The sequence below is a fragment of the Pseudoalteromonas sp. NH0006-46 genome (assembly GCF_057547735.1).
In genome coordinates, this window is record NZ_BAAJML010000013.1 from 1 (window position 1) to 57,671 (window position 57,671).

At 39.9% G+C, this 57,671-nt stretch carries 54 protein-coding genes (1 of these 54 running past the window's edge); 24 read left to right on the forward strand and 30 right to left on the reverse strand.

Annotated elements, in window-relative coordinates; translation table 11 throughout:
- Window positions 1-177 precede the first annotated feature (177 nt).
- Window positions 178-1,971: a choice-of-anchor I family protein gene (locus AC27I2_RS18205; RefSeq protein ID WP_487205094.1), complete on the reverse strand. Its 1,794-nt coding sequence runs from the start codon at window positions 1,969-1,971 to the stop codon at window positions 178-180.
- Between the two features lie 85 nt (window positions 1,972-2,056).
- Window positions 2,057-3,286, reverse strand: a complete 1,230-nt coding sequence (locus AC27I2_RS18210) for an acyltransferase family protein (RefSeq protein ID WP_487205095.1) — start codon at window positions 3,284-3,286, stop codon at window positions 2,057-2,059.
- 143 nt (window positions 3,287-3,429) lie between these two features.
- Here AC27I2_RS18210 and AC27I2_RS18215 point away from each other — a divergent pair, with 143 nt between their 5' ends.
- A complete protein-coding gene (locus tag AC27I2_RS18215) occupies window positions 3,430-4,272 on the forward strand; it encodes a LytR/AlgR family response regulator transcription factor (RefSeq protein WP_487205096.1) in 843 nt (280 codons plus the stop codon).
- 28 nt (window positions 4,273-4,300) lie between these two features.
- Here the strand turns inward: AC27I2_RS18215 and glmU are convergent, their stop codons facing one another.
- The 21 genes from glmU to rpmH form a co-directional block, all read right to left on the reverse strand.
- A complete protein-coding gene (gene glmU, locus AC27I2_RS18220; protein WP_487205097.1) occupies window positions 4,301-5,659 on the reverse strand; it encodes a bifunctional UDP-N-acetylglucosamine diphosphorylase/glucosamine-1-phosphate N-acetyltransferase GlmU in 1,359 nt (452 codons plus the stop codon).
- A 317-nt stretch (window positions 5,660-5,976) separates the two neighbouring features.
- Window positions 5,977-8,112 carry a winged helix-turn-helix domain-containing protein gene (locus AC27I2_RS18225; RefSeq protein ID WP_487205098.1) on the reverse strand — a complete coding sequence of 712 codons (2,136 nt, stop codon included), beginning with the start codon at window positions 8,110-8,112 and terminating at the stop codon, window positions 5,977-5,979.
- A gap of 158 nt (window positions 8,113-8,270) precedes the next feature.
- Window positions 8,271-8,693 carry a F0F1 ATP synthase subunit epsilon gene (locus AC27I2_RS18230; RefSeq protein WP_006793948.1) on the reverse strand — a complete coding sequence of 141 codons (423 nt, stop codon included), beginning with the start codon at window positions 8,691-8,693 and terminating at the stop codon, window positions 8,271-8,273.
- Window positions 8,694-8,706: 13 nt separating this feature from the next.
- Window positions 8,707-10,092 (reverse strand): F0F1 ATP synthase subunit beta, encoded by a 1,386-nt coding sequence (atpD, locus tag AC27I2_RS18235; protein WP_006793949.1) that lies wholly within the window; start codon window positions 10,090-10,092, stop codon window positions 8,707-8,709.
- A gap of 33 nt (window positions 10,093-10,125) precedes the next feature.
- Complete coding sequence (gene atpG / locus AC27I2_RS18240) at window positions 10,126-10,986, reverse strand: F0F1 ATP synthase subunit gamma (protein WP_010558110.1); 861 nt, start codon at window positions 10,984-10,986, stop codon at window positions 10,126-10,128.
- A gap of 60 nt (window positions 10,987-11,046) precedes the next feature.
- Window positions 11,047-12,588, reverse strand: a complete 1,542-nt coding sequence (atpA, locus tag AC27I2_RS18245) for a F0F1 ATP synthase subunit alpha (RefSeq protein WP_006793951.1) — start codon at window positions 12,586-12,588, stop codon at window positions 11,047-11,049.
- A 14-nt stretch (window positions 12,589-12,602) separates the two neighbouring features.
- A complete protein-coding gene (gene atpH / locus AC27I2_RS18250) occupies window positions 12,603-13,136 on the reverse strand; it encodes a F0F1 ATP synthase subunit delta (protein WP_006793952.1) in 534 nt (177 codons plus the stop codon).
- A gap of 16 nt (window positions 13,137-13,152) precedes the next feature.
- Entirely contained in the window at window positions 13,153-13,623 is a 471-nt protein-coding gene (atpF, locus tag AC27I2_RS18255; RefSeq protein WP_006793953.1) for a F0F1 ATP synthase subunit B, read from the reverse strand.
- A gap of 41 nt (window positions 13,624-13,664) precedes the next feature.
- Window positions 13,665-13,907: a F0F1 ATP synthase subunit C gene (gene atpE / locus AC27I2_RS18260; RefSeq protein WP_006793954.1), complete on the reverse strand. Its 243-nt coding sequence runs from the start codon at window positions 13,905-13,907 to the stop codon at window positions 13,665-13,667.
- 50 nt (window positions 13,908-13,957) lie between these two features.
- Window positions 13,958-14,815, reverse strand: a complete 858-nt coding sequence (gene atpB, locus AC27I2_RS18265; RefSeq protein WP_006793955.1) for a F0F1 ATP synthase subunit A — start codon at window positions 14,813-14,815, stop codon at window positions 13,958-13,960.
- A 15-nt stretch (window positions 14,816-14,830) separates the two neighbouring features.
- Window positions 14,831-15,211, reverse strand: a complete 381-nt coding sequence (locus AC27I2_RS18270) for an ATP synthase subunit I (RefSeq protein ID WP_006793956.1) — start codon at window positions 15,209-15,211, stop codon at window positions 14,831-14,833.
- 142 nt (window positions 15,212-15,353) lie between these two features.
- Entirely contained in the window at window positions 15,354-16,280 is a 927-nt protein-coding gene (locus AC27I2_RS18275) for a ParB/RepB/Spo0J family partition protein (protein WP_219423386.1), read from the reverse strand.
- A 19-nt stretch (window positions 16,281-16,299) separates the two neighbouring features.
- Entirely contained in the window at window positions 16,300-17,085 is a 786-nt protein-coding gene (locus AC27I2_RS18280) for a ParA family protein (protein ID WP_006793958.1), read from the reverse strand.
- Between the two features lie 14 nt (window positions 17,086-17,099).
- Window positions 17,100-17,720, reverse strand: coding sequence for a 16S rRNA (guanine(527)-N(7))-methyltransferase RsmG (rsmG, locus tag AC27I2_RS18285; RefSeq protein ID WP_487205099.1), 621 nt, complete (start codon window positions 17,718-17,720; stop codon window positions 17,100-17,102).
- A gap of 15 nt (window positions 17,721-17,735) precedes the next feature.
- Window positions 17,736-19,625, reverse strand: a complete 1,890-nt coding sequence (gene mnmG, locus AC27I2_RS18290; RefSeq protein WP_058405167.1) for a tRNA uridine-5-carboxymethylaminomethyl(34) synthesis enzyme MnmG — start codon at window positions 19,623-19,625, stop codon at window positions 17,736-17,738.
- A 426-nt stretch (window positions 19,626-20,051) separates the two neighbouring features.
- The gene (mioC, locus tag AC27I2_RS18295; RefSeq protein WP_487205117.1) at window positions 20,052-20,501 is read right to left on the reverse strand and encodes an FMN-binding protein MioC; all 450 of its coding nucleotides are present in this window, start codon (window positions 20,499-20,501) and stop codon (window positions 20,052-20,054) included.
- Between the two features lie 940 nt (window positions 20,502-21,441).
- On the reverse strand, window positions 21,442-22,806 hold the full coding sequence (mnmE, locus tag AC27I2_RS18300; protein ID WP_487205100.1) for a tRNA uridine-5-carboxymethylaminomethyl(34) synthesis GTPase MnmE: 1,365 nt from the start codon (window positions 22,804-22,806) through the stop codon (window positions 21,442-21,444).
- A gap of 134 nt (window positions 22,807-22,940) precedes the next feature.
- Window positions 22,941-24,575: a membrane protein insertase YidC gene (gene yidC, locus AC27I2_RS18305; RefSeq protein WP_058405170.1), complete on the reverse strand. Its 1,635-nt coding sequence runs from the start codon at window positions 24,573-24,575 to the stop codon at window positions 22,941-22,943.
- Window positions 24,576-24,583: 8 nt separating this feature from the next.
- Window positions 24,584-24,859 (reverse strand): membrane protein insertion efficiency factor YidD, encoded by a 276-nt coding sequence (yidD, locus tag AC27I2_RS18310; RefSeq protein ID WP_006793977.1) that lies wholly within the window; start codon window positions 24,857-24,859, stop codon window positions 24,584-24,586.
- Between the two features lie 126 nt (window positions 24,860-24,985).
- Window positions 24,986-25,411 carry a ribonuclease P protein component gene (rnpA, locus tag AC27I2_RS18315; protein ID WP_058405171.1) on the reverse strand — a complete coding sequence of 142 codons (426 nt, stop codon included), beginning with the start codon at window positions 25,409-25,411 and terminating at the stop codon, window positions 24,986-24,988.
- A 7-nt stretch (window positions 25,412-25,418) separates the two neighbouring features.
- Window positions 25,419-25,553: a 50S ribosomal protein L34 gene (gene rpmH, locus AC27I2_RS18320; protein ID WP_004335215.1), complete on the reverse strand. Its 135-nt coding sequence runs from the start codon at window positions 25,551-25,553 to the stop codon at window positions 25,419-25,421.
- 518 nt (window positions 25,554-26,071) lie between these two features.
- Here rpmH and dnaA point away from each other — a divergent pair.
- The 9 genes from dnaA (at window position 26,072) to AC27I2_RS18365 (ending at window position 37,491) form a co-directional block, all read left to right on the forward strand.
- Window positions 26,072-27,460, forward strand: coding sequence for a chromosomal replication initiator protein DnaA (gene dnaA / locus AC27I2_RS18325; protein ID WP_487205101.1), 1,389 nt, complete (start codon window positions 26,072-26,074; stop codon window positions 27,458-27,460).
- Between the two features lie 13 nt (window positions 27,461-27,473).
- Entirely contained in the window at window positions 27,474-28,577 is a 1,104-nt protein-coding gene (dnaN, locus tag AC27I2_RS18330) for a DNA polymerase III subunit beta (protein ID WP_006793980.1), read from the forward strand.
- 15 nt (window positions 28,578-28,592) lie between these two features.
- Complete coding sequence (gene recF / locus AC27I2_RS18335; RefSeq protein ID WP_058405173.1) at window positions 28,593-29,687, forward strand: DNA replication/repair protein RecF; 1,095 nt, start codon at window positions 28,593-28,595, stop codon at window positions 29,685-29,687.
- 12 nt (window positions 29,688-29,699) lie between these two features.
- Window positions 29,700-32,126, forward strand: coding sequence for a DNA topoisomerase (ATP-hydrolyzing) subunit B (gyrB, locus tag AC27I2_RS18340; RefSeq protein ID WP_219423378.1), 2,427 nt, complete (start codon window positions 29,700-29,702; stop codon window positions 32,124-32,126).
- A 141-nt stretch (window positions 32,127-32,267) separates the two neighbouring features.
- Window positions 32,268-33,170, forward strand: a complete 903-nt coding sequence (gene glyQ / locus AC27I2_RS18345; RefSeq protein ID WP_004588055.1) for a glycine--tRNA ligase subunit alpha — start codon at window positions 32,268-32,270, stop codon at window positions 33,168-33,170.
- Window positions 33,171-33,172: 2 nt separating this feature from the next.
- Window positions 33,173-35,242 carry a glycine--tRNA ligase subunit beta gene (glyS, locus tag AC27I2_RS18350; protein ID WP_487205102.1) on the forward strand — a complete coding sequence of 690 codons (2,070 nt, stop codon included), beginning with the start codon at window positions 33,173-33,175 and terminating at the stop codon, window positions 35,240-35,242.
- Between the two features lie 107 nt (window positions 35,243-35,349).
- Complete coding sequence (locus tag AC27I2_RS18355; RefSeq protein ID WP_487205103.1) at window positions 35,350-35,799, forward strand: early set domain-containing protein; 450 nt, start codon at window positions 35,350-35,352, stop codon at window positions 35,797-35,799.
- 72 nt (window positions 35,800-35,871) lie between these two features.
- The gene (locus AC27I2_RS18360; RefSeq protein ID WP_487205104.1) at window positions 35,872-36,180 is read left to right on the forward strand and encodes a P-loop NTPase fold protein; all 309 of its coding nucleotides are present in this window, start codon (window positions 35,872-35,874) and stop codon (window positions 36,178-36,180) included.
- A 216-nt stretch (window positions 36,181-36,396) separates the two neighbouring features.
- A complete protein-coding gene (locus tag AC27I2_RS18365) occupies window positions 36,397-37,491 on the forward strand; it encodes a P-loop NTPase fold protein (RefSeq protein WP_487205105.1) in 1,095 nt (364 codons plus the stop codon).
- 48 nt (window positions 37,492-37,539) lie between these two features.
- On the opposite strand, the gene tusA is transcribed toward AC27I2_RS18365, so the two are convergent.
- From tusA to fadB, 3 genes are all read right to left on the reverse strand, one after another.
- Window positions 37,540-37,779 carry a sulfurtransferase TusA gene (gene tusA, locus AC27I2_RS18370; RefSeq protein WP_058405177.1) on the reverse strand — a complete coding sequence of 80 codons (240 nt, stop codon included), beginning with the start codon at window positions 37,777-37,779 and terminating at the stop codon, window positions 37,540-37,542.
- Between the two features lie 295 nt (window positions 37,780-38,074).
- The gene (fadA, locus tag AC27I2_RS18375) at window positions 38,075-39,244 is read right to left on the reverse strand and encodes an acetyl-CoA C-acyltransferase FadA (protein ID WP_008130791.1); all 1,170 of its coding nucleotides are present in this window, start codon (window positions 39,242-39,244) and stop codon (window positions 38,075-38,077) included.
- A gap of 4 nt (window positions 39,245-39,248) precedes the next feature.
- Window positions 39,249-41,408 carry a fatty acid oxidation complex subunit alpha FadB gene (gene fadB, locus AC27I2_RS18380; RefSeq protein ID WP_487205106.1) on the reverse strand — a complete coding sequence of 720 codons (2,160 nt, stop codon included), beginning with the start codon at window positions 41,406-41,408 and terminating at the stop codon, window positions 39,249-39,251.
- Window positions 41,409-41,600: 192 nt separating this feature from the next.
- Here fadB and AC27I2_RS18385 point away from each other — a divergent pair, with 192 nt between their 5' ends.
- From AC27I2_RS18385 to AC27I2_RS18420, 8 genes are all read left to right on the forward strand, one after another.
- A complete protein-coding gene (locus AC27I2_RS18385) occupies window positions 41,601-43,487 on the forward strand; it encodes a transglycosylase SLT domain-containing protein (RefSeq protein ID WP_487205107.1) in 1,887 nt (628 codons plus the stop codon).
- Window positions 43,488-43,603: 116 nt separating this feature from the next.
- Window positions 43,604-44,926, forward strand: a complete 1,323-nt coding sequence (gene pepQ, locus AC27I2_RS18390) for a Xaa-Pro dipeptidase (RefSeq protein ID WP_138530262.1) — start codon at window positions 43,604-43,606, stop codon at window positions 44,924-44,926.
- A gap of 57 nt (window positions 44,927-44,983) precedes the next feature.
- Window positions 44,984-45,598, forward strand: a complete 615-nt coding sequence (locus AC27I2_RS18395) for a YigZ family protein (RefSeq protein ID WP_138530264.1) — start codon at window positions 44,984-44,986, stop codon at window positions 45,596-45,598.
- 96 nt (window positions 45,599-45,694) lie between these two features.
- Entirely contained in the window at window positions 45,695-47,146 is a 1,452-nt protein-coding gene (locus tag AC27I2_RS18400) for a TrkH family potassium uptake protein (protein ID WP_487205108.1), read from the forward strand.
- 36 nt (window positions 47,147-47,182) lie between these two features.
- Complete coding sequence (locus tag AC27I2_RS18405) at window positions 47,183-47,845, forward strand: flagellar brake domain-containing protein (RefSeq protein ID WP_487205109.1); 663 nt, start codon at window positions 47,183-47,185, stop codon at window positions 47,843-47,845.
- A gap of 463 nt (window positions 47,846-48,308) precedes the next feature.
- Entirely contained in the window at window positions 48,309-48,521 is a 213-nt protein-coding gene (locus tag AC27I2_RS18410) for an EF-hand domain-containing protein (protein ID WP_006793996.1), read from the forward strand.
- Window positions 48,522-48,658: 137 nt separating this feature from the next.
- Entirely contained in the window at window positions 48,659-48,871 is a 213-nt protein-coding gene (locus AC27I2_RS18415; protein ID WP_487205110.1) for a calmodulin, read from the forward strand.
- An 80-nt stretch (window positions 48,872-48,951) separates the two neighbouring features.
- Window positions 48,952-49,167 carry an EF-hand domain-containing protein gene (locus tag AC27I2_RS18420; protein WP_058405185.1) on the forward strand — a complete coding sequence of 72 codons (216 nt, stop codon included), beginning with the start codon at window positions 48,952-48,954 and terminating at the stop codon, window positions 49,165-49,167.
- 67 nt (window positions 49,168-49,234) lie between these two features.
- Here the strand turns inward: AC27I2_RS18420 and trkA are convergent, their stop codons facing one another.
- The 4 genes from trkA to def all read right to left on the reverse strand — a co-directional run bounded on the left by trkA (window position 49,235) and on the right by def (window position 53,465).
- The gene (gene trkA / locus AC27I2_RS18425) at window positions 49,235-50,611 is read right to left on the reverse strand and encodes a Trk system potassium transporter TrkA (RefSeq protein WP_006793999.1); all 1,377 of its coding nucleotides are present in this window, start codon (window positions 50,609-50,611) and stop codon (window positions 49,235-49,237) included.
- 81 nt (window positions 50,612-50,692) lie between these two features.
- Entirely contained in the window at window positions 50,693-51,991 is a 1,299-nt protein-coding gene (gene rsmB / locus AC27I2_RS18430; RefSeq protein ID WP_487205111.1) for a 16S rRNA (cytosine(967)-C(5))-methyltransferase RsmB, read from the reverse strand.
- Entirely contained in the window at window positions 51,984-52,937 is a 954-nt protein-coding gene (gene fmt / locus AC27I2_RS18435) for a methionyl-tRNA formyltransferase (RefSeq protein ID WP_487205112.1), read from the reverse strand. The genes rsmB and fmt overlap by 8 nt, the downstream gene beginning before the upstream one ends.
- 21 nt (window positions 52,938-52,958) lie before the next feature.
- Entirely contained in the window at window positions 52,959-53,465 is a 507-nt protein-coding gene (def, locus tag AC27I2_RS18440; protein WP_006794002.1) for a peptide deformylase, read from the reverse strand.
- A gap of 119 nt (window positions 53,466-53,584) precedes the next feature.
- Between def and AC27I2_RS18445 the strand changes: the two genes are divergently transcribed.
- From AC27I2_RS18445 to hemF, 6 genes are all read left to right on the forward strand, one after another.
- Window positions 53,585-54,706, forward strand: a complete 1,122-nt coding sequence (locus tag AC27I2_RS18445; RefSeq protein WP_219423360.1) for a LysM peptidoglycan-binding domain-containing protein — start codon at window positions 53,585-53,587, stop codon at window positions 54,704-54,706.
- A 31-nt stretch (window positions 54,707-54,737) separates the two neighbouring features.
- Window positions 54,738-55,829 carry a DNA-processing protein DprA gene (gene dprA, locus AC27I2_RS18450; RefSeq protein ID WP_487205113.1) on the forward strand — a complete coding sequence of 364 codons (1,092 nt, stop codon included), beginning with the start codon at window positions 54,738-54,740 and terminating at the stop codon, window positions 55,827-55,829.
- Between the two features lies 1 nt (window position 55,830).
- On the forward strand, window positions 55,831-56,304 hold the full coding sequence (locus tag AC27I2_RS18455; protein ID WP_058405191.1) for a DUF494 family protein: 474 nt from the start codon (window positions 55,831-55,833) through the stop codon (window positions 56,302-56,304).
- 119 nt (window positions 56,305-56,423) lie between these two features.
- Entirely contained in the window at window positions 56,424-56,999 is a 576-nt protein-coding gene (locus tag AC27I2_RS18460) for a DNA topoisomerase family protein (protein ID WP_138530276.1), read from the forward strand.
- 25 nt (window positions 57,000-57,024) lie between these two features.
- Window positions 57,025-57,588 (forward strand): L-threonylcarbamoyladenylate synthase type 1 TsaC, encoded by a 564-nt coding sequence (tsaC, locus tag AC27I2_RS18465; protein ID WP_487205114.1) that lies wholly within the window; start codon window positions 57,025-57,027, stop codon window positions 57,586-57,588.
- A gap of 1 nt (window position 57,589) precedes the next feature.
- Window positions 57,590-57,671, forward strand: the 5' portion of a protein-coding gene (gene hemF, locus AC27I2_RS18470; protein ID WP_058405194.1) for an oxygen-dependent coproporphyrinogen oxidase. The gene runs 869 nt beyond the window's last position; only the first 82 of its 951 coding nucleotides appear in the window; it begins with the start codon at window positions 57,590-57,592; its stop codon lies beyond the right edge, outside the window.

Genomic DNA, 57,671 nt, shown 5'->3' on the forward strand with positions numbered 1-57,671 from the left:
TTTAATTCACGCTTTTTTGAATAAAAACACTTTTAGTACGAAAGGTATACAAATAAAGGGGTGGAGAGCGCTTTTAGTTTAAAAAACATGCATTTTAAATCACTTTAAAAATGCTAATGATCTATGAATATAAAAGCGGAAAACAAAACATTTATTTTCCGCTTTTAAATAGCATGGTTAATTAGCTGCAATTTCCCATACTGCAATAGAACCAGATATTTCATTACCTATTATGAGGAGTGGTTTATTAGTGGCGCTTTGTTCACCCGGTACAAACATCATCCCTTCTGGTGCAAGGTCGCCGGTAATTTCTGCACCAGCTATTAAACCTCGGTTATAAAAGTAGTCTTCAAACTGCACATCATATGGGTTAGTAATATCGTAAATCATGATACCGCCCATACGCTCTAGTCCTATAAATGCAAAGGTACGTTCACCAATTGTACCTATGGTGAGCGCTTCGGGTTCTGCGCCTTTGTCGTCTGAGCGTGTATCGCCTTTATTTTCATCTTCATTATTATTAAACGCTTCGCCATGAACTGATGCGGTAATACGCCCTATATCGTCTCCAGAATCAAATACCACCAGCCCATTACTGTCCCAAATGGTAAACGAACGTGCGCCATAGGCATAAAGCGATTCGTATTGACCATCGTTATTAGTATCACCTTTAACCGTTGTCACTTTTAAACGGCCGATGTCGTTATCGTCGTTATTTAAGTAATCAAAATTAGCAGCAAGCGTTAAGTCTTCGACGCGGCTTTCATCGATGTAAGCAAGGCAACCATCGTCTTCATCGAAATCTACGCCGCCTTTGGCTGCGCAATCGGCTTCATCGGTTGTATCAAAAAAGTATTCGCGTGCATCGCCTTCATTAGCCGACACTATAAAGTTTGCGCCTTTCCAGCTAAAGCTTGATATTGTGTCTGGCTGGTACATGCCGTATAAGCCGGGGTATGATTTAAAGTTAACACCGCCGTCTTTGTCTGATGCGTCTATTTGTAAGTTAGACCAGTCTTTAAATCCTAACCCTTTTAACTCAAGAGAGTTATCTTCTAGATTAACGATGGCAAGCGCGTTATTTTCTTGAATTGATACATAAGCGTATTTGTTATCTTTAGAAATGCTCACGTACTCTGGCTCTAAGTCCATAGCGACGGTTGTATTGATTAAATTACCATTTATAGTGCGCCCTGTTGGATTAGCAAATACCAGTCCTAGAGCTTCAAGCTCAGCTTGCTTATCGTTGTATGCTGTAAAGTCAATATTTGTAGCGGTGTCGGCAACTTCGCCATCAATAATATTAATAATGCTGATAGACCCCTGTGGGTCAATACTATAGTCGCCATTAGGTTCTCCCTCGTTGGCAACAACCACTTTTACTCCATCATGGCTAAAAGTAACCATATCAGGCAAAAAACCAGCGGTTACATTTTTTAGAAAGATTGGTGTATCGCCGCTTATATCGTAAAAGGCAACTTGGCCCATTTCACCAACGTTTTTTGCGGCCATTGCTACAGCAAGTAATTGGTTATTTTCGTCTATTGCTATGCTGTTTGCGTCACCGGGGGTGTTGTCGTTTAAGGTAAGTGTAATTGCCGTACTTAAGTTAGTTGTATTTACAATGCCTTCGTTATCCTGCGCTAAAGCAGCTGTATCGAATGTGTCGGCAGGAATAATATTTACAACCGCTGTATCGCCCGAGCTATTAATAGCGTAAATCCATTTTTTTGATGCTTGATAAGCGACTATTTCGGCAGCACCTTCAGGACTTTGCGCATTGAGTACTGCTCTACCTACTAAACTAATGGTTAAAGCTGAGTTAGCGTTGGTGCCGTTAATTCCATTCTCCCCTGCAGTTCCTTGTACACCTTGTAAACCCTGTGCGCCATTTTGACCATCATCGCCATCTAATGAGCAACCGGTCAGTATAGATAAAAGTGAAAGCGTTATTATAGATTTTTTTAACATTGTAATTTCTCTTAGTGTGGTATTACATAAATATCAACACAGAGGTATTACAAAGTTGTGGCACTTTTAATAAAGCTTTTTTACCTTAAAAAACCAGCTGATAGGCTAACGGTAAAATAAGCAAAATACCCAAAATATAACCGGCCTTTTTTAGCGCTTTCGAATAGCTGTTTTTAATTTTAATACCCAAAAAGGGCCTCAGAGCATCAAAGCGCATTACCACTAATGTAATAGCTGCGCACGCCCCCCAAGTACCCACTGTAATTAAAAATAACTCAACCACGGGGCCAAAAATAAAAGGCCGCAGCATAAAACACAAAATAATTAATGCACTTTGATGTAATACGTAAAAGGGAAACACCACGCTATTTAGTGTATTTAGGTAAGGTGCTTTAAAGTTTAAAAAGCGCTGCGCTAAGGTGAGCATGGCGAACACCCCAACAACTCTTTGAGTATTATATATAGTGACCCAAACATAATTTGGTAAATCTAATACACTCTGATACGCCAAAACAATGCACACATACAATAGGATAAAGCTTGTACACAATACCCAACGATATTGATTTAAACTTGCCCAAAAATAAGTATTCTTGGCTAACAGGTATCCTGTAAATAAAAATATAAAGCCGCTTACTTCGCGTATTGCATCACCTTTTAAATAATTATTAGCGAGCAACATGGCTATTACTAATAGGCCTGTGAGCATAGGAAATGATAAATTTAATTTAACCGTGGTTAATAAAGAAGAAAAAATAGAAAGCTTTGCTACTAATGAGTATATAAAAACAATAAGCATGAACTGCCATAAAGAACGTAAATACCATAAATGATTTACATCAACATGCGGCCATACGCCAGATTGGTAATTAGCAAACATGCTATTACTAGTATCTAAAAACGCTAAATAAAACTGCCAGTACGTTATATCTATAACGCCTTGTTGATGCATTTCGGCATAAAGCTGTAAAGGTACAACTAACCATAACCCCACCAGCAGGGGCAGTAATATAAAAATAGAACGCTTTAAAACAAATAGGGCACGTAGTTTGTAGCCACCTACCTTATCAAGCATAAAACGAAGTGCCACCCCTGATATAAACCAAATTAGCAACATTCTCCAAGGGGAAAACACCAACATAAAAGACTCTACGAGTTCAAACGTATAATTACTTTTAAAATGAAACCCCCAATTTGGGCTATACAACATACCTATGTGATAAAAAATGAGAGTCGCAAATGCAATTACTCTTAACCAATCAAGAAAGTAATGGCGAGAGTGTATAGATTGTATTGCGTTTAATTGAGTACTCATACGTTAACCAATGTGTTTGTGATACCGGTAGTTAACTTAAAATAACTCGCAAAAACTATACATAAGTGCTTATATTACAAGCAATAGTGATAAAAGGTGGTATACAGGGATAGCTGTCGCCTACAAATATAAAAGCATACATAATGAACCTTCAACACTTTCAACGTTTTCAAACTTTTTATGCCGCGTTACTTTTGTTTAGCTACGTTGTAATAAACAATACGGTTAATGCGACAACTCAAATAATGGAGGCGCAAAGAGACGGCGCACTGCCTTTTTTAATATGGGAGCCGTTTGTATGGGAATATTCCAGTGCGTTTAGCACGTTACTTATATTTCCGGCTGTGGTGTGGCTATTAAAAAAAATACCTTTTAATTGGCATAATATTGCGCTTTCGCTGTGTACTTACTTTGTAGCGTCTATTATTTTCAGCGTATTCCATATTAGTGTAATGGTTGGAGGACGTAAGCTCATTTATTGGTTGAACGATCTTCACTACAACTTTGGGCTCAGCTGGTTTGAATTTTTATATGAATACCAAAAAGATGCGATAAGTTTTTTATTCTTTATCACCCTTATTAAAGTTTATCAGTATATTGTTAAACAGCTACTAGGTGAGGCTTCATCTATTGATGAAAGTGAGCAACACAATACTGATACTATTAATCGCTTATTAGTTAAAAAGCGGGGTAAAGAATTTATTATAAAAATTGACGATGTGGATTGGCTTGAATCTTCAGGCAATTATGTAAACTTACACATTGGCACGTCCATTTACCCTTTAAGAGTGACGCTCACTGAATTAAGCAAGCAACTAGAAGTGCAGGGCTTTTGTAGGATTCACCGAAGTCATGGCGTAAAACTCGATAAAGTGGAATGCATTACACCACTCCCCAGCGGCGACAGCGAAATAAAACTAACTACAGGTAAGGTGCTTAACCTTTCTAGGCGTTATAAAGAGCAATTTAAACTTAAGCTGCAATAAAAAAGGCTACCTAGGTAGCCTTTCAGTATTATTTTTTAACCGGGCGTTTCCAGCCGGTTAAATTACGCTGCTTTGAACGTGCTATTGCAAGCTGCTCGTTTTCAACGGTGCTAGTGATCACAGAGCCCGCTCCCACAGTTGCTGTTGCACCAATATTTACAGGGGCAACAAGTGATGAATTTGAGCCAATAAAAGCATTATCGCCAATAATGGTTTTTGCTTTATTCACCCCATCGTAGTTACAGGTAATTGTACCTGCGCCAATATTTACTTTTTCACCAATTTCAGCATCGCCTAAGTAACTTAAGTGATTAGCTTTAGAGCCTTTGCCTAAACGGGTTTTTTTCATCTCAACAAAGTTACCAATGTGAGAGTCTTCTTCCATAACCGCACCAGGGCGTAGGCGGGCGTATGGGCCAAGGGTACATTTAGCTGCAACTGATGCGTCTTCAATTAATGTATTAGCTTTTATTACCACGTTATCGCCAATGGTACAGTTTTTAAGGACGCAATTAGGGCCAATGTGTACGTTATTGCCAAGAGTTACATTACCTTCAAAAATAACGTTTATATCAATTAATACGTCTTCGCCTGTTTTAACGTCGCCACGAACATCAATACGAGCTGGGTCGGCGAGGGTGGCACCATTTAACATTAACTCTTCTGCTTGCCACGCTTGAAAAGCTCGCTCTAACCCTGCTAGTTGTACGCGGTTGTTTGCACCTTCAACTTCCATTGCATGATCTGGCTGAGCTGAAGTAATTTCTACACCTTCACTGTGCGCCATAGCCACTATATCTGTTAGGTAGTATTCACCTTGGGCATTATTGTTAGATAAGTTGCCTAACCAAGTTTTTAACAGTTTGCCGTTAACCGCCATAATACCGGTGTTTACTTCATTAATAAGTAACTGCTCTGCGCTTGCATCTTTTTGCTCAACAATACCAACAAGCTTGTCATTTTCACGCAGCATACGACCGTAGCCATTTGGATTAACCAAGTTAACGGTTAATACCGCTAGCCCATTTTTAGGTGTTACAGCTAATAAGCGCTCAAGTGTTGATTGTTTTGTTAAAGGAACGTCACCGTATAAAACCAATACGGTATCGTCATCGTTAATGTGAGGATTTGCTTGTGCAACAGCATGGCCTGTACCTAGTTGATCTGCTTGCAGTACCCAGTTTACGTTATTATCGGCAAGTTGTTGTTGTAATAGTTCGCCGCCGTGCCCATAAACTAAGTTAGTTGTGGTTACGCCCAATGCCTTTGCGTTATCTATAACGTGCTGCACCATAGGTTTACCTGCCACTTTATGCAGTACTTTAGGCAAAGCAGAACGCATACGAGTACCTTTACCCGCAGCAAGAATTACTGTTGTTAGAGCCATTAAAACAATTTCCTTTTTCCGTTGTTTTAGTTAACAAGTCTGTTTATACAGAAGATTGCGTAAATCACGCCCTGTGCAAATACTCAGTAAACTAATTTGCTAGTACTGAATCTTGACTGAAAAATAGACTTAATTGAATAGCGTTATTGTAGCGAGGATTGGTGAAGGATATAAGTGAAAATTATAATTACAGTAAAGTAACTTGTGGAGTACTTCTTTTCACTTAACCAATTCATCGGGGTTAAATATATTGTTTGCCACAAACACACCGACTGGAAAAAGTTACTGGCAGGTATATCACTTTACATATACTTAAATTAATCGCTTTTCTCTAGTGATAGTCTCACAAGTTCATTGTTAACTAACTCTACAATTTCTAATGATAGAATCTTCTCAGAACTCGAAAACTCTATATCACGAATAACATCTTCTGCTGTGCTAATCTCAAATACTTTTTTTGGCGTCACACTAAAGCTTTCCGAAAAATCATATTCGTACACAGCTTTACCTGTTGAATGATACAATTTATTTTGGCTTGCCGATAAAGAGTGTTTATAAGCCGATGGCTTAACTTTAAAGCCTTGAGTTTGTATCCCTGTAGATAAATCGAAAAAAATCAACATATCTAAACTATTTAAAAAAACGAGTTTGTTATTTCGTAATTGACCAAACCACAAGGCATTTCTTACTGGTAACAATATACTATTAGAACTATTTCTATTAAAAATATAAGAGCTGTTATTTAAGCTAGATTCATTCTGCACAATGTAACCAATATTTTTGTCTAATAAATAATTAACCGAGATCAAATTATCTTTGGGGGTAATAACATCCTTAACGGATAAATCTTCAAATTTAAATATTTCTATCTTGTTCTCATTAACCCCGAAAGCTTCTTGAGTATCAGATGATACTTGAAAGTTTCGATATCTAACACTGACCTTTTTAGATATCACTTTCCCATCTTTAAATGCCGTATTTAGTTTAATTGTTCCCTTATCCCTACTAAAAAACACAACATTTTCTCCAACAGTGTTTACAAGTCTACTTATTGTCTTTGATATCCGTTCGAGATTTTTAGAAACTAAATCAAACCTGTAAATATTATGAGAAAAAGGATACGTAAGCCCTAAAATAGCTTTATTATCAAATGGGTAAGTTAGTGAGTAGCGACTGTCGCTATCAACTTTTGTTTTACTTTCTAAATGGTTATTTTTTAATGAGTATTGGTATAAAAGCCCTTTTAAATTGTCATACCATAGCAATGAATCTGTCTCATTGTTGTAGTTAATTGTCCATATTCTACTTTTAGTCTCATATAGCTTAACCTGTGCCCCACCTTCTAAATCAGTCATGTATAATTCACTAGAATTAAATTGGTGCCTCTCAAATATAATTTTATTTTTGCTTTCTATTAAATATAAAAACTTATCACCATACGAATTTAAGTTTGGTGAACTTATTTGAAACTCCTCGCCTGTAATTAGGTTTCTATTAACAAGGACCGATAATTCAGAGCGATTTCTGTAACCATATTTTGAATATACATAAGAGTTATTACCTAAACTTACAACATTAAGTAAATTTGATGGTTTACACTCAAATAAAAATTTACTACCTGCACTACTTGTTAAATCTACTTCCCACAGCCCACATTTACCTTCACTTTCTATGCTATAAATTGCACGTTCACTGCCAATTGACCAACCTGCTGGAAAAATATTAGCGTTAGCTTCTGCAACTAGTTTTTCTTGGCCGGTATGTAAGTTTTTAATTAAAAGCGACGAGTATTGTTGTTCTTTTTCAAGGAATGACAGCGCGACGGTCGAATTATCAGGGGAAAGTATCATTCGACTATATATACCTTGTCGCCAAGAGAGTGTTTCTTCGTTAAAGTTTTTATTTACGATGTTTGGGCTTTTTGTCTCAACCTTTAGTAACGTATCATTTCCAATCTTGTTATTTAGGCTAGATTGACTTTGAAACATGTAAATACTAATGAAAGCACCTAAAATTAATATAGTTATTAATGCTATTAACTTTTTTTGTTTTTTATTAGGTGTTTCTTTTAATGCGTTAACTTGGCTAAATGACGAAGCACTTTTTTCATGATGTATGATCTCTGGCTCTAAAAAAAAGCTGTACCCTTTTCTGTAATGTGTTTTTACCACTAAGCCGCGTTGTTTATCTGATTTAAGGGCTTTTCTCAGTTCTGAAATAGCTCTGTTAATGGCGTTATCGTCAACATAATGTTGACACCATACGTCGTCAATTAGGTCTTGACGAGTAATTATCGACTCTTTATTAAGAATGAGGTAACTAAGAATTTTAAAAAGTAGCGGCTCCAATTCCCTTTCAATTACACCATCATTAATAGTTTGCTGTTTGGGGTTTAAACGCCATGCTCCAAACTTAATTTCTACTATTGATTCTGAAAAAGTTGACGGTTTCATTGGTAGGTCACTACGTCCTTATAGCTAATAATTTGATAGGATTTAATTATTAAAACTAACTACTTAATGTTGTTTAGATTATCAGCAAAGCTAGATAGAGTCATCAATCAAGCACAAAAAAGCCCACATAAAGTGGGCTTTTTATAAACCAGATAGGCTTACTTTTTACGTAATTGCTGAATAACACGTAGTTGTGCTACCGCTTCAGCTAGTTGCATTGCCGCTTGATTGTAATCAAGCTCTGACGATGCACCTTTTGCCATTTGCGCTTCAGCGTCACGTTTAGCTTGCTCTGCAGCTTGTTCGTCTAGGTCTTCACCACGAACGGCTGTGTCTGCTAGTACGGTCACTATGTTCGGTTGAACTTCTAGTGTACCGCCAGCAATGTAGATGAGTTCTTCTTCACCAAATTGCTTAACTAAACGCACCATACCAGGTTTAAGGGCAGTTAGTAGTGGCGCGTGACCGGCATTAACACCAAGCTCACCTTCACTACCAGATACTTGAATCGATTCAACCAAACCAGAAAACAAGTTCTGCTCTGCGCTTACTACGTCAAGATGTACAGTCATAGCTGCCATACTACCCTCCTAATTACATGCTTTTGGCTTTTTCTTGAGCTTCTTCGATAGAGCCAACCATGTAGAACGCTTGCTCTGGAAGGTCATCAAACTCACCGTTTAGAATGCCTTTGAAGCCAGCAATTGTGTCTTTAAGTGAAACGTATTTACCTGACGCACCTGTAAATACCTCTGCCACGAAGAACGGCTGAGATAGGAAGCGTTGGATTTTACGTGCACGAGATACAAGTTGCTTATCTTCGTCAGAAAGCTCGTCCATACCTAGGATTGCGATGATGTCTTTAAGTTCTTTGTAACGCTGAAGAACTGTTTGAACGCCACGCGCTGTATCGTAGTGCTCTTGACCAATTACTAATGGGTCAAGCTGACGTGAAGATGAATCAAGTGGATCTACCGCTGGGTAAATACCAAGTGATGCGATATCACGTGAAAGTACTACTGTTGCATCTAAGTGAGCAAACGTTGTTGCTGGAGATGGATCCGTTAAATCATCCGCAGGTACGTATACCGCTTGGATTGATGTAATTGAGCCCGTCTTAGTAGATGCGATACGCTCTTGAAGTACACCCATTTCTTCAGCTAGTGTAGGCTGGTAACCTACTGCTGATGGCATACGACCAAGTAGTGCTGATACTTCTGTACCCGCAAGTGTGTAACGGTAGATGTTATCTACGAAGAAAAGTACATCGCGACCTTCGTCACGGAACTTTTCAGCCATAGTAAGACCTGTTAACGCTACGCGTAAACGGTTACCTGGAGGCTCGTTCATCTGACCGTATACAAGCGATACTTTATCAAGTACGTTTGAATCGTTCATTTCATGGTAGAAATCGTTACCCTCACGAGTACGCTCACCAACACCTGCGAATACTGAGTAGCCGCTGTGCTCGATTGCGATGTTACGGATAAGTTCCATCATGTTTACGGTTTTACCAACACCGGCACCACCGAATAAACCAACTTTACCACCTTTAGCAAACGGACATACAAGGTCGATTACCTTGATACCTGTTTCTAAAAGTTCTACTGAACTTGATTGCTCTTCGTATGAAGGCGCTGCACGGTGAATAGACATACGGTCTTCTTCGCCGATTGGGCCAGCTTCATCGATTGGCTCACCAAGTACGTTCATGATACGACCAAGTGTTGCTTTACCAACTGGAACCTGAATCGCTTCACCTGTGTTTGATACTGCTGCACCACGACGTAAACCGTCTGTAGTACCTAGTGCGATAGTACGTACCACACCGCCACCTAGCTGCTGTTGAACTTCTAGAGTCAAACCAGCTAAATCGCCATCTGTTACTTTTAGCGCGTCATATACGGCTGGCACGTTGTCTTGTGAAAATTCAATATCCACAACGGCACCGATAATTTGGACGACCTTACCTAAACTCATGTCTATTCCTCTCGTTAATCTTTGCCTGAAGCATTAAACTGCGGCTGAACCAGAAACAATCTCACTAATTTCTTGTGTGATTGCCGCTTGGCGGGCCTTGTTGTAAACAAGCTGTAACTCATCCATAAGGTCGCCAGCGTTATCAGTTGCAGCTTTCATTGCAACCATACGGGCAGCCTGTTCAGAGGCAGCGTTCTCAACCACACCTTGGTATACCTGAGACTCTACAAAGCGAACTAACAAAGACTCTAAAATAGCGTCTGGGTTTGGTTCGTATAAGTAGTCCCATGTGTGGGCAGATACTTCTTCTTCAGCTTTTGGCAAAGGGAGTAACTGATCTATTGTTGGCTCTTGCTTCATGGTATTAACGAAGTTGTTATATACCAGGAATAAACGGTCAATTTTACCTTCAGAGAATGCATCAAGCATTACTTTTACAGGACCAATAACGTCTTGTACTGAAGGTTTATCTCCTAGGCCTGCTTTTTTAGCAAGCACTTGACCACCAAAGCGTTGAAAGAAACCAGCAGCTTTGCTGCCTAAAGTTGCAAACTCTGCGTCTACACCTTTTTCTTTCCATGCTTTTATGTCTAATGCAACTTTCTTAAACTCGTTTGAGTTTAAGCCGCCACACAGACCACGGTCAGTAGAGATAACAATATAACCAACTCGTTTTACTTCACGTTCTTCTAAGAACGGGTGAGTAAAATCAAGATTTGCTTGAGCAACACGACCAATCACTTTGCGTAATTTGTCAGCGTATGGACGGCTTGAAGCCACTCGTTCTTGCGCCTTTTTCATTTTAGACGCAGCAACCATTTCCATTGCGCTAGTGATCTTTTGAGTATTTTTAATACTCCCGATCTTGCTTTTAATCTCTTTTCCGCTGGCCATGACTCTCTCTCCGAATCAAGGTGTGCTTTAGTAAACTAAAGCGCACCATTAATAACTAAATTACCAAGTTTGCGTAGACTTGAACTTCTCTAGAAGTTCTTTAAGTTGCGCTTCGATCTCGGCGTTGTAGTTACCAGTTTCATTGATTTGAGCCACAAGCTCTGCGTATGTGCTACTTGCGTAAGAAAGTAAAGCTGCTTCGAAATCCATGATTTTAGCGATTTCGATATCTTTAAGATAACCTTTCTCAGCTGCAAATAACGACAAAGACATTTCAGCAACAGACATTGGCGCGTACTGTTTCTGCTTCATTAGCTCTGTTACACGCTCACCATGCTCAAGTTGAGCACGTGTAGCATCGTCAAGGTCAGACGCGAACTGCGAGAACGCAGCTAATTCACGGTACTGAGCTAGGGCTAGACGGATACCGCCACCTAGTTTTTTAACGATTTTAGTTTGTGCAGCACCACCAACACGCGATACCGAGATACCAGCATTTACTGCCGGACGGATACCTGAGTTGAATAAGTCAGTTTCTAAGAAGATCTGACCATCGGTGATAGAGATAACGTTAGTCGGTACGAACGCAGAAACGTCGCCGCCTTGAGTTTCAATGATTGGCAATGCCGTCAATGAACCAGTTTGTCCTTTCACTTCACCGTTAGTGAACTTTTCAACGTAATCAGCGTTTACACGCGATGCACGCTCTAAAAGACGCGAGTGAAGGTAGAATACGTCACCTGGGTATGCTTCACGACCTGGTGGACGCTTAAGTAGTAATGAGATTTGACGGTAAGCAACTGCTTGCTTAGATAAATCATCATATACGATTAATGCGTTTTCACCACGGTCACGGAAGTATTCACCCATAGTACAGCCCGAGAACGGTGCTAAGTACTGAAGTGCCGCAGACTCAGAAGCAGATGCTACAACTACGATAGTATTTGCAAGTGCACCGTGCTCTTCTAATTTACGTACTACGTTAGCAATAGTAGATGCTTTTTGACCAACCGCTACGTACACACACTTAACGCCTGTGTCTTTTTGGTTGATGATTGCATCGATTGCTAGTGCAGTTTTACCTGTTTGGCGGTCACCGATTACAAGCTCACGCTGACCACGACCAACTGGGATCATAGCATCAATAGATTTGTAACCAGTTTGAACTGGCTCATCTACAGATTGACGCTCGATTACACCAGGTGCAATTTTTTCTACAGGTTCAAACCCGTCGTTATCTAAAGCGCCTTTACCATCGATAGGAGCACCTAGTGTGTTAACAACACGACCAAGTAAGCCAGCACCAACAGGAACTTCTAAGATACGACCAGTTGTGTATACTTTTACGCCTTCAGTAAGGTCAGCGTACGGACCCATTACTACTGCACCAATTGAGTCGCGCTCAAGGTTTAGTGCGATAGCATAACGGTTGCCAGGAAGCTCAATCATCTCACCTTGCATACAGTCAGCTAGACCGTGGATGCGGATGATACCGTCAGTAACAGATACAATTGTACCTTCGTTACGAGCTTCACTTACAACTTCGAACTTCTCAATACGTTGTTTGATTAGTTCTGAAATTTCAGTGGAATTAAGTTGCATGCTCTTTTTCCCAATTACGATTGTAGTGTTGTGGCTAAGCGGTTTAATTTTCCGCGTACAGAGCCGTCGATTACAGTGTCGCCTGCCTTAATAATAAGGCCGCCAACTACTGACGCGTCTTCACTACAATTCAGCTTAACTTTGCGTGCGAAACGTTTTTCAAGTGTCGCTACCAATGACTCTTGCTGCGCTGCAGTAAGAGGGGTTGCCGAAATCACATCTACATCGATTTCTTTGTCATACTCTGCTTTAAACGCAGCGAATAACTGTGCAACCTCAGGCAGTGCAATCAAACGTCCATTTTCAGCCATCACCTTCACTAGGTTCTGACCTTGTTCGTTGAGCTGCTCTGCGCACAAGTTAATAAATAACTCAGCTTGTGCAGAAGCAGTAGGCAATCCAGCTAAAATGGCTGATGCTTGCTCATCGCTGGCAACATGGCCAGCGAAAAACAACATGTCATTCCAGCTTTCAATAGCGCCTTTTTCAACGGCAAGTTCAAAAGCCGCTTTAGCGTATGGGCGAGCGATAGTAGTCAATTCAGACATGCTCATACCCTCCTAATTACAGCTCAGCGACAAGTTTTTCAACGATGTCACTATGTGCGGCTTGATTGATTTCACGCTCTAAAATTCTCTCTGCGCCAACCACAGCCAGTGTTGCTACTTGCTTACGTAGCTCTTCTGTCACACGGTTACGCTCTGATTCAATTTCAGAGTGCCCTTGAGCAATAATTTTTTCACGCTCTTCTTGTCCACGAACGGTTTCTTCGTCAACAATTAGCACGGCACGCTTTTTAGCTTGATCAATGATATCAGCCGCTTGAGCTTTTGCATCTTTAAGCTGTTCTGCAGCTTTTTGTTGCGCAAGTTCTAAGTCTTTTTCGGCTCTATCAGAGGCAGCTAAACCATCTTCGATTTTCTTCTGGCGAGCTTCAATTGCACCGTTTAGTGGTGGCCATACGAACTTCATACAAAAAAGTACGAACACCGTAAACGCAATTAATTCACCGATAAGAGTGGCGTTTAAGTTCACAACCGCTCCTCCTTAAATAGTAAGCTGTTCAAAAAATAAAATTAAAGTACGAACAACAATACCATCGCGATACCAACACCAATCATTGCAACAGCATCGATTAGACCAGCAAGGATAAACATTTTAACTTGTAGCGATGGTGCTAGCTCAGGTTGACGCGCACATGCTTCAAGGAATTTACCGCCCATGTTACCAAAACCAACAGCTGTACCGATTGCACCAAAACCAATTAGTAGTGCAACTGCGATGTATTTTAAGCCTGTTACTAGTTCTAAAGCTTCCATTTATTTCTCCAAAGTTTCAATTGTATTAAAAGTAAAAGTAAAATTGTAAATTAGTGATTATCTGAACTTGCCATACTTAGGTATACGATTGTTAGCATCATAAATACGAATGCTTGCAATACGATTACTAAGATATGGAATACAGCCCAAACAAAGTGCAACGGTAGTTGCATTAAGCCAATCGCACCTATAAGGATGAAGATTAGTTCACCTGCATATAAGTTACCGAACAAACGCAGTGCCAGTGAAAACGGCTTAGAAACCAATGCGATAAGCTCTAGTAATAGATTGAATGGGATTAAAAGAATCTGCATAGCTGTATTGTTTGAACTAAACGGGTGAAGTGTTAGCTCTTTAATAAAACCGCCGATACCTTTAATTTTAATTGAGTAACCAATCATTAATATAAACACGCCTAGCGCTAGTGCTGCTGTTAAGTTTATATCTGTTGTTGGTACAATTTTCATGTATACGTCGTGTGAGTCCATGCCAAAAGCTTGCTCACCAACTAAACCAGCAAATGCAGGCAAGAAGTCAACTGGGATTAAATCCATTAAGTTCATTAAAAATATCCAAACGAATATCGTTAATGCTAATGGTGCTATCAGCTTGCTTTTACCATGGAAAGTGTCACGTACGTTGTCGCCAACGAACTCAACTATCATTTCAATGAAACACTGAAATTTACCTGGTACGCCCAATGTTGATTTTTTAGCGGCACTACGGAAGATCCATAAAAAGATAAGACCTAGTCCGATTGACCATGCGAGGGTATCTACATGCCATGTCCAAAAACCACTGTCCGTACATGCTTTATTGAAGGCTAGACCGGCATCGGTCGAGCACATCTTAGCATTGGTTAAGTGGTGCTGGATATGGCTAGATAGAGTAACTTCTTCTGCAGCCATGTTATATCCCAAAAGTTAATGTTTAAAAAAAACGGGTGCAAACAATCCAGTGAATAAAGCTAGTACATAGATACTAAAAAAGGGCAGTAAAACTACCGGAAAATGCTTTAGTACTAGCGCAAACAAAATGATTGTCAGCATAAACTTTAGAGCGTTACCGCGTTTTAACGCGTTATACGCTTGTTCTGCACGACTCGCGCCCATAAATCGAAAGGCGTAAAGTGCAAAAACACAGTGAGGGAGTATCGCGACTGCGCCACCAGCTAACGCTGACAGACTGGCTTCAACTCCCAAACCAATAAAAATAATTACGGCAGCAAATAATGCTACAACACCCTGAAGACAAATTAATTTAAATGCGGCAAGCCTATACGGACTTGCTAACTTATTATTCACTTTTTGTTAACCTTAATGGCATTCAAATCGTTAGGGTGTGAAAACTGGCGAAATTATACTGTATCCTGCCAGTTTTGCAACTTGAGTAGAGTGTTTGTAACACAAATTTGCTACAAATGTCTCTTTTTAGACATGTAATAGATCAATGGTGGGTATTGTCGTGATTAATACGATTCAAAATGCCGTCAAGCTCGTCTAAATTAGTATATGAAATAACCAATTTACCTTTGCCTTTTTTGTTGTAATTTATCTCTACTTTAGCACCTAGGTTTTCTGCTAATTGTTGTTCTAACTGTTTAACATCTGGGTCTTTTTGGTGTTCTTGCTTGGCGGGTGCTGGCTCTAAAATTGCGCGCACTAATTTTTCAGTTTCTCTTACAGTAAGTGCCTTTGCAACAGCCGTTCGTGCAGCGTCAGACTGTGCTTCACCTTCAAGTGCAAGTAAACAGCGCGCATGACCCATTTCTATGTCACCATGTTCTAACAGAATTTTTACATCGTTGTTTAAATTATTTAAACGTAATAAGTTTGTTACGGTCGTTCTTGATTTCCCAACCGCATCAGCCACTTGTTGATGTGTTAATTCAAACTCATTTAATAAACGATTTAGTGCAACCGCCTCTTCCATTGCATTTAAATCTTCACGCTGAATATTTTCAATCAGGGCAATAGCAACGGCGGCCTCATCGGGTACATCTTTAATGATACACGGAACAGTGTCGAGCTTAGCTATTTGCGCTGCGCGCCAACGACGCTCACCGGCAATAATTTCATAACTGTTATGAGCAATAGGGCGTACTACAATGGGTTGTATAATACCTTGTGATCGAATTGAACTGGCAAGTTCTTCGAGTGCCTCTTCAGACATGTCTTTACGAGGTTGGTACTTGCCTGAATGCAAAAACTCAATAGGCAATGTTTGTAATGGGTTATCTGTAGCACTTACTGTACTTTGAACAACCTCTGTTACGTTTTGTGTGTCTTGTTCCTTGCTGGTGCTGGGTGCAGGCTTAGACGAACTTAAAAGTGCATCGAGTCCTCGGCCTAAACCTCGTTTTTTAGCAGACATGTTATTTTTTACCTCAAAGTTAGGCGACAACGGACGCTGTTTTTTCTTTTCTGCGCAGCATTTCACCGGCAAGTGCTAAATACGCTTTTGCGCCACTTGATGCTCTGTCGTAATACATAGCAGGAGCGCCAAAACTTGGCGCCTCGGCTAGACGAACATTGCGCGGGATCACAGTGCGATACACTTTATCACCAAAATGTTGTTTTAATTGTTCTGAAACGTCGTTTGCTAGGCGGTTACGCGGATCGTACATAGTGCGTAATATGCCTTCAATTTTTAATTCGGGGTTAACCAATTTAGCCAATTGTGTAATGGTATCCATTAATGCAGTTAAGCCTTCAAGTGCATAATACTCGCATTGCATTGGCACTAAAATGGAATCGGCAGCGGCCATAGCATTAACAGTGAGCATATTTAATGAAGGCGGGCAGTCTATGAATATAAACTCGTATTGGTCCTGAATTTTTTCAAGTGCATTACGAAGGCGTACTTCACGGGCAAATAATTCCATTAGTTTAACTTCAGCAGCGGTTACGTCTCCGTTTGCTGCAATCATATGGTATTCGCCAGACGTTTCTTTAATGATCACGTCTTCAATGGGCTTATCTTCAATGAGTAGGTCGTAAATAGTAGGCACATCGCCATACTTATCTACACCACTGCCCATAGTGGCATTACCTTGCGGGTCGAGATCAATTAACAGCACTTTACGCTTCGTTGCGGCCATAGACGCAGCGAGATTAACAGCGGTCGTAGTTTTACCTACACCCCCTTTTTGATTTGCCAATGCGATGACTTTTGCCACAGTGTCTCTGATCCCTAGTCTTTAGAAAGAATAATTAAATGTCGTTGTGCATCTAACTCAGGTACTTCTAATGCAATTTTTTTCTCAAACTTTACGCCAGCCGGTAGTGACTCTAACTCTTCGCTAGGGTAAACGCCTTTAAGCGCAATAAATTGACCCGAATGATCAATTAAGTGCGAGCACCAGTCAACCATATCTTGTAATGAAGCAAATGCACGACTGAGTACGCCATCTAATTTAACACTTGGTTGATATTCTTCAACTCTTGACTGCACCGGGGTAACATTATCAAGCCCAAGTTCATGCTTAACGTGCATTAAAAAGCGTACACGTTTACCTAAACTGTCGAGTAAAAAAAATTGGGTATTAGGAAGTGCAATGGCTAATACAATGCCAGGAAGGCCTGGGCCTGTACCCACATCAATATAATGATGACCGGGTAAATGAGGTGCAACAACAAGGCTGTCCATAATATGTTTTACCATCATTTCTTGAGGCAAACGTACTGAGGTTAAGTTATACGCCTTGTTCCACTTATCCAATAGCTCAACGTAACGAACAAGCTGTTGTTGTTGTTTTTCTGTTAGCGCAATATCAGTTTGCGCTAACAATGTAGTTAATTGTTGTTGTAACACTAGGTGCCCTTACCATTACGCAGATTTGCGTAATAAGCCTTGCTTCTTCAGATACACTAATAATAACGAAATAGCCGCGGGTGTGATACCAGAAATACGCGAGGCTTGACCAATAGTGTCTGGACGAGACTCTTCTAGTTTTGCCACCACCTCATTTGATAAACCAGACACGGTTTTATAATCAAACTCTTTTGGTAAGATTGTTTCTTCATGACGAAGCTGTTTGTTGATCTCATCTTGCTGACGCGCAATGTAACCTGCGTATTTAGTATGGATCTCAACTTGCTCTAAAGCCGCCTTATTCGTAAATTCAGATCCTAAGCCTTCAATAGCCATTAGATCATCATAACGGATCTCAGGACGACGCAATAATTCTTCTAAACTTGCCTCACGCGTTAATGGCGCTTTTAATAATGCGTTTACCTGATCAACAACATTATGATCTTTATGAATCCACGTGTCCTTTATGCGTTGTTTTTCTTTCTCGATCACTTCCATTTTTTCGTTAAATGCTTGCCAACGCTCGTCATTAACTAAACCTAGCTCACGGCCCTTTTCGGTTAGACGAATATCGGCATTATCTTCACGCAATAGTAAACGGTATTCGGCACGGCTAGTAAACATACGGTACGGTTCTTTTGTACCAAGCGTTGCTAAGTCGTCAATTAATACACCAACGTATGCTTCGTCACGACGTGGCGTCCACGAATCTTTACCTTGCACTTTAAGCGCTGCGTTCATACCAGCAATTAAGCCTTGCGCTCCGGCTTCTTCATAGCCTGTAGTTCCGTTTATTTGGCCTGCAAAGAATAAACCTTCAATAAATTTAGTTTCTAATGATTGTTTTAAATCACGTGGATCAAAGTAATCGTATTCAATTGCGTAACCAGGTCGGCAAATATGTGCATTTTCAAAACCTGTAATCGATTGCACTATTTCCAATTGCACATCAAATGGTAGGCTTGTTGAAATGCCATTAGGGTAAAGCTCGTAAGATGTTAAACCTTCTGGCTCTACAAATATTTGGTGTTTGTCTTTATCGGCAAATCGGACAATTTTATCTTCAATAGATGGGCAATAACGCGGGCCAATCCCTTCTATAACACCCGAGTACATAGGTGAACGATGCAAATTTTTGCGTATAACATCGTGTGTTTTTTCATTTGTGTAAGTGATGTAACACGGTATTTGTTGCGGGTGATCACTTTGTTTACCTAAAAATGAAAACACTGGTGTAGGCGTATCACCTGGTTGTTCTTGCATTTTGCTAAAATCAACCGTACGGGCATCAATACGTGGTGGAGTGCCTGTTTTTAGACGATCTACTCTAAATGGTTGTTCGCGAAGACGCTGTGCTAAAGCAATTGATGGCGGATCGCCTGCACGTCCACCTTTGTAATTTTCTAAACCTATGTGTATTTGGCCACCTAAAAAGGTACCTACAGTAAGTACTACACTGGGTGCGCTAAAACGTAACCCCATTTGAGTTACTACGCCAGTAACACGATCGTTTTCAACAATTAGATCGTCACACGATTGTTGAAATATTTTTAAGTTTTCTTGATTTTGTAATGTTGTTTGAATAGCCGCTTTGTACAAAGCGCGATCGGCTTGTGCTCGAGTTGCACGAACAGCCGGTCCTTTTGAAGAATTTAAAGTACGAAATTGGATCCCGCCTTTATCAATAGCTTGTGCCATTGCACCACCAAGGGCGTCTATTTCTTTTACCAAGTGACCTTTGCCTATCCCACCAATTGCTGGGTTACAAGACATTTGACCAAGGGTATCCATATTGTGAGTCAGTAGCAGGGTATTCATCCCCATACGGGCAGCTGCCAATGCGGCTTCAGTGCCTGCATGTCCACCACCTACTACGATAACGTCAAAATTTTCATGAAAAATCATTAATGGGATCCTACTTAAATCAAACCGGTAAACTTCAAAAGGGAGCGTATTCTACCTAGAAATGAGCAGAAGATAAATGATTAAACTGTGCTCAGATCTAAGTAAGTGATCTCTAATAATATAAAGGATCTTTTAAAGAGATCTTTTAATACTATTACTACTAATGATCGGGTTTTCTGTTGATAAGCTTTAGATCTTGTTTAAAAACATTAAATTAGATCAGATCTAAAGGTGTTAATATGATCGGATCATCCCACAAATAAGCACTGATCAAAAAGCCACTTTATACACAGGGGGTGATTAGTTAGATCTTATCCCATGGATAAGCATGCTCTAAAATGCAGTTTATTCAATCTTTATCCACATTATTAATTAAATTATTAGTAAATTGTGGGTAACTTTTATATGGGATTTAACTTGATCTCTTTATTTTAATCCTGTTTGAGACATCCAAGTGTCTAACCAAGCTAGTGCTGTGTCTTCAGGGAGTGATTCGTCTAATATATTTAACTCTAAGCGTTCTGCTACTTTTATAGCGCCTTTATCGAGCAGTAGTGCTTCTATATTGCGCCCTGCTAAGTTATATGTGTCGTAGCTGGTATCGCCTAGTGCTATAACCGAAAATTTTAAATGTTTTAAATCAGTTGTTTGAGCTACTTGTTCTACAAAACTTAAAAGGTTATCTGGATAATCACCTGCACCATAAGTAGATGTACATATTAGCCATACCGTATTGTGTTGATCTATTTCATTAAACTCAGGATGATCATGTAGTTGAGTTTCAATACCTTGGTTATTAAGCTCATCGCTTAATTGCTCTGCAACGTACTCGGCCGATCCCATTTGGCTGCCAACAATAATATTTACTGAACTCATGATTAGTTGTGATCGCATTAGTTTTAATTGCTGCCTATGATAGCCGAGTAAAAACAGCAGTAAAGAGAAGAGTGTTAGTTTGGATAACTATTTTTAGGTTGATTTTTAGATCATTGTTTAAAATTATTTTAAGTTATTGATTTATATGGCTGTAACATAAAATATTTAAATGTAATCTTCTGATCAAGCTGTTAATAAGATTGGGGGAAGTTCTGTTTAACTCTATATCCTATTAGCCTGAAATTTTGTAAGTTATTGATTTTAATTATTTGTAAGTGCAAAAGTGATGAATATTTAATATAAAAATGAAGTTGATCATAATGTGGATATAAAGGGTGTTGATAACTGATTATTAAGATCTAAAACAATTTAAAAAAGTGATCAATTAAATATGATCTTACTAAATAAATACCAAATTAAATTTCATTATGGCTGTTTTTTACTAAAAATAGAGTTAATAACGTGTTTTTCAGTTAAAAATTTTTAGGGTTTTGTTCAAAAAGTAGGAATTGTGGATAACTGATCTGACTTAATTTAAAATTTTTGTAATAATTGGCACATGTTTTTATATGTTTTAGCTGGTGGATAGCGCGATCAATACACACTTGTGATCGCCTTATTTTTTAATATATAGCCAAATATGGCTTTAATTTAGCTAACAAAATATTTAAATCAGTGATTTTAGTTTGTTTTAAGGTTAATTATATTGGTTTAACTTATTCGTATGTGGGGGATATATCACCCTAATTAGGCGGTTATATCTTGTAAAGTAAGCCATTAATAAGCATTTAAAGATACTAATTTAGAGTAATTGAGAGCCTCAAATAGCACTTAGATTATCTAAAAAATACTCATATATTGATATAGGAAGGCTTAATTTAGGCAGTAAAAAAGGGCGTTTTTACGCCCTTAATTTTTAATTATTTAGTTGTTAGGCCTTTTATTTACCGATACAGAACGAGCTAAATATTTTTCCTAGTAGATCGTCTGAAGTAAACTCACCCGTTATTTCGTTTAAAAATTGCTGCGTTAAGCGTAGCTCTTCGGCCAAAATTTCACCCGCAATATGCATTTCAAGCTGCGTTTTACCCGTATCTAAATGATAAGCTGCGCGCTCTAGAGCATCTAAATGGCGGCGACGAGCCATAAAGCCACCTTCTGTTGCGCCGTCAAAACCAATACAGGCTTTTAAATGCTCTCGTACAAGCTCAATACCATCTGCATTTTTAGCACTTAAGCTTATGACTGGGTATTGTTGGTGTTCATCTAGGCCTACAATATCACCCGACAAATCGGCTTTATTTCTGATCACTGTAACCCCCATGCCTTTTGGTAATTTTGCCATAAATTCTGGCCAAATTTTATGTGGGTCGGTATCCACGGTATCGGTGCCATCAAGCATAAATAAAACGCGGTCGGCTTGGTTTATTTCTTCCCATGCGCGCTCAATACCTATTTGTTCTACGCGGTCTGGGCTTTCACGAAGACCTGCGGTATCGATAATATGCAGTGGCATGCCATCAATGTGAATGTGTTCGCGTAGCACGTCGCGGGTGGTACCTGCTATTTCGGTTACGATTGCTGCTTCTCGGCCTGCTAGGGCATTAAGCAAGCTTGATTTACCTGCATTAGGACGACCTGCAATAACTACACGCATACCTTCGCGCATTATACTGCCTTGTTTGGCTTGGTTAGTTACGGTGTTTAGCTGATTTATAATTGCGTCTAAATCACCGCTTACTTTGCCGTCAGACAAAAAGTCTATTTCTTCATCTGGAAAGTCGATTGCAGCTTCTACGTACATACGAAGGTGGATTACTTTTTCAACCAGGGTTTCTATGTGTTTGGAAAACTCACCCTGAAGCGATTGTAAGGCGCTTTTAGCGGCTTGTTCACTGGTGGCATTAATAAGGTCACTAATTGCTTCTGCTTGGGTTAAATCAAGCTTGTCGTTCATAAATGCGCGCTCAGAGAATTCTCCTGGCTTTGCTAAACGTACACCCTCTATTTTACTAATTTCTTTAAGTAGCATATCAAGCACAACTGGGCCGCCATGGCCTTGCAACTCAAGTACATCTTCGCCAGTAAATGAGTTCGGTCCGGCAAAATAAATAGCAATACCTTGGTCAAGCTGATCACCGTTTAAGTTTTTAAATGGTACGTAATCGGCGTATCTCACTTTTGGTATTTTACCAATAACTTGCTCGGCAACGCTTTTAGCAAGGCTGCCAGAAACCCGAATAATACCAACACCACCACGGCCGGGGGCGGTTGCTTGTGCTGCAATTGTGTCTTGATTGATCATGCTATTAAATTTACCAACAATGTGTACGTTATGGCGCTATTGTAACCTATGAAATTACCACTCGCGAATGCTCTGATAAAAAATGGGCAATAAAAAAGGCGACCTAAGTCGCCTTCTTGATAAGTAGGGCTAAGTTAGCCTCTTACTTTTATTCCTTTCTTTTCCATACCGCGATAAATATAAAGCATTTGCGCGATTGAAATAAGGTTAGATACTAACCAATAAAGTACTAAGCCTGATGGGAACCATAAGAAGAATACAGAGAAGATAACCGGCATAAAGGTCATCATTTTTTGCTGCATTGGATCGGTAACCGTCATTGGTTGAAGCTTCTGAGTTATAAACATACTTGCACCAAATAAAATTGGTAATACGTAGTATGGGTCTTGTGCTGATAAATCAGTTAACCAAAGCATAAACTCAGCATGGCGAAGTTCTGTTGACTCTAAAAATACATAAAACAACGCTAAGAATATTGGCATTTGTAACAAAATAGGGAAACAGCCACCCATTGGGTTTACTTTCTCTTTTTTGTACATTTCCATAGTAGCTTGACCGAATTTTTGACGGTCATCACCATATTTTTCTTTTAATGCAGCCATTTTTGGTTGAAGGGCACGCATTTTAGCCATTGACGTGTATTGTGCTTTAGTTAGCGGGTACATCAATGATTTAACAATAATAGTGATAGCAATAATTGCTAAACCCCAGTTACCAAGGATACTGTAAAGCCATTTTAGTAATACAAATAGTGGCTGTGAAATAAACCATAACCAGCCGTAGTCTACAGTTAGGTCTAAGTCAGGGTGAAGCGCTTCTAATACATCAGACTCTTTAGGGCCCATGTAGTAAATAGAAGTAATAGTTTGCTCAGTACCGGCTTGTACATTAACTGGTTGTGCTTTTGTACCAATGATTGCGGCATTGCTGCTCGTAATTAAGCTATACAGGGTGTTGGTTTGGTCTTGTTTTGGTACCCACGCACTTACAAAGTAATGTTGAATAAATGCAATGTAACCACCTTGTGTGCTTTCATTGAGGTTTTTGTCAGCCATGTCAGAAAAACTGTACTTTTCGTACGGTTCTTCGTCAGTACCGTAAGCTGCACCTAAATAGTTTTGATCAACTAAGCTGCCTTTTTCTTGTACTGTGCGCTTAACTTGCGTGTAAAGCTGTACTTGAATAGGCGCACTGGTTGTATTGTTTACTGTGTATTCTAAGCCAACGTCATATTGCCCTTTTTTAAATACATACGTTTTAGTAAAGCTAACACCGTTGCTGTCAGTAAACTGCAGCGGTACACGTAACTCATCACCGGTTAAGGTATAAGATGTTTGTTCGCTGTGGTAAGTAGGGCGACCGTTTGCAGATGCGTCAGGACCATTTAAACCAATTAAACCACTTTGTGAAAAGTATTGATTACCATCAAACTCACCCAGCAGCATGAAAGGTGTTTCTTCGCCTTTCACTTCTTCATACTGAAGTAAGTCTGATTCAACAATATCACCACCTTTGGTGTCGATTTTAACTTTAAACACGTCTGTTTTAATTTCTATAACAGAACGTTTAGCTAATGTTGTTGAAGCCGGTAAGCCAGATTCTGATGATGAGGGTATAAAATCATCTGATTCAGTTGAATTTGCTTGTTGTGTTTGTGTTGTGGCACTTGGATCGACTTTTGGCTGGTTATAATCATTATTCCATTCTTGGAACAATAAAAACGACACTAGCATTAGGCCAATGAATAAAAACGTGCGTTGCGATTCCATAACAGCTCTTATTTCTCGTGTTGGTGGTTAATATGGGTTATTTTTTCAGGTACTGGGTCATCACCACCTGAATGTAAAGGATGGCATTTTAATATGCGTTTTAATGCTAACCAACTTCCTTTTATCAATCCATGCAATTTTATTGCTTGAATTGCGTAATGTGAGCAGCTTGGATTAAAACGACAATGCGGACCTAATAGCGGGCTAATCCACTTTTGATAACCGCGGATCAATAACACTAAACATAATGTCGGTAAAGCAACAAGTGGTTTAAGTAACCTCATGATGTTTATGCCCCTAGTTAAATTTAGTGAGATAGATATCATGTATTTAAAGGCTCTATTGGAAATTTTAAATGCATGATTAAAAGGTGAGCTAAAGATACATTAATTAACCCTGTAATTCTATTGCTATTGGGTTTGTTTATTAGATTTAGCTGATTTGTTTGGGCGTTTCTTAAAGGGTGGAGGCTTAGGCGCACCTGGTTTACAGCGTTCATTAATTTTTCGCCATAACTTAGTCAGTTGCTTGGTTAATTCTTCATTAGACTGTTCGTCAATACCATTTTTAACCATAAGCACAATATCAATGTTATCAATGTTGTGTTGATTTAAACGAAAACTTTCGCGAGCAAGACGTTTAATACGGTTTCGTTGGCATGCCTTTTTTACACGTTTTTTAGCAACAGTAAGTCCTAACCTAGGTTTCCCTTGGTCATTGGGTTTAGCTAATAGAGTGAAGTAAGGAGTTGCAGCCCGAGCGGGTTCGTTAAATATACGAGAGTAATGCGAGGGAGTTAACAGACGTAACTCCCTGCCAAAGCTAAAGTCTTCCACTTATAAATTAAGCAGAAAGAACTTTGCGGCCTTTAGCGCGGCGACGTGCTAATACTTTACGGCCATTTACAGTTGCCATGCGAGCACGGAAGCCGTGTGCACGTTTGCGTTTTAAAACGCTAGGTTGAAAAGTTCTTTTCATAACAATCTCATCCGATCGGTTAAAGTTAAAACATCCTATGCAGGTCGCGATCCTGGCACAGGTGCCATTGCGAGCGCGAGATATTATAGATGAAACGACTTAAAGTCAATCATAATTACGCGTTAAGCACTGTGTTTATTAAGCAAGCAGCTGGGGATCATAAAGCGTGATCTAGTAGGATCATCATAAATAAGAAGTTTTCCACAGCCCATGTATAAAAAGTGAATAAAAGCCGGGGAAAAGTAAATTGGATCGTAGAATTGGTTCGCGATCTTGGTGTTATTTTGTTATGATCTATTATCAAGTTAATAATTAAAAATATAACTAAATCAGTCTGTTAGTTCTTTTTTGTAACGTTATACATCATTTTATAAAAATCAGCCTTTTACTTGTGGATAAACTGCCTTCATAATACTTGGTCTTGGGCCGCTTATTTGGCTATTTAAACGCAATAAATGCATGGTATTTAACCATTTTTGATGTGCGGGAATAAAAATTATATCTCTGGGAGTTTAACTGTGTATCTGTCGGTTTGGCAAAGTTGTTTATATGTATTGCAAGATGAATTGCCTTCGCAGCAGTTCAGTATGTGGGTAAGACCACTTCAAGCAGAAAGTACCGAAGATACTCTGACTATTTATGCACCTAATCGCTTTGTGCTTGATTGGGTAAGAGAAAAATACCTTAATCGAATTAACGAATTACTTGTAGAGATTTGTGGTGATGAAGCACCTGAACTGCGTTTTGATGTAGGTAGTAAGCCGCTGTTAAACACACAAGTTGCACCTGTTATAGAAACGCAATCTGCATCTAATACGCAAGCATCAGCAAAGCAACAACCGCGAGAGCAAAAGCCGGTTGTTGAGCCAGCACCTAAATCTGGTTATAAATCTAATATTAAAGAAAACTATACCTTTGATAGTTTTGTTGAGGGTAAATCAAATCAGCTAGCAAAAGCGGCTGCAACTCAAGTGGCCGATAATCCCGGTTCTGCATTTAACCCTGTATTTATATACGGTGGAACAGGTTTAGGTAAAACGCACTTACTCCATGCAGTAGGCAATGGCATTATGGCTAATAAGCCTGATGCAAAAATTGTTTATATGCATTCTGAACGTTTTGTACAAGACATGGTTAAAGCGCTACAAAATAATGCAATAGAAGAATTTAAACGTTATTACCGTAGTGTTGATGCATTAATGATTGATGACATTCAATTCTTTGCAAACAAAGAGCGTTCTCAAGAAGAATTTTTTCATACCTTTAATGCATTACTTGAAGGCAACCAACAAATTATTTTAACTTCCGATCGTTACCCTAAGGAAATTGAAGGGGTTGAAGACAGACTTAAGTCTCGTTTTGGTTGGGGATTAACAATTGCTATAGAGCCGCCAGAACTTGAAACTCGCGTAGCGATTTTGATGAAAAAAGCCCAGCAAAGTAAAATTAATTTACCGCACGAAGTGGCTTTCTTCATTGCAAAAAAATTACGTTCAAACGTGCGAGAGCTTGAAGGGGCACTTAATCGTGTAATTGCAAATGCAAACTTTACAGGGCGTCCTATCTCTATCGACTTTGTAAAAGAAGCACTGCGTGATTTACTTGCACTGCAAGATAAGCTTGTCACAATTGATAATATACAGCGTACAGTGGCTGAGTATTATCGAATTCGTGTGTCAGATTTACTTTCTAAACGCCGAAGCCGCTCTATAGCAAGACCTCGTCAGGTTGCTATGGCGTTGTCTAAGGAACTTACTAATCACAGCTTACCTGAGATTGGGGATGCTTTTGGCGGTCGAGACCATACAACTGTTTTACATGCGTGCCGTAAAATAAAATCACTACGTGATGAAAGCCACGAAATCAAAGAAGATTATCAAAATTTAATAAGAACATTGTCATCTTAGGGCTGACTTTATTATGCAAATAACAATATCAAGACAACAATTTTTAAAGCCATTGGTACAAGTATCGGGCGCAATTGAGCGAAAGCATACGTTACCAATTTTATCTAACGTTTTGTTAGTAGTAGAAAACGGACAGCTTTCGATGACAGGGACCGACCTTGAAATTGAATTAGTGTCTGGTGTTTTTGTAGGTGATGATATTGCCGACACAAAATTGACTTTACCCGCTAAAAAATTACTCGATATTTGTAAAAGCTTACCTGAAGGTTCAGACATTACTTTAAGCTTACAAGATCACCAGCTGTTATTAACCAGTGGTAAAAGTCGTTTTTCATTAACGACATTATCCGCTGCTGATTTTCCCAATTTAGAAGAATGGGACGGTGAAGTTGAATTTCAACTAACACGTTTAGAGCTTCGTAAATTACTTGAAAGCACACACTTTTCAATGGCAAACCAAGATGTACGTTATTACTTAAATGGTATGTCGTTTGAAGTTGATAACAGTGATATTAAAACGGTGGCTACCGACGGACACCGTTTGGCTATTGCACAGAAAAAACTTACTCAATCATTAAATACCCAGCGCCAATTAATTATACCGCGCAAAGGTGTACAAGAAATTATGCGCCTTATGGTTGCCGACGATGAGCTAGTAACTATTCAATTTGGTGCTAACCACATTCGTATTATTGATATTGAGTTTACATTTACAAGTAAACTTGTTGATGGGCGTTTTCCTGATTACCGACGTGTACTTCCACGTGGCGGTGACAAAACAATTATTGCGAACCGTGAATGGTTGCGAAATGCGTTTCAGCGTGTATCTATCTTGTCGAATGAAAAGTTTCGTGGTGTACGCTTAAATTTATCAAATGGTTTATTAAAAATTACTGCTAACAATCCAGAGCAAGAACAAGCTGAAGAGGTTGTTGAAGTAAATTACCAAGGTGATGAATTAGAAATTGGTTTTAATGTTTCGTATGTTTTAGATGTACTAAATACATTAAAAACCGAAGATGTACAGTTTACGTTAGCAGATTCAAACAGTAGTGCTTTAATAGAAGGCGCTGGTGATGATGAAGCTATGTATGTTGTTATGCCTATGCGTTTATAAGATCATAAACATATAATGAGCTTAAGTCATTTGAGCCTCAAATATTTTCGTAATATTGAGGCGCTGACGCTAGAACCTGTTAATGGCGTTAATATTATATATGGTGAAAATGGCAGCGGGAAAACCAGTCTTTTAGAAGCTATTTATTACCTTTCTCACGGCAAGTCTTTTCGAACACCAAAACATAAAAGCATAATTGCACACCAACAGGATCAGTTTGTAATTCATGGCCGAAAAACGGTTCATGATTTATCAATTCCTATTGGTATTAGTAAAACGCGGTTAGGTGAAACTAATTTAAAGATTCAAGGTAAAGCGAGCCGGAAAATATCTGAACTCGCACAACTTATGCCTGTTCAAATAATTACGCCTGAAAGCTACTCTTTGTTTTTTGGTGGCCCAAAAGAGCGCAGAAAGTTTTTAGATTTAGGATTGTTCCACGTGGAACATGAGTTTTTTTACCTGTGGCAATCGTTTAATAAAGTATTAAAACAACGCAATGCATTGTTAAAGTCTAAGCCTAAGAATTATTTTGACCAAATTAAGTTTTGGGACAAAGAATTTGTTAGACTGGCTGAAGAAATAAATAAATTGAGAATGGCGTATATAAGTAGGTTTAAGCAGCAGTTTTTTGGTAAAATGTGTGCAGAATTAACGCTTATACGCGATTTAGAAATGACGTTTAATGCAGGCTGGAAAGAGAATGAATCTCTTAACGATGCATTAGAACAAAACTTTGAGCGAGATTCTCGCCAAGGATTTACAAGTAAAGGCCCTCATAAGGCTGACTTTAGTTTTAGTGTCGCTGGCAACAGTGTAGAGAATACGTTCTCACGCGGGCAGTTAAAGTTATTATTGTATGCGTTAAAAGTAACGCAAAATAGCTTAATTGAGTCAGAGACCGATAAGCAATCTATATTGCTAATAGATGATTTACCCTCAGAGTTAGGCGAAGATACAAAAGAGAAAGTTGGGCAATTATTGTCTCACTGTCGTTCTCAAATATTTATCTCTTCAATTTTATCTGAGAGTATTTCTGCTGTGGTGGAACCCATGCAACGAGAACTACAAATGTTCCACGTGAAACATGGCAACCTAATAACAAGATAAGTGGGATTAACCATGTCTGAGAATTATGACTCGTCGAGTATTAAAGTACTTAAAGGATTAGACGCAGTAAGAAAGCGTCCTGGAATGTATATAGGGGACACCGATGATGGCACAGGCTTACACCACATGGTGTTTGAGGTCGTTGATAACTCAATAGACGAAGCCTTAGCCGGTCATTGTGATGATATTTTTGTAACGATTCACTTAGATGGCTCTGTTTCGGTTAGAGATAACGGCCGTGGTATCCCAGTGTCTATCCATGAAGAAGAAGGCGTTTCGGCTGCCGAAGTAATCATGACGGTACTTCACGCTGGTGGTAAGTTTGATGATAACTCTTATAAAGTATCAGGTGGCTTGCATGGTGTAGGTGTTTCGGTTGTAAACGCACTTTCAGAAAAATTAAAACTAACCGTGCGTCGCGAAGGCAAACTTCATGAGCAGTTTTACACTATGGGTGTGCCAGATGCACCTCTCGCTGTCATTGGTGACTCTGAAACTACGGGGACAGAACTACGCTTTTGGCCTAGTGCAGAAACATTCACTAATTTAGATTTTCATTACGATATTTTAGCAAAACGCCTACGTGAACTGTCGTTCCTGAATTCCGGTGTTAGCATCATTTTAAATGATGAGCGTGAAGAAAATAAAAGCGATCACTTCAAATACGAAGGTGGTATTCAGGCATTTGTTGAATACATTAACCGCAATAAAACACCTATTCATAAAGGTGTATTCCACTTTACACATGAGCGTGTTGAAGACGGAATTAGCGTTGAAGTATCAATGCAATGGAATGACGCATACCAAGAAAACATTTACTGTTTCACAAATAACATTCCACAACGTGATGGTGGTACTCACTTAGCTGGTTTTAGATCTGCGCTAACACGTACACTTAATAACTTTATGGAAAAAGAAGGCTTTAACAAGAAAGCAAAAACAACGAGTAACGCAACCGGTGACGATGCGCGTGAAGGTTTGACTGCTGTAATTAGTGTTAAAGTTCCAGATCCTAAGTTTTCATCGCAAACAAAAGACAAGCTAGTATCTAGCGAAGTTAAGTCTGCGGTAGAACAAGCAATGGCTGAAAAATTCACTGAGTTTTTATTAGAAAATCCAGTAGATGCAAAAATTGTTGTTGGGAAAATTATTGATGCTTCACGTGCACGTGAAGCAGCACGTAAAGCACGTGAAATGACACGTCGTAAAGGCGCTATGGACCTTGCCGGTTTGCCGGGTAAATTAGCCGATTGTCAGGAAAAAGATCCTGCGCAATCAGAACTTTACATAGTGGAAGGGGACTCTGCTGGCGGATCAGCCAAGCAGGGTCGTAACCGTAAGAATCAAGCGATTCTTCCGCTTAAAGGTAAAATTCTAAACGTTGAAAAAGCACGTTTTGATAAAATGCTGTCTTCACAAGAAGTGGCAACGCTAATCACTGCGTTAGGCTGTGGTATTGGCCGTGATGAATATAACCCTGAAAAACTACGTTACCACCGTATCATTATAATGACCGATGCGGACGTGGATGGTTCTCACATTCGTACCTTGTTGCTTACGTTCTTTTATCGTCAAATGCCAGAAATTGTAGAGCGCGGTTATATTTATATTGCTCAACCACCACTTTATAAAGTGAAAAAAGGTAAGCAAGAACGCTACATAAAAGACGATCCTGCACTTGTTGACTACTTAACATCGCTTGCACTAAATAACGCAGCGCTATACACAAGTGCCGATGCATCAGCACTTGAAGGTGAAGCGTTAGAGGAAATAGTTCACGATTATCAAAACACAGTTAAAGTAATCGAGCGTTTAAAACGTAAATACCCTAACACAGTAATGGAACGTTTGATCTACCAAAGCGAATTAACAAAAGAAGACCTTGAAGACGAAGCTAAAGTAATTGCGTGGACAAAAGAGCTTGTTGATGACCTAGTAGACCGTGACGAAGATGCAACTATTTTCAACGCTGCAACTGAGTATGATGCAGAGCGTAACTTATACTACCCAGTTGTGAATATTCGTCAACACGGTGTAGATAAGTCTCATGTACTAAGCTACGACTTCATTACATCGCGTGATTACCAACGTATTGCTGTGACTGGTGTTAACATTGCAAACATCATTACAGAAGGTGCCTATATTCAACGTGGTGAGAAAACAAAACCTGTTGATAACTTTGTGGATGCTTTGGAATGGTTGATCACTGAATCTAAGCGTGGGATCTATATTCAACGCTACAAAGGATTGGGTGAGATGAACCCAGATCAACTGTGGGAAACAACCATGGATCCAGGTGCACGCCGTATGTTACAAGTAACTATCGAAGACGCTGTTGGCGCGGATCAGTTATTTGCAACACTTATGGGTGATCAGGTAGAGCCACGTCGTGACTTTATTGAAACTAACGCGCTTCGCGTAGTTAACTTAGACGTGTAAAAACATATTTAGATAATAAAAAGGAGCCTAAGGGCTCCTTTTTTATTTTCTACAAATACACAAACTGCTTAAAACCTGAGTGTACACACGGTATACTAAGGATAATTTTCACGCTACTTCTTAGATAGTAAAAAGCCAAATATGCAAAAATACGACGTAAAAACCTTCCAAGGTTTGATCCTGGCTTTACAGGATTATTGGGCACAGCAAGGCTGTGTCATTATTCAACCACTTGATATGGAAGTGGGCGCTGGGACATTTCACCCGCAAACATTTTTGAAATCAATTGGCCCTGAGCCAATGTCTAGCGCATACGTACAACCGTGTCGCCGTCCTACGGATGGCCGCTATGGCGAAAACCCAAACCGCTTACAACATTACTACCAATTTCAGGTAGTGTTAAAGCCATCACCAGATAACATTCAAGAGCTTTACTTAGGCTCACTAGAAGCAATGGGGATTGATACCCTAACTCACGAAGTACGCTTTGTAGAAGATAACTGGGAATCACCTACATTAGGTGCGTGGGGCCTAGGTTGGGAAATTTGGTTAAATGGTATGGAGGTAACGCAGTTTACCTACTTCCAACAAGTAGGCGGCTTAGAGTGCTCACCAGTAACTGGCGAGATTACTTATGGCCTTGAACGTTTAGCTATGTACATTCAAGGCGTAGATAGTATTTACGACCTAGTATGGGCAGATGGTCCACTAGGGCGTGTAACTTACGGCGATGTGTTCCACCAAAATGAAGTAGAGCAATCTACTTACAACTTTGAACACGCAAACGTAGATGACTTATTTGCGCAGTTTGATAAGTGTGAAGCTGAGAGCCAAAAGTTAATTGAAGCAAATTTACCACTTCCTGCCTACGAGCAAGTAATGAAAGCATCGCATGCATTTAACCTATTAGACGCGCGTCATGCTATATCGGTAACAGAACGTCAGCGTTATATTTTACGTGTCCGCGCGTTATCAAAAGCATGTGCACAAAGTTATTACGATGCACGTGAAGCGCTTGGTTTCCCGCTGTGTAAGGATAAGTAAGCATGTCAGCACAAAATTTATTAGTAGAAATTGGCACTGAAGAATTGCCACCAAAGTCGTTGCGTAAACTTGCCGAAGCATTTGCTGCAAACTTAACTCAAGAGTTAGAAACACTAGAGTTAGCGCACCAAGGCGTCAGCTGGTATGCATCACCTCGTCGTTTGGGTTTACAAGTAAAAGCGCTTGAAGCTAAACAACAAGACAAAGAAGTTGAAAAACGCGGCCCTGCAACAAAAGCAGCGTTTGACAGCGAAGGTAACCCTACAAAAGCAGCAATGGGTTGGGCACGCGGTTGCGGTATTGACGTAAGTGAAGCACAAACACTCGAAACCGATAAAGGCGCTTGGTTACTACATATTGCTAAAGTTGCAGGGCAAGAAACTAAAACGCTAATGGCAGATGCTATCGCAAAAGCGTTAAGTAAATTACCAATACCAAAGCCAATGCGCTGGGGTGCAAATAAAACACAGTTTATTCGCCCAGTTCATACCGTCACTATTTTATTTGGTAGCGAGTTACTCGAAGGTGAAATACTGGGTAAGCAAGTAAGTAACCAACTGCAAGGTCACCGTTTTCATCACCCAGAAAAAATTAGCATCAGCCATGCTGATGAGATTTTTGATGTACTTAAATCTGCTTACGTTATTGCTGATTACGAACAACGTAAAGCGCAAATTCGTGCACAAATAGAAGACGCTGCAAACGCAGTTAACGCTGTTGTTGCAATGGATGAAGACTTATTAGAAGAAGTAACATCACTGGTAGAGTGGCCAGTAACATTAACGGCAACATTTGAAGAAGCATTTTTAGATGTACCAGCCGAAGCGCTAATTTACACCATGAAGGACGATCAAAAATACTTCCCGTTATTAGATCAAAACGGCAAACTTTTAAATAAGTTTTTGTTTGTATCTAACATCGAAAGTAAAGATCCAAGCGTGGTAATTTCAGGTAACGAAAAAGTAGTGCGCCCACGTTTAGCTGATGCGCAGTTCTTTTTTGAAACCGACAAAAAGAAAACCCTAGAAAGCCGTTTAGAGTCGCTAGATACCGTTTTATTCCAAAAGCAGTTAGGTACGCTTAAAGATAAATCTGTACGTATTAGCGAACTTGCCGGCTACATTGCTGAGCAACTAGGTGCCGATAAAGACCAAGCAAAACGTGCTGGCCTATTAAGTAAAACAGACTTAATGACCGAAATGGTAATGGAATTTACCGACGTACAAGGTGTAATGGGTATGCATTACGCGCGCTTTGACGGTGAGGCAGAAGATGTAGCCATAGCGCAAAACGAGCAATACATGCCACGCTTTGCGGGCGACAATTTACCTACAAACCTAATCAGCTGTGCAGTAGCCATTGCTGATAAGTTTGATACGCTGGTGGGTATTTTTGGTATAGGCCAAGCACCAAAAGGCGATAAAGATCCATTTGCACTTCGTCGTGCCGCTATTGGTGCATTGCGTATCATGGTCGAAAAAGAGTTACCGCTTGATATTTTAGACCTAGTAGCAAAAGCACAAACATTGTTTGGCGATAAGCTAACTAATCTAAATGTATCAACAGATGTGTTTGATTTTATGCTAGGGCGCTTCCGCGCATGGTATCAAGATGAAGGCATTGAAGTTGATGTAATTCAAGCTGTGCTTGCGCGTCGTCCAACTAAACCTGTTGATTTTGACCGCCGTGTTAAAGCGGTAAGCCACTTCCGCACTTTAGACGCCGCAGAAGCGCTTGCAGCAGCTAATAAGCGTGTAGGCAACATTCTTGCTAAAAACGATATCACAAGCCAAGGTAACGTTGATGAGAGCTTATTAAGCGACAATGCTGAAAAAGTATTGGCATCACAAGTGGCAAAATTTGCGACAGAGCTGGCACCTCTTTATGCTGATGGAAACTACCAAGAGGCGCTTAGCCAATTGGCAGGCATTCGTGAAAGTGTTGATAACTTTTTTGACAACGTAATGGTTATGGCCGACGATGAAGCTGTTAAGCAAAATCGCCTTGCGCTATTAAGTCAGTTAAGTGGTTTATTTTTGGATATTGCAGATGTATCTGTTTTACAAAAATAAAAGCCATTAGCAATTTAAAAAGCCAGCATAACGCTGGCTTTTTAGTTTTAATACCTATTAGCAAAATAGGCATTTTTTAATAGGTATAATGAATAGGATTAAAATTGATGATTTCAATAAAAAAAATAATACCACTCGCTATTGTTGGGTTACTCAGCGCATGTTCAAGCCAAATATCAATTAACGATGTATTGCCGCAAAAAGAACTCGACCGCACCATGTACTTGCGAGGCGATTTTACTTTATGGGATGCAGAGCCTCAATATCAGCTTAATTTAGTGGGCCCAGCACTTTATCAAGCACAGGTAAAATTTAGCACACCAGGTAAAGTGTACGAATTTAAAATAGCCGATGCCGATTTTAGTGAAGGCTTTAACTGTGGTTATAGCGACTCATATCCACAAGGTCAGAGTTTAACGCTAGGCCAAGCAGCAAACGCAGACTGCAATACTATTTATAATTACTTTAGTTATACACCTGCGATAAAAGGCACGTATATAGTCAGCATTGATTTCAGTGACTACGACGAACCAAAAGTGACGATAACTAAGAAGTAAGAGCTTTAAGCTATAAGCCGTCAGCTTTCAGTTGCCCGAGTGAATTTTTAGATTTGTGACAAGGATGTTATTGTGAAAACTAAGCAGTGGACCGAAGAAATAAAAATTGATGATATTACTTATCCTGCAGATCAGCTAAATAGAAAGCAAGATGCAGAACTACTTACAAAAATCCTTGTTCGTCGTTCAAAAGCGAATAGAGAGAAACCTAATAAATCTTCATATGTAATTAACGTTAATGCGGAATGGGGCGCTGGTAAAACTTATTTCGTAAAACGTTGGGCTGAAGACTTAAAACACGATCATCCTGTTGTTTATATAGATGCTTGGTCGAATGATTTTATGGATTCACCTATTATTAGCGTCCTTGCTGAAATATAAGAGCAACTTCTAGAAACAATTAACAAAAGCCATTTAACTCAAGCCAAAAGAAAAAGTTTTAAGAATATAGGTATATCTGTATTACCAAAAATCTTAGCAGCACTAGTTAAACGATATGGTGGCTTTGATATTGAAGACATATTTGTAGACGAAAACTCTGACACATGTACTTCGCCATCAACACAAAACAATAAATCATTGGATTTGTCAGCAGCCATGGAAGCGATGACAACACAAGCGTTTAAAGAGCATAGTGACTATAAGAAGGGAGTAAAAGAGCTAAAGGGCACCATTAAAGAGTTAGTCAAATACTCGATTGAAAAGCCAAAAAGAGGCTTGCAAGCAACAGCACGTGATTATCCTGCATTCATTTTTATTGATGAGTTAGACCGCTGCCGCCCAACTTATGCAGTAGAAATGCTTGAAGCCATAAAGCATATTTTTGATATTGAAGGGTTAGTAATAGTCGTTTCAACACATACAGAAGAATTGCAGCACACGATAAAAGCTTTATATGGAAACGATTTTAATGCTGATAATTATTTAAGGCGCTTCTTCGATACAAAGTATCATCTAGATGTTGGGATTTCTGCTAGTTTACTAGAAGCAAATTGTGATTTTACTGTATTAGATAATAACTACCTTGAACAAAAAAGCATATTGCTGTTTCCGCTTTTATCTCATGGTGATGATTTAGAAAGACAGTTATCATCTCTCATTGCTGAAATCTCGAATTGGCAAAATTTAGCGCCTAGGTCAGCTATACAATTAGCAAATAGATTACTTACAAGTATAGAGTTAATTGGTAAAGAGAAAACAGTAGATATTTTAGTCCTACTCATTTTACTTTGCTTGTACATGTTCAATAAACCTCATTATGATTATATGTGCAGTATTTTTAATGACCAACGATTTGAAATAAATCAAAGGGTTACAGACTTAAAGCTTTCATCAAAACAACTGAACTTACCTAAGTATTTAAAAGAAATGCTTTTTTCTGCAAAAAAACTAGATGGCATAAAGCAGTTAGTAAGCCTAGAGGATCGCGAGAAAGTAAGACTGATGGAATTTGAATTAAATTTCTCAGGTATGGGTCTTTTAACTTATTTTCAGAGCTTCCAAAGCGTTTTAAACAGGAACGGTAAAATTAGAAAACCAGGTTACATGCATACGTTTGGCTACGATGGGAGAGGTGCTATCAGTGAATCTCAACTATTAGAAGCTCATATGACATTATTAGGAGTAAACAGTTTGAGTGCAAATGATTACTTGAACCTAATTGGCTTAACGAACAAATTTGCTGATAGCTGATAGCTGATAGCTGATAGCTGATAGCTGATAGCTGATAGCTGATAGCTTTTACAACCCTTTCTTCACCACATACCTATACGGCGCTTCATTCGCGTCTTTAGCCACCAGCGTGTGATCCATAAATACACAAAAGCTTGGAATATCACGGGTGGTTGATGGGTCATCGGCGGTTATTAACAGTGTTTCACCCTCGTTCATTTTTCGAATAGCAGCACGTACCATCATTACAGGTTCTGGACAGCGAAGACCTATTGCATCTAATTGGTGATCGGGGTTATCAAAATTCATAGTACGTATGCCTGTTAATAGTGATTCAAATATGTGATTTTAATGAGTAGTCAGACTTTTTTGTTGCGCCAAAGTTTAGCGTAATTTTAAGTATACTTTAACTAAATTACTTAGATCTGGATCAGTTTTCATTTAAGTTTATATACATAAACATTAAATTATAAACCCGATCACAACAACATCACTAATCTAAATCGCTTTAGTAAAGTACCTTAAATTTGGCAAATAAAAAAGGCGAACTAACTTTCGTCAGTGCGCCTTTTTACTCACCAAGATGGTTTACATGTTAAGAGTATTAGTCTTGAACACGCTCAAATACAGTTGCGATGCCTTGGCCTAAACCAATACACATAGTCGCTAAACCATATTTAGCATTTTTATCTTCCATTAAGTGAATTAGCGAGGTGCTGATACGCGAACCAGAACAACCTAGAGGGTGGCCCAGAGCGATAGCGCCGCCATTCAAGTTAACTTTTTCGTCAACCACATCAGCTAAACCTAAGTCTTTAAGTACTGGCAGTGATTGCGCTGCGAAGGCTTCGTTAAGCTCAGCTACATCAATGTCATCAATTGTGATACCCGCTTGTGCAAGTGCTTTTTTACTTGCTGGTACTGGGCCGTAACCCATGATTGATGGATCGCAACCGGCAACTGCCATTGCTTTAATGCGCGCACGAATTGGTAAGCCTAACTCTTTAGCTTTTTCTTCGCTCATTACTAACATCGCTGATGCGCCATCAGAAAGTGCAGAAGATGTACCCGCTGTAACAGAACCCGATGCTGGGTTAAATACTGGGCGAAGCTGAGATAAACCTTCAACCGTTGTTTCAGGACGAATTACTTCATCGTCTTCAACTAAAATTAAAGAGCCATCTGCTGCATGACCTTCCATTGCTAAAATTTCGCGGCGGAAACGTCCTTCAACTGTTGCAGCATGTGCACGTTGATGCGAACGGTATGCAAATTCATCTTGCTGCTGACGGCTAATGCCGTGAATAGTTGCAAGGTATTCTGCTGTTAAACCCATAGAGCCTGAAGCTTGCGCAATTGACGTTGCTAGGCCTGGGTGAAAGTCGTTACCGTGAGTCATAGGAACGTGACCCATGTGCTCAACACCACCAATTAGGTAAGTATCGCCAGCGCCAGTCATAATAGCGCGCGCAGCGTCGTGCAATGCTTGCATTGACGAGCCACATAAACGGTTAACGGTCGTTGCTGGTACTGAGTGTGGAATACCCGCAAGAAGCGATGCGTTACGTGCAACGTTAAAGCCTTGCTCTAATGTTTGCTGTACACAACCCCAATAAATGTCGTCGATTGATGCAGGATCAACCGCTGGGTTGCGTTCTAGTAAGCCCTTCATTAAGTGAGCGCTTAAGTCTTCCGCACGCTTGTTTTTAAATACGCCGCCTTTTGAGCGACCCATTGGTGTGCGGATACAATCTACAATTACTGGATTATTCATGATATTAACCTTCCACCTTATAGAAAACACGGCCTTCTTCAGCCCATTTGCGAGTTTGCTCTGATACTTGGTAAATCGCACCTAGGTGAGCGTATTTGTCTGCTGCTGCAACAAAGTTAGCTAAACCAGTTTGATCTAAGTAACGGAACGCACCGCCTCTAAATGGAGGGAAACCAACACCGTACACAAGGGCCATATCAGCTTCTTGTGGAGAAGCAACAATGCCTTCTTGTAAACAAAGAAGAACTTCGTTGATCATTGGAATCATACAACGGTCAATGATTTCTTGTTTATCAAATTCTTTCGGTGCATCAGTAATTGGCGCTAGTAGCTCAACTGCTGTTGCATCGCTTGATTTTTTAAGACGACCACGACGGTCTGTTTCGTACTTGTAGAAGCCTGCTTTGTTCTTTTGACCAAAACGTTTTTCGTTTGCGAAAACAGTCACTGGGTCTTTTTCTGCACGCGCCATGCGCTCAGGGAAACCGTCAGCCATTACGCCAGTACAATGATAAGCCGTATCAATACCTACAACATCTAGTAGGTAAGCCGGACCCATAGGCCAACCAAATACGTTTTCCATTACTTTATCTACTTTTGCAAAGTTAGCGCCTTCAACAACTAGCTTGCTAAAGCCTGCAAAGTAAGGGAATAAAACACGGTTTACAAAAAAGCCTGGGCAATCGTTAACAACGATAGGAGACTTGCCAAGTTTAAGGGCATAATCAACAACTGCGTTAATGGTTTTGTCTGACGTTTTTGCACCACGAATAATTTCTACTAATGGCATTTTTGGCACTGGGTTAAAGAAGTGCATACCACAGAAGTTTTCTGGCTTATCAAGTGCTTCAGCAAGTAAATCAATACAAATAGTTGACGTGTTTGATGTAAGTACAGTGCCTTCTGGCATGTTCTTTTCAAGGTCAGCTAACACTGCTTGCTTAACTTTAGGGTTTTCTACAACGGCTTCAACAATGATGTTGGCGTCTTGTAGGTCTGCATCGTTAAGTGTTGGTTTAATTTTACTGAGTGTTGCCAACATTTTTTCCATTGGCATGTGGCCACGCTTAACTTTTGCACCTAATAATTTAGACGCTTCACCCATACCTAAATCAAGCGCATCCTGTTGGATGTCTTTCATTATGATAGGTGTGCCTTTATAAGCTGACTGATATGCAATACCGCCGCCCATAATACCCGCGCCCAATACTGCAGCTTGTTTAATTTCTACATCGCTGTGCTTAGCAAGTTTACGTGCTTTACCTTTGATGAATTGGTCATTTAAGAAAATGCCCGTTTGTGCTGCAGCTTCGTTAGTACGCGCAAGTTTTGCAAAGTTAGCATTTTCGATTGCCATTGCTTCATCGCGAGTACAGTTTGCCGCTGCTTTAATAGTACGTACTGCCATAACCGGAGCAGGATAGTGGCCTTTGGTTTTACCCATTACCATACCTTCTGCCATAGCAAAGCTCATGCCTTGTTCAACACGGTTTAATTTAAGTGGCTGTAGTTTTGCGTTGCGTTTTGCTTGCCAATCTAACTTGCCTGCAATCGCTAGTTCAAGTGTTGCTACACTTGACTCTAAAAGTTTGTCAGCACTAACTACCGCGTCAAACGCACCTACTTTAAGGGCGTCAGCTGCGCGGTTTTCAGCGCCTGAAGTGATCCACATCATTGCGTTATCTGCGCCAATGATACGTGGTAAGCGCACTGTGCCACCAAAACCAGGCATTATGCCAAGTTTAACTTCTGGTAAGCCCATTTTAGCGCTTTCGCTTGCAACACGATAATCGGTAGCAAGTGCCCACTCACATCCGCCGCCAAGTGCTAAACCGTTTACAACGCTTAGAGTTGGGAATGGAAGATCTTCAATTGCATCAAAAACGTCAGTTGCGTTTTTGATCCACACTACTAAGTCTTCTTCAGGTTTAGTAAATGTAGGTAAAAATTCGAAGATGTCGGCGCCGATAATAAAGTGGTCTTTATCACTGGTAAAAACCATGCCTTTGATATCAGAATTAGCAGCTAATTCTTTTAATGCTGCTGCACAATCTGAAAGAGTTTTTTGAGATAATGTGTTTACAGAACCTGCAACACAAAACTTAAACTCGGCGATGTTTTCCTTTAGGAAGTTAACTTCAAAGGAATCGCTTTTATATAACATTTTATTCTCCCTAGTTGACGAACTAAGACTGGTACGATGAGTTTGCATTTCAATCAGTGTGCTTGCTTTGAATAGAAAATGCAACGAAAAATTTAACTCGGTTACAAACGACTGGTTAAAATATAGCTGGTTTGGTGCTAAGGTGGTGAAAAAGCTTTTATTCACTACTTTAATTTTTTATTAAAGGACATTATGAAAAAACAATTATTTAGTTTTGCGGCAGCTGCTTTCATTTTTCCTCTTTATTCTGCCGAGGCTAGCATCGATAACGACGCATTTTTAGATGCTGAAAAAAAAGTACGCAACGCAAGTTACCGTGAGTTCAAAAATGTAGTTAATAACCTAAATCACCCGCTAAAACCGTATGTAGAAAAAACATACTGGCAACGAAACCCGAGCATAAAATATCAGGCCGAGATAGAAAGCTATCTAAATATATATCAGCATACGCCACTTGAATGGCCTGTTCGTAAAGTGTGGCTGGAGTATCTTGAAAAAAATAATAGAAAAGCGGCGTATATTCGTAATTACCGGGACACGAGTAATGTTGAATACACTTGCACTTATTTAGGGTATCAGCTGGACTTAGGTGCCCCAGAAAAGGCCATTTTAAACCAGGTGACCGATTTATGGACGGTGGGTAAGTCACAACCTAAAGAGTGTGATTCGTTATTTTCGTATTGGCGTAAAAAAGGCTATATGAATGCCGATACCGTATGGCAGCGAATAACGCTTGCCGCGCAAGGCGGTACACAAAGTTTACTTCCTTATTTAAAAACACTTTTACCAAAAAATGAGCGTTACCTTGCTGACTTATATTTAAAAGTACGACGCGACCCAAGTGCTGCGGCGGGATTATACCGCTATAAAAATAAATCGCCTAAGGAAGGTGAAATTGCACTTTATGGAGTTAAGCGGTTGATATGGCGAGATAAAGAACTTGCACTTCGCGCATGGGAAAAAATAGAGCGCATGTTTAACTACAGCGATGAAGAAAAGGCAGATTTATACTACACCTTTGCTTTATCACTCGCTTCTAGCGGGCATAAACAAGCCAGCTTTTGGTTAAACAAAGTGCCAAAAGAGCGCCAAGACAACAAATTAATGCAATGGCAGCTTGGTAATATGCTAAAAACCCAAGATTGGGCAGGCATTGCTGCGTTTTTTACTGGTAAAGAAAACCTTAGCTTGGGTCAACAGTATTGGCTTGCATATAGTTACGCAGAACGCGGCGATGAGCAAAAAGCTAAAGAAATGTGGCAAAGTATTGCAACTAACCGAGATTACTACGGCTTTTTAGCTGCTGCACGTTTAGGGCTATCGGTTGATTTAAATAATCAACCTAAAGTGGTTAGTGAGCAACTAATCAATAAAGTAAGTAATGCTCCCGGTTTTAAACGTTCAAAAGCATTATACGAACTAGAGCGTGTTACTTCCGCGAGACGTGAGTGGAATTACTTAACAAATACTTCAAATGAAGAAGAAAAACTTGCAGCCACCGTTTTATCTACCGATTTGGGGTGGCACGACAGCACTATATTCACACTGGCTAAAATAAAAGCGTGGGATAACGTTGAGCAGCGTTTTCCGTTTGCTTTTCAAGACATATTTGAACGCTACAGTAAGCGCAATAAAATAGATGTGGCGTGGAGTATAGCTATAGCAAGGCGAGAAAGTTCATTTGCACCTGACGCGCGATCAAGTGCTAATGCTCGAGGTTTAATGCAATTGCTGCCAAGTACTGCTAAATATGTAAATAAAGGTAGCGTGTCTAATAGTCGGTTATATCAACCTAAAACAAATATTAGGCTAGGTACCAGTTATTTACGTTACTTGAAAAAGAAAAATCACGGTAACGAAATATTGGCTACGGCATCTTATAATGCAGGCTACCATCGTATAAAACGCTGGGTGCCTGATGATGCAATGCCTGCAGAGTTATGGATAGAGCTTATTCCATACCGTGAAACACGCGACTACGTAAAAAATGTATTTGCGTATAGGCAGGTATACCATACTCGCATGGGCCGAGAGGGTAATATATTAGCTCCTATACTGGAAATGAAAATAGGCGGGTAGTAAACATAAGTTTAAATTAGGGGGATAGTGCTTACTGTGAGCCATCCCCCTTTTTTGAGCGTAATAGCTATAAGTGGTAGACTCAGCACACGTTAAATTTAACAGATGGATTAACAATGGATAAATTAGCCGTTTTATACGCAGAACATATTGCAACACTGCAGCAGCGTACTCGTACAATTTGCGAAAGCGAAGGGTTAGAAGGATTAGTTATTCACTCAGGCCAAGCAAAGCGCCAATTTTTAGACGACATGTATTACCCGTTTAAAGTTAATCCTCACTTTAAAGCCTGGTTACCTGTTATTGATAACCCGCATTGCTGGATTGTTGTTAATGGTAGCGATAAACCTAAGCTTATTTTTTATCGTCCTGTTGATTTTTGGCATAAAGTACCCGACGAGCCACGTGATTTTTGGGCTGAGTATTTTGATATAGAACTATTGTTACAACCCGATCAGGTTGAAAAGCTGCTCCCTTATGATAAAGCAAAATACGCGTATATGGGCGAATACATAGAAGTAGCTCAAGCACTTGGCTTTAGCATAATGAACCCAGAGCCCGTGCTTAACTATTTACACTTTAACCGTGCTTACAAAACACAATATGAACTCGAATGTTTACGTAATGCTAACCGCATAGCCGTTGACGGCCACAAAGCTGCGCGCGACACTTTTTTTAATGGTGGCAGTGAGTTTGATATTCAGCACGCTTACCTAATGGCAACACGCCAAAGCGAAAACGAAATGCCGTATGGCAATATAGTGGCGCTTAACGAAAACTGCGCTATTTTGCATTACACCCATTTTGAGTCAAATGCACCGCAAACACATAACTCATTTTTAATTGATGCTGGCGCAAACTTTAACGGTTATGCTGCAGATATAACGCGCACTTATGACTTTAAAAAGCAGGGTGAATTTGCTGAGTTAGTTACAGCAATGACCGCAATACAGGTTGAGTTAGGTAAAGGTTTAAAACCTGGCATGTTATACGGTGATTTACACGTTGAGTGCCATAACCGCATAGCGCAAATTCTTAGCGACTTTAATATAGTTAACTTACCGGCTGCAGATATAGTTGAGCGTAAAATCACGTCTACTTTCTTCCCACATGGTTTAGGGCATCACCTTGGTTTACAAGTGCATGATGTAGGCGGTTTTATGAGTGACGACAAAGGTACTCATCAAGCATCACCAGACGGGCACCCATTTTTACGTTGTACCCGTATGATAGAGAAAAACCAGGTATTTACTATCGAACCAGGTTTATATTTTATTGATTCGTTGTTAGGTGATTTAGCACAAACGGATAACAAGCAATACATTAATTGGAATAAGGTTGAAGAATTTAAACCTTATGGTGGTATTCGTATTGAAGATAACATTATTGTGCACGAAGATAGTTTAGAAAATATGACGCGTGACTTACACTTAGATTAAGTGAGCAGTTTGCGATAGAAGGGGCCTGATGGCCCCATTTTTTTGGTTAAGTAAAATATGTCAGAATATAAATACCCAGCCGAGGGTGTGTTTCATCAAGAAGAAATAAAAAAAAGCACGTTTATTGTGCATATTGCACACACCCCAGATTTAGTCGCAGCTAAAGCGTTTATTAAAAGTATTGAAGATAAGTACAGCGATGCTCGGCATAATTGTTGGGCCCATGTGGCAGGTAACCCCGGTGGCAGCCATGTGTATGGTTTTTCAGACGATGGTGAGCCAAATGGTACGGCCGGTAAACCAATGTTAAATGCGCTTGTGGGATCTGGGCTAGGTGAAGTTACAGCCGTGGTAACTCGTTATTTTGGAGGGATTAAACTTGGAACTGGCGGTTTAGTGCGAGCATATGGCGGATCGTTAAATAATGCATTAGCAAAATTAAATACCGTACTTAAAGTGCCAAGCGTTGAGCTACTGGGCAGCAGCGAATACAGTATGCAGGGTGCAATTGAGCAGCTACTTAAAACACACTACCAAGTGCTCAACATTGAAAAGCAATTTACTGCTAACATTAACTGGGTGATCACCATTGATAGCCGCCAAGCACAGCAAGCAATTAAAGATATTTTTGATTTAAGTCACGGCGCAGTTGAGTTAACTATTAAAGAGTAATAACCTACACAAGTTGCATATAATGCATATTCATTCTATTTAACCAGGTTAATGCAGTTGAGCCTGAATTTACTAATAATAAAAGCGATTAGCTAAATGCAATTTCGTACCATCATAAAAATTCTTGGCCAACTTGTTGCGCTGTTTAGCATTACCATGGTGCCACCTGCTGTGGTGTCTTTAATTTATAAAGATGGTGGCGGTGTCCCTTTTGTTTTAGCGTTTATTTTCAGTATTATTATTGGCTTAATAGCGTATTACCCAAACCGACATGAAAACGGGGATTTAAAAGCACGCGAAGGCTTTTTAATTGTGGTATTGTTTTGGTTGGTACTGGGGGCATTCGCATCCTTGCCTCTTATCTTTTTACAAGAACCTAATTTATCCCTTGCTGATGCTGTGTTTGAAGCCTTTTCGGGTTTAACAACCACGGGGGCTACAGTTTTGACAGGGATTGAGTATTTACCTAAGTCGGTACTGTTTTACCGCCAGCAATTACAGTGGTTTGGCGGTATGGGGATCATTGTATTAGCCGTTGCAATACTGCCCATGCTAGGTGTTGGTGGTATGCAGTTGTACCGTGCTGAAATACCCGGCCCGGTAAAAGACTCAAAAATGACCCCTCGCATAGCCGATACCGCAAAGCACCTTTGGTATATTTATGTGTCGTTAACCATTGCCTGTATGTTGGCTTATTGGGCGGCAGGTATGGACTGGTTTGATGCAATTTGTCATGCGTTTTCTACCGTCGCCATTGGCGGGTTTTCGACTTACGATGCTTCTATGGGTCACTTTGATAGCCCGGTTATTAACTTTATTTGTGTCTTCTTTTTAATCATCGCTGCTATTAACTTCTCCTTGCACTACGCTGCGGTGGCAAGCCGAAATGTACAAGTGTACATTCGCGACCCCGAGTTTAAAGTGTTTTTATGTATTCAATTAGCGCTGGTGGTTATTTGTTTTGCGGTTTTGTCCTCAAATGAGATCTACGCTAATGGTGATGAAACGCTCGACCAAGCATTATTTCAAGCGGTATCAATGAGTACAACGGCCGGTTTTGCTACTGATAACTTTTCGACGTGGCCACTGTTTTTACCTATTTTATTAATATTTTCGAGCTTTATAGGCGGCTGTGCAGGCTCTACCGGGGGCGGTATGAAAGTGGTGCGCGTGTTTTTACTCTACCTGCAAGGCGTGCGTGAACTTAACCGTTTGGTACATCCTCGTGCTATTTATTCAATTAAGCTTGGTCGTAAAGCATTGCCTGATAAGGTTGTAGAAGCAGTGTGGGGGTTTTTCTCTGCTTATGCTCTGGTGTTTATTATTATTATGCTGGCGCTGATGGGAACGGGAATGGATAATATTACAGCGTTTTCGGCTACGGCGGCGTGTTTAAATAACTTAGGTCCAGGCTTGGGTGATGTTGCCTCGCATTATGGTGCAATTACCGATGGCGCTAAATGGTTGCTGACGATTGCAATGGTATTTGGCCGACTAGAAATTTTTACTTTGCTTGTGTTATTTACGCCTACGTTTTGGCGCGGATAAAACACAACGTTTTACTACTATGTTTATGGAATGGATATGCCAGCAACACATGCAGATAAATTAAATAATATACCGGTTGGCAGTTTAGTTGACTTAGAAATATTAACACCTACCAGCAGTAAGCGCGTGAAAACAGAAATGGTCGGCTTGCTTGAGGAAAAGTTTATTATTTTAAATTTTCCAACAGCTAAACGTTTACCGGGCGCAAATGACTACTTACGAGATGGTGTTACTGTGGTTGTAAGAGCATTAATAGAAGGTGACGATGGACAAATAATTGCTTTTAGACAGCAAATTAAATCTATTGCATCACATCCCGTTAGGCTGATTTTTATTAACTACCCTAAGCAAGTTCAGCTATTTAGTTTACGTTCGCAAACACGTATTCCAACCTTATTACCTGCAAAACTTAAACTCAGTGATGACAAGGTACTTGATGGTGTTATTAAAGATATCTCACTAACCGGTGCTATGTTCGATATAAAAACTGACGCTGATCTAGAAAGCATTAAAGACTCTCAATGCACAGTTGTATTAGGGAGTAATGGTAAAGACTTTGAAGGCGAAGTGTGCAGTGTAAAAGATCATAATACAGGCGTGCGTTGTGGGATTAAGTTATTAGCCAGTAAAGAAGAAATGAAAGCTTTTATGAAAGAGCACTTTATTGACCCCGCAATGATAGAACTCGATGCCGATTAGCTTTAATGTCGCTATTTTGCAACAAAATAGCGACTTTTTACTTTATGAACGAAAATAAGTTACCAGTCTTTAAAGTTATTATTTTACTCAATAAAAACAAAGGCATAACTTTCAAGTTTTTTATGATTTATTTTCTTTTTACACCTCGTTCAGTTTAAAACTTACCTGCTCAATACCTAACACCCTCTCAATTATTTAAGTTATCTGGCTTTGTGGTTTTTTGTATGAAACCTAACTAACTGATTTTTAATAACTTACAAATTTTAACTAAACCTGCGTTGCTAAATAGCTACAAAAATAATGCATAAATTTGCATGGTTTTCAGTATTCAATGTTTAAGCTATTGAAAAATAACACTTATTAAATATTGGCATTTAAGTTGTAATAGTCTGGTTGTACTAATCGAAAAACGTGATTAACAGTAAGTACCAATCACTCACATACAATTTGAAGGATACATACTATGAAACGCATAAATAAAACATTAGCACTTATCGCACTTGCTTCTTCGTCAGCCGCTTTTGCAGGCTCTGACTTTAATACACTCGATGTAGACGGCAATGGCGCAATTAGCCAAGCTGAGGCATCGGTTGATGCAAAATTAATGAGCATGTTTTCAGAGCTCGATACTGACCAAAACGGTGAGTTATCAAAAGAAGAGTTTTCAAAAGCTTAATTAAATAACAAGCATCCTGAGTTGCCAAAGACAACCTAAGTAGGCAAGGGAGCCTTCGAAAAAGGATAACAAGGAAGTGAAGCTATTTTACGAGTTAATTAGGTTATTTTTAAAATAAAATTTTGAAGGATTAAGTCATGAAACATTTAAACAAAGCATTAGCACTTATTGCATTAGCGTCTTCTTCAGCAGCATTTGCAGCATCAGATTTTGACAGTTTAGATACCGACGGCAGTGGAACAATTAGCCCAAGCGAAGCGGCAATAGACACTGATTTAATGGCTGAGTTTACAGAACTAGATACAGATGGCAATGGTGAACTTTCTAAAGACGAGTTTGCAAAATTTTAAAGTTAAGCGGTATTGTTTTAGCTATTTTTCACAGACAGGGAACTTAGAAAAGGACTTCCCATTTTACTAGGAACATTATTATGAAAACATTAAATACAACACTTGCAGTTTTAGTTTTAGCATCTTCTTCAGCAGCTTATGCAGCCGTAGACTTTGCATCGTTTGATAGCAATAGCGATGGTGTAATTAGCATGGAAGAGGCAAAAGTAAATTCACAGCTAGTAAAAATTTTTAAAGATTTAGACACAGATGGAAATGGTGAGCTTTCTAAAGACGAGTTTGCAAAAGTACAGTAATATCAATATACCCCAATCATACTCCACTAAAGCCGCCATATTCAGCGGCTTTTTTGTGTCTGACGCGTTATAAAAATATAGCGCTTACTTGGAAGAGTTTTTCTACCACGTTGATATGCTTTTTATCAATTAAAAACATGATTACGTGATCGCCCGACATAATAATGGTGTCGTCGTGGGCAATGAGTACATCGTCGTTACGCACAATGGCACCAATCGTTGTTCCGGCAGGTAGTTTTATATCGGCAATTGCGCGGCCAACTACTTTAGAGGTGTTTTCATCACCATGGGCAACTGCTTCAATAGCCTCTGCAGCTCCTTTACGCAGCGAGTACACGTTAACAATATCACCGCGACGTACGTGGGTTAACAATGCAGAAATTGTTGCCTGTTGCGGTGATATAGCAATATCTATTTCGCCACCTTGTACCAAGTCTACATACGCACCACGTTGAATAAGCACCATGGTTTTTTGCGCGCCCATGCGTTTTGCAAGCATGGCCGACATAATGTTTGCTTCATCGTCGTTGGTAACGGCAATAAATACATCCACTTGTTCAATATGTTCTTCAGAGAGGAGTTCTTGATCGGAAGCGTCGCCACAAAAAACAACCGTGTTATCGAGCATTTCTGAAAGCTGTTCAGCACGCTCTTTACTGCGTTCTATTAATTTTACGGTGTGATTTTTTTCAAGAGAGCGAGCAAGGCCAGCTCCGATGTTGCCACCACCGGCTATCATGATTTTTTTGTATGAACGTTCAAGTTTTTGTAGTTCGTTCATTACGGCGCGTATATGTTTTGTTGCCGCGATAAAAAATACTTCATCGTCGGCTTCAATAACGGTTGTACCCAGCGGCTTAATGGCTTTGCCTTGACGATAAATAGCCGCAACACGAGTTTCTACATTAGGTATATGCTCTTTTAATGCAGATAAAGCATAGCCTACTAATAAACCTCCGTAATAGGCTTTTACTGCAACTAGCGAGAGCATACCATCGGCAAATTGCAAGACTTGTAATGCACCAGGGTAGTCAATTAAGCGGCGAATATACTTAGTGACTAACGCTTCTGGAGCTATGTAATGATCGATTGGTAAATCATCGTTTTGGAAAAGCTTTTCACGGTATTTTAAATACTGCTCAGAGCGAATTCGAGCAATTTTAGTGGGTGTATTAAAAATACTATACGCCACTTGGCATGCCACCATGTTTACTTCATCTGAGCTGGTTACCGCAATAATCATATCGGCATCGTCTGCGCCGGCGCGGCGCAATACATCAGGGTGAGCACTGTGGCCCATTACACCTTGAAGGTCGTACTTATCTTGCAGCTCGCGTATACGGTTACCGTCAATATCTACTACGGTAATTTCGTTTTGTTCGCCTACTAAGTTTTCAGCTAGCGTGGCGCCAACCTGTCCAGCACCGAGTATGATTATTTTCATTATTTACCAGTGTATTAAGTAGTAATAAAAAGCCATTTTTAAATTTAAAAATGGCTTGTTGTACGCGTTCTTAAGCCTTAATTAACTCGGCTTTTTAACCATTTTAGCGTAATAAAAACCATCACTTTCGCCCGGAAGTAGTTGTAACCCCGGTGTAGTGAGGGTGTCTTTATCATGAAGTGGAATATGTTCTACATCATCGTTATTAGCTAAAAATTTAGCAACTTGTTGTTGGTTTTCTTTTGGAAGAACCGAACATGTGGCATATACCAATGTACCACCGGGCTTCAGTAGAGGCCAAATGCTATTGAGTATATCGCCTTGTAGTGCAGCTAAGTCTTCAATGTCAGATGCACGACGCAACCATTTTATGTCTGGGTGACGACGAATAACGCCTGTTGCTGAACAAGGCACATCTAATAAAATACGATCAAATTGTTCATCGTCCCACCATGTGTGCGGTTGCGATGCATCGCCACATTGTAGGTCAGCACCTAAACCAATACGGGTCAAGTTTTGCTTTACGCGTTCAAGGCGAGTGGCATCGCTATCAAGTGCAAGTACGTCGGCGTCGGCAAGCTCTAAAATATGGCATGTTTTGCCACCTGGGGCTGCACAGGCGTCTAATATAACGTCGTCATTTTTTGGCTCTAGGAAGCGAGCGGCTAATTGCGCTGCTGCATCTTGCACTGAACAAGCACCGGTATCAAACTCAGGAAGTGAAAAAACATCACGCGGCTTGGCAAGTTTAATCCCATCTACAAAGTCTGGGTTTAATGTATGCTCTATATCATTTGCCGTTAGCATATCACTGTATTCTTGCGTGCTAAATTGTGATTGGTTTACACGTAACCACATTGGCGCTTGCTGCTGGTTTTCTTCAAGTATGGCTTCCCAGTTTCCAGGGTAGGCTTCTTTTACTTGTTTAATAAACCAATTAGGGTGGTTGTATAAACACACTGGAATCAGCTTTGCTTTTTCTTCAAGCTCCGCTTGTTGGCGTTGAAAGCTACGTAAAATAGCATTTATTAACCCTTTTAAGCCAAGTGCGCGCATTTGACCTAACGCATTTACGGTCTCGCTAATCGCTGCATGCGGTGGAACGCGCATGTGTTGTAGCTGATAAATACCCACATAGAGTAAAAATTGAAAAATTCTGCGTTTACCTTTTAGTGGACTTTCTACTAAATGTTGGCAGTAGTTTTCAAGGCTAGGTAAGTAGCGTAATACGCCATAACAAATTTGCTGTAACAGTGCTTTGTCTTTTGGGGGTAAACCTTGGCTTGCAAACGGTAATTCTTGATTAAGCGAAGCGCCTTTATCAACCACGTTATATAAAGTCTCAGCGGCCAGCGCTCGTACGTTTTGCACTTTATTCATTATTTTCGCCTAATAGTGTGCCAGGGCTAACCCAGTCACTGCGACCATTTAAAAAGTCGCTAATTGCCATTGGTTTTTTACCTTGCGGTTGCAACTGAGTAATACTTAAAGCATGCTCACCACAGGCAACAACAACACCGTTTTTATCACTTGTTAAAACTTCGCCCGGCTTGCCCGCTTGATCAACTACCTTCGCTTGGTATATTTTTACGGTTTGTTCACCCATTTGGGTAAAACACACTGGCCAAGGGTTAAAAGAGCGAATATTACGTTCTATTTGCACGGCGCTCATAGACCAATCAATATTTGCTTCTTCTTTAGAGAGCTTTTTGGCGTAGTTAGCCAGTTCATCATTTTGAGTTTCAGCTGTCAGCTCACCATTAGCTAGCTTATTAACGGTGTCAATTAATGCACTTGGACCTAACGCTGCTAGTTTGTTATATAAACTGGCACTGGTTTCTGTATCACTAATAGGGCAGCGGCTAATATGCAGCATGTCGCCAGTATCTAAGCCTTCATCCATTTGCATTATGGTTACGCCTGTTTCCTCATCACCCGCCCAAATTGCGCGTTGAATAGGTGCAGCACCACGCCAGCGAGGTAATATAGAGCCATGCACATTTAAGCAGCCTAAGCGTGGCGTATCTAAAATAGCTTTAGGTAAAATTAAGCCGTAAGCCACAACAATCATTATGTCGGCGTTTAATGCGGTGAGCTCTGCAAGTGCTTCATCATTTTTTAATGACTGAGGCTGAAAAACCGGTAAGTCATTTTCAATCGCCAGGGCTTTAACTTCGCTCGCTTTTAATTTTTTACCGCGACCTGCAGGGCGATCTGGTTGGCTATATACGCCCACAATTTCATGTTCGCTATTTATTAGCGCTTGTAAATGGCGTGCGGCAAAATCCGGCGTACCGGCAAATATTATGCGTAATGGTTGGATCACTGAGTTTTCCTAAGGTACTGATTACTGTGCTGCAAACTTGGCTTCTTTTTCAAGCTTTTTACGGATACGTTGGCGCTTTAATGGAGATAAGTAATCAATAAATAGCTTGCCTTGTAGGTGGTCTAGTTCGTGTTGAATACAAATAGCTAATAGCTCATCTGCGTCTAACACAAACTCTTCACCGTTTTCGTTTAGTGCAGCCACTGTGACTGTTTCAGCTCGGTCTACTTTTGCGTACGAGTTAGGTACTGATAAACAGCCTTCTTCGCTAATCGTTGACCCATCTTTTTTAATAATTTGCGGGTTAATTAATACCAGCGGTTCGTCACGCTCTTCAGATACATCAATAACCACAATACGCTGGTGGATATTTACTTGCGTTGCGGCTAAACCAATGCCATTTTCGTCGTACATGGTTTCGAGCATGTCTTTTACAATTTGGCGAACTTGGTCGTCAACGTCTGCAACATCTTTTGCTATTGTACGTAAACGCTCATCTGGAAATCTTAAAACTTCTAACCTAGCCATTAGTTACCTTTTTCACTTGTGCTTAATTTAGGGTATTGTATGCTCTTATTTTAGCCATTCACGTTCACCTTTAACAGGTTTTGAGCAATAATAATGAAAAAACAATACAAGGAAGCTCAATGAAATTTCCGTTAGTTGCAATCATACTGGCACTAAGCACCTCTTTTGGGGCGATTGCTGACGTGCTAAAAATAAAAAAAGATGCACCAAAACAGTATGTTGTAAAAAAAGGTGATACGTTGTGGGATATATCTGGCATTTATTTAGATGAGCCATGGTTGTGGCCAGAACTATGGCAAATGAACCCGCAAATTGATAACCCTCACCTAATTTATCCGGGTGATGCATTGGCACTTATATACGATGCAGACGGAAATCCACGTTTAGTTATTAATAAAGCGTATCGAAAGCTGTCTCCTCAAGGACGTATTACGCCAAAAGGGTTAAATGCAATTACCACTTTACCTTTGCAAATGATTAAACCTTACTTAAGTTACGAGCAAGCGATTAACAGCGACGATATAAAAAATATGCCGTATGTGTTAGGTGCTAACGAAAACACAAAAACACAAACTTTGGGCCATATTTTATATGTTAAAGGTGATCTTAAAGTACATGGCGCCTATGCGATTTACAACGAGGGTGAACCCTATGTTGATTTAAACACGGGCGAAGTATTAGCAACGCGTGCATCTTACGTTGGCATGGCGCGAGCGTTTAGAAGTGGCGATGAAAGTAACGGTGTGCCGTCGTCATTACGAGTCGAATCAGTAAAACGAGAAATTAAACAAGGTGACTTTTTAATGCCAGCAATGGAAGGACAGCTATTGCCTGCGTATTTTGATATTCACCGCCCAAAAGAGCCCGTTGAAGGGCAAGTCATAGCATCACCTCGTCAAGTAAGAGAGTTCAGCACAATGGATGTTGTAGTGCTAAACTTAGGCCGCGAGCAAAATATTGAACCAGGCCATGTTTTAGATTTAGAGCGTGAATCACCTACGGTTATTGATGGCCCTCGTGGTCCTCGTTATCCAGAAGATTCAAGTAAATTTGAAAAACTGTTATCTGATGCAAGTCAGTTATTTAGTGATAAAGCTGACGAAGATAATACAACATGGAAAATGCCTAAAGAAAAAGTAGGCGAGTTAATTGTATTCAAAGTGTATGACAAAGTAAGTTATGCATTAATAACAAAAAACCAGCACCCAATTCGCGTTGGAGATATTGCAGTTATTCATTAAGAAGTAGCGAGTCGGTGCTCTAGGAGAGAGCATGGATCAGTCATCAGGCAAGTTAGCTCACTGGCTTGCCTTTTATATGTGTAAGGGATTAGGTACAAAAACCTTATTGGCCCTATCTAAACACCACCCACTTGAGTCATTGTTTGACTTACCCCACGCTAAATTACTCGAGTTAGGCTTAACCGCTAACCAGGCCAGTAATTTACTCAGTACAGACTGGCTGCAAGTACAGCATTATGAGGAGCGTATTGCGCAGCATTGTATAGAGGTAATTTGTTTTTTTGATGCACGTTACCCTGATTCATTAAAGCAGATAGCTAGCGCACCCTTATTACTTTTTTGTAAGGGCGATGTGTCTTTACTTTCTAGCTCGCAAATAGCCATTGTTGGGAGCCGTAACGCCACCCCAACAGGGCTTGAAATAGCATCAGAGTTTGCATACGAATTAACGAATGCAGGTATTACCATTACATCGGGCATGGCCAGAGGAATAGACGGTGCTGCGCACAAAGGTGCACTAGCTGGATCTGGTAAAACCATTGCAGTATTAGGCACGGGCGTTGATATTTATTATCCTAAACGTCATAAACTGTTAACCGAACAAGTGCTCAATAGTGGTTTATTAATCAGTGAATTTTTACCCGGTACTGCCGCTAACGCGCATAACTTTCCTCGTCGAAATAGAATTATTTCGGGCTTATCTTTAGGTGTTTTAATTGTTGAAGCTGAAATTAAAAGCGGCTCATTAATTACGGTGCGTTATGCGCTTGAACAAAATAAAGAGGTGTTTGCAGTGCCGGGCTCTATTAAAAACCCGCTTGCACAAGCCAGCCATTTTTTAATTAAGCAAGGGGCTAAACTTGTTGAAAATGTGACAGATATTTTAGATGAAGTGAGCTTTTCTTATCAAAGCGGTCTATATAGTAAAGAAGAGACGCTGCAGCAAAGTAGTGATTGCGAAGTTTTAAATAGCATTGGCTTTGAGGTAGCAACCGTTGACGATATTGTACGCCGAGTTCAGTGGCCAATAGATAAGGTATTGGCAAGATTGCTTGATTTAGAGTTAGACGATCAGATTGAACGTATTTTAGATGGTTATATTAGGCTAAGCGCAGGAAGGTAGCATGTTCGATATACTTATGTATCTATTTGAAAATTATATTCATAGCGAAGCTGATATTTTTGCTGAACAAAATGAGCTAACTGATGAGTTAATGCGAGCCGGATTTAATAAACCAGAAATTTTTAAAGCGCTCAATTGGCTAGAGCAATTAGCTGATTTACAACATAGCGATGAATCCCCATATTTAATTGCCAACCCAGGGCATGCTATTCGTATTTTTACTCAAAGCGAATGCGCTATGCTTAATGTTGAGTGTCGTGGTTTTTTAATGTTTGTTGAGCAGATTGGCGTTATAAACAGTATTACTCGTGAAATGGTCATGGATAAACTCGCCGCGCTTGATAAACCAAGCATTAACCTAGACGATTTAAAGTGGTTAGTGCTTATGGTGCTGTTTAATGTACCTGGCTCCGAAGAAGCCTATGGGCAAATGGAAGACTTAATTTTTGATGAGCCCACTGAATTGTTGCATTAATGCCTTATTAATTTATTACTCATTACGTAAATTACTTAAAGCTAAGCGTTCACCATAGCTTGTATCTTTAAGTGGTTTGGGTATATTAGGCGAAAATTCACTTATCTCTTAGGAACACTATGAGTAAAATCGATCATTCGCTTTTCTCGGCGAATAAACACGCCTTAGAAAAAGAATACGAAGTATGCCCACAGTGTGGCTCAGAGTTAGTGATGCGCAATAGCAAGTCAGGCCCTTTTTTGGGATGTGCAAGCTACCCTCAATGTGATTTCATTAGGCCATTAGTGCACCACGAAAGTAACGAAATAAAAATACTTGAAGATTCAGCGTGCCCTCAGTGCAGCAAACCGCTGGTGGTTAAAAACGGACGTTACGGTATGTTTATTGGGTGTACGGGGTACCCTGACTGTCACTACATTGCAAACGACAACGAGCAAAAGGAACAAGAGGTTACACTACCTTCATGTCCTAAATGTAAAAAAGGTCACTTAGTTGCGCGGAGTAACAAGTTCGGTAAAGTGTTTTACTCATGCGACAGCTACCCAAGTTGTAAATACACACTCAATAATAAACCTGTAGAGCAACCTTGCCCTAAATGTAATTGGCCCATCGTCATAGAAAGACAAATGGCAAATGGTACACTACTACAATGCCCACAAAAAAGTTGCATGCATAAGCTTGCTAAACCTCAATAACATTTAATTATTTTTGGAGACTACTTTGTCAGAACTTTCAAATATGCCTTCGGCACTCTCTTGCTTAAATCAAGGCGATGTCATTGTTTATCCAACAGAGGCTGTGTTTGGTTTGGGTTGTGATCCAGATAATCAGCACGCTGTTGAGAAGTTACTGGCAATTAAACAGCGTCCCGTTGAAAAAGGCCTTATTTTAATTGCAGACAACTATGGACAATTACTAAAGTATGTTGACGACGCCAAAATACCCATGGACAAACGTGCAGATATATTCTCTAGTTGGCCGGCTGCTATAACTTTGGTTATGCCAGCAGCAAAAGGTACACCAAAATGGCTAACAGGGCAGTTTGATACAATTGCAGTAAGAGTAACAAGTCACCCAACAGTTAAACGCTTATGCCAAGAATTTGGAAAGCCACTGGTATCAACGAGTGCAAATTTAACAGGCCAAGAAACAGTAATAAGTATTGAGCAGGCAAAAGAGCAATTTGCTGATCAAGTTGGTTTTTATGTTGACGAGCCATTAGGTGGCAACACACAACCCAGCACAATAAAAGATGCCATGACCGGTAAAGTATTTAGAGGGTAATATGCAAAGCGAATTATTAGAACAAGTAAAAACCTACTTTATGGCTTTACAGGATACGATTTGCCAGGGGCTAGAAGCTGCTG

Excerpts from the sequence above, each read along its gene's own strand:
- AC27I2_RS18205 (WP_487205094.1), bottom strand. The coding sequence starts at position 1,971 with ATGTTAAAAAAATCTATAATAACGCTTTCACTTTTATCTATACTGACC.
- AC27I2_RS18210 (WP_487205095.1), bottom strand. The coding sequence starts at position 3,286 with ATGAGTACTCAATTAAACGCAATACAATCTATACACTCTCGCCATTAC.
- AC27I2_RS18215 (WP_487205096.1), top strand. The coding sequence starts at position 3,430 with ATGAACCTTCAACACTTTCAACGTTTTCAAACTTTTTATGCCGCGTTA.
- glmU (WP_487205097.1), bottom strand. The coding sequence starts at position 5,659 with ATGGCTCTAACAACAGTAATTCTTGCTGCGGGTAAAGGTACTCGTATG.
- AC27I2_RS18225 (WP_487205098.1), bottom strand. The coding sequence starts at position 8,112 with ATGAAACCGTCAACTTTTTCAGAATCAATAGTAGAAATTAAGTTTGGA.
- AC27I2_RS18230 (WP_006793948.1), bottom strand. The coding sequence starts at position 8,693 with ATGGCAGCTATGACTGTACATCTTGACGTAGTAAGCGCAGAGCAGAAC.
- atpD (WP_006793949.1), bottom strand. The coding sequence starts at position 10,092 with ATGAGTTTAGGTAAGGTCGTCCAAATTATCGGTGCCGTTGTGGATATT.
- atpG (WP_010558110.1), bottom strand. The coding sequence starts at position 10,986 with ATGGCCAGCGGAAAAGAGATTAAAAGCAAGATCGGGAGTATTAAAAAT.
- atpA (WP_006793951.1), bottom strand. The coding sequence starts at position 12,588 with ATGCAACTTAATTCCACTGAAATTTCAGAACTAATCAAACAACGTATT.
- atpH (WP_006793952.1), bottom strand. The coding sequence starts at position 13,136 with ATGTCTGAATTGACTACTATCGCTCGCCCATACGCTAAAGCGGCTTTT.
- atpE (WP_006793954.1), bottom strand. The coding sequence starts at position 13,907 with ATGGAAGCTTTAGAACTAGTAACAGGCTTAAAATACATCGCAGTTGCA.
- atpB (WP_006793955.1), bottom strand. The coding sequence starts at position 14,815 with ATGGCTGCAGAAGAAGTTACTCTATCTAGCCATATCCAGCACCACTTA.
- AC27I2_RS18275 (WP_219423386.1), bottom strand. The coding sequence starts at position 16,280 with ATGTCTGCTAAAAAACGAGGTTTAGGCCGAGGACTCGATGCACTTTTA.
- mnmG (WP_058405167.1), bottom strand. The coding sequence starts at position 19,625 with ATGATTTTTCATGAAAATTTTGACGTTATCGTAGTAGGTGGTGGACAT.
- mioC (WP_487205117.1), bottom strand. The coding sequence starts at position 20,501 with ATGAGTTCAGTAAATATTATTGTTGGCAGCCAAATGGGATCGGCCGAG.
- mnmE (WP_487205100.1), bottom strand. The coding sequence starts at position 22,806 with ATGATCAATCAAGACACAATTGCAGCACAAGCAACCGCCCCCGGCCGT.
- yidC (WP_058405170.1), bottom strand. The coding sequence starts at position 24,575 with ATGGAATCGCAACGCACGTTTTTATTCATTGGCCTAATGCTAGTGTCG.
- yidD (WP_006793977.1), bottom strand. The coding sequence starts at position 24,859 with ATGAGGTTACTTAAACCACTTGTTGCTTTACCGACATTATGTTTAGTG.
- rpmH (WP_004335215.1), bottom strand. The coding sequence starts at position 25,553 with ATGAAAAGAACTTTTCAACCTAGCGTTTTAAAACGCAAACGTGCACAC.
- dnaN (WP_006793980.1), top strand. The coding sequence starts at position 27,474 with ATGCAAATAACAATATCAAGACAACAATTTTTAAAGCCATTGGTACAA.
- recF (WP_058405173.1), top strand. The coding sequence starts at position 28,593 with ATGAGCTTAAGTCATTTGAGCCTCAAATATTTTCGTAATATTGAGGCG.
- gyrB (WP_219423378.1), top strand. The coding sequence starts at position 29,700 with ATGTCTGAGAATTATGACTCGTCGAGTATTAAAGTACTTAAAGGATTA.
- glyQ (WP_004588055.1), top strand. The coding sequence starts at position 32,268 with ATGCAAAAATACGACGTAAAAACCTTCCAAGGTTTGATCCTGGCTTTA.
- glyS (WP_487205102.1), top strand. The coding sequence starts at position 33,173 with ATGTCAGCACAAAATTTATTAGTAGAAATTGGCACTGAAGAATTGCCA.
- AC27I2_RS18355 (WP_487205103.1), top strand. The coding sequence starts at position 35,350 with ATGATTTCAATAAAAAAAATAATACCACTCGCTATTGTTGGGTTACTC.
- AC27I2_RS18365 (WP_487205105.1), top strand. The coding sequence starts at position 36,397 with ATGGAAGCGATGACAACACAAGCGTTTAAAGAGCATAGTGACTATAAG.
- tusA (WP_058405177.1), bottom strand. The coding sequence starts at position 37,779 with ATGAATTTTGATAACCCCGATCACCAATTAGATGCAATAGGTCTTCGC.
- fadA (WP_008130791.1), bottom strand. The coding sequence starts at position 39,244 with ATGAATAATCCAGTAATTGTAGATTGTATCCGCACACCAATGGGTCGC.
- fadB (WP_487205106.1), bottom strand. The coding sequence starts at position 41,408 with ATGTTATATAAAAGCGATTCCTTTGAAGTTAACTTCCTAAAGGAAAAC.
- AC27I2_RS18385 (WP_487205107.1), top strand. The coding sequence starts at position 41,601 with ATGAAAAAACAATTATTTAGTTTTGCGGCAGCTGCTTTCATTTTTCCT.
- pepQ (WP_138530262.1), top strand. The coding sequence starts at position 43,604 with ATGGATAAATTAGCCGTTTTATACGCAGAACATATTGCAACACTGCAG.
- AC27I2_RS18395 (WP_138530264.1), top strand. The coding sequence starts at position 44,984 with ATGTCAGAATATAAATACCCAGCCGAGGGTGTGTTTCATCAAGAAGAA.
- AC27I2_RS18400 (WP_487205108.1), top strand. The coding sequence starts at position 45,695 with ATGCAATTTCGTACCATCATAAAAATTCTTGGCCAACTTGTTGCGCTG.
- AC27I2_RS18405 (WP_487205109.1), top strand. The coding sequence starts at position 47,183 with ATGCCAGCAACACATGCAGATAAATTAAATAATATACCGGTTGGCAGT.
- AC27I2_RS18410 (WP_006793996.1), top strand. The coding sequence starts at position 48,309 with ATGAAACGCATAAATAAAACATTAGCACTTATCGCACTTGCTTCTTCG.
- AC27I2_RS18415 (WP_487205110.1), top strand. The coding sequence starts at position 48,659 with ATGAAACATTTAAACAAAGCATTAGCACTTATTGCATTAGCGTCTTCT.
- AC27I2_RS18420 (WP_058405185.1), top strand. The coding sequence starts at position 48,952 with ATGAAAACATTAAATACAACACTTGCAGTTTTAGTTTTAGCATCTTCT.
- trkA (WP_006793999.1), bottom strand. The coding sequence starts at position 50,611 with ATGAAAATAATCATACTCGGTGCTGGACAGGTTGGCGCCACGCTAGCT.
- rsmB (WP_487205111.1), bottom strand. The coding sequence starts at position 51,991 with ATGAATAAAGTGCAAAACGTACGAGCGCTGGCCGCTGAGACTTTATAT.
- def (WP_006794002.1), bottom strand. The coding sequence starts at position 53,465 with ATGGCTAGGTTAGAAGTTTTAAGATTTCCAGATGAGCGTTTACGTACA.
- AC27I2_RS18445 (WP_219423360.1), top strand. The coding sequence starts at position 53,585 with ATGAAATTTCCGTTAGTTGCAATCATACTGGCACTAAGCACCTCTTTT.
- dprA (WP_487205113.1), top strand. The coding sequence starts at position 54,738 with ATGGATCAGTCATCAGGCAAGTTAGCTCACTGGCTTGCCTTTTATATG.
- AC27I2_RS18455 (WP_058405191.1), top strand. The coding sequence starts at position 55,831 with ATGTTCGATATACTTATGTATCTATTTGAAAATTATATTCATAGCGAA.
- AC27I2_RS18460 (WP_138530276.1), top strand. The coding sequence starts at position 56,424 with ATGAGTAAAATCGATCATTCGCTTTTCTCGGCGAATAAACACGCCTTA.